Annotated in this window: 65 protein-coding genes and 1 riboswitch (2 of these 66 only partly in view); of the genes, 22 read left to right on the top strand and 43 right to left on the bottom strand. The window is 41.0% G+C overall.

The window, feature by feature from the left end; genetic code table 11:
- The 3 genes from PQ578_RS09415 to PQ578_RS09405 all read right to left on the bottom strand — a co-directional run.
- Positions 1–745: the 5' portion of a GntP family permease gene (locus PQ578_RS09415; protein WP_273833829.1), read on the bottom strand. Its footprint begins 545 nt before the window's first position; the window shows 745 of its 1290 coding nt (coding positions 1–745); its start codon is at positions 743–745; the stop codon falls past the left edge of the window.
- 340 nt (positions 746–1085) lie between these two features.
- Positions 1086–1406, bottom strand: coding sequence for a DUF4306 domain-containing protein (locus tag PQ578_RS09410; RefSeq protein ID WP_273833826.1), 321 nt, complete (start codon positions 1404–1406; stop codon positions 1086–1088).
- Between the two features lie 169 nt (positions 1407–1575).
- Complete coding sequence (locus PQ578_RS09405) at positions 1576–2616, bottom strand: zinc-binding dehydrogenase (RefSeq protein WP_273833825.1); 1041 nt, start codon at positions 2614–2616, stop codon at positions 1576–1578.
- Between the two features lie 354 nt (positions 2617–2970).
- On the opposite strand from PQ578_RS09405, the gene PQ578_RS09400 reads away from it, so the two are divergent.
- The gene (locus PQ578_RS09400) at positions 2971–3489 is read left to right on the top strand and encodes a hypothetical protein (protein WP_273833823.1); all 519 of its coding nucleotides are present in this window, start codon (positions 2971–2973) and stop codon (positions 3487–3489) included.
- 50 nt (positions 3490–3539) lie between these two features.
- On the opposite strand, the gene PQ578_RS09395 is transcribed toward PQ578_RS09400, so the two are convergent.
- From PQ578_RS09395 to PQ578_RS09385, 3 genes are all read right to left on the bottom strand, one after another.
- Complete coding sequence (locus PQ578_RS09395; RefSeq protein WP_273833821.1) at positions 3540–4925, bottom strand: Glu/Leu/Phe/Val family dehydrogenase; 1386 nt, start codon at positions 4923–4925, stop codon at positions 3540–3542.
- Positions 4926–5082: 157 nt separating this feature from the next.
- The gene (locus PQ578_RS09390) at positions 5083–6066 is read right to left on the bottom strand and encodes a Gfo/Idh/MocA family protein (protein ID WP_273833819.1); all 984 of its coding nucleotides are present in this window, start codon (positions 6064–6066) and stop codon (positions 5083–5085) included.
- 199 nt (positions 6067–6265) lie between these two features.
- On the bottom strand, positions 6266–7162 hold the full coding sequence (locus PQ578_RS09385) for an acetamidase/formamidase family protein (RefSeq protein WP_273833817.1): 897 nt from the start codon (positions 7160–7162) through the stop codon (positions 6266–6268).
- 418 nt (positions 7163–7580) lie between these two features.
- On the opposite strand from PQ578_RS09385, the gene PQ578_RS09380 reads away from it, so the two are divergent.
- On the top strand, positions 7581–8996 hold the full coding sequence (locus PQ578_RS09380) for an alkaline phosphatase (protein ID WP_273833815.1): 1416 nt from the start codon (positions 7581–7583) through the stop codon (positions 8994–8996).
- Between the two features lie 65 nt (positions 8997–9061).
- Positions 9062–9739, top strand: a complete 678-nt coding sequence (locus tag PQ578_RS09375; protein WP_273833814.1) for a DUF4352 domain-containing protein — start codon at positions 9062–9064, stop codon at positions 9737–9739.
- Positions 9740–9854: 115 nt separating this feature from the next.
- On the opposite strand, the gene PQ578_RS09370 is transcribed toward PQ578_RS09375, so the two are convergent.
- The 6 genes from PQ578_RS09370 to PQ578_RS09345 all read right to left on the bottom strand — a co-directional run bounded on the left by PQ578_RS09370 (position 9855) and on the right by PQ578_RS09345 (position 13123).
- The gene (locus PQ578_RS09370) at positions 9855–10028 is read right to left on the bottom strand and encodes a hypothetical protein (protein ID WP_160920443.1); all 174 of its coding nucleotides are present in this window, start codon (positions 10026–10028) and stop codon (positions 9855–9857) included.
- A gap of 71 nt (positions 10029–10099) precedes the next feature.
- The gene (locus tag PQ578_RS09365; RefSeq protein ID WP_273833809.1) at positions 10100–10297 is read right to left on the bottom strand and encodes an IDEAL domain-containing protein; all 198 of its coding nucleotides are present in this window, start codon (positions 10295–10297) and stop codon (positions 10100–10102) included.
- Positions 10298–10463: 166 nt separating this feature from the next.
- Positions 10464–10667, bottom strand: coding sequence for a hypothetical protein (locus PQ578_RS09360; protein WP_273833807.1), 204 nt, complete (start codon positions 10665–10667; stop codon positions 10464–10466).
- Between the two features lie 5 nt (positions 10668–10672).
- Positions 10673–11032, bottom strand: coding sequence for a nuclear transport factor 2 family protein (locus PQ578_RS09355; protein WP_273833805.1), 360 nt, complete (start codon positions 11030–11032; stop codon positions 10673–10675).
- A 28-nt stretch (positions 11033–11060) separates the two neighbouring features.
- Complete coding sequence (locus tag PQ578_RS09350; RefSeq protein WP_273833803.1) at positions 11061–11543, bottom strand: hypothetical protein; 483 nt, start codon at positions 11541–11543, stop codon at positions 11061–11063.
- 152 nt (positions 11544–11695) lie between these two features.
- Entirely contained in the window at positions 11696–13123 is a 1428-nt protein-coding gene (locus PQ578_RS09345; RefSeq protein ID WP_273833801.1) for a sodium/glutamate symporter, read from the bottom strand.
- A gap of 304 nt (positions 13124–13427) precedes the next feature.
- Here PQ578_RS09345 and PQ578_RS09340 point away from each other — a divergent pair, with 304 nt between their 5' ends.
- Complete coding sequence (locus PQ578_RS09340) at positions 13428–14186, top strand: Cof-type HAD-IIB family hydrolase (protein ID WP_420541555.1); 759 nt, start codon at positions 13428–13430, stop codon at positions 14184–14186.
- A gap of 84 nt (positions 14187–14270) precedes the next feature.
- Here PQ578_RS09340 and PQ578_RS09335 read toward each other — a convergent pair whose 3' ends face one another.
- On the bottom strand, positions 14271–14810 hold the full coding sequence (locus PQ578_RS09335) for a FixH family protein (protein WP_273833797.1): 540 nt from the start codon (positions 14808–14810) through the stop codon (positions 14271–14273).
- Positions 14811–15060: 250 nt separating this feature from the next.
- On the opposite strand from PQ578_RS09335, the gene PQ578_RS09330 reads away from it, so the two are divergent.
- Entirely contained in the window at positions 15061–15474 is a 414-nt protein-coding gene (locus PQ578_RS09330) for an excalibur calcium-binding domain-containing protein (RefSeq protein ID WP_273833794.1), read from the top strand.
- Between the two features lie 67 nt (positions 15475–15541).
- The gene (locus PQ578_RS09325) at positions 15542–16180 is read left to right on the top strand and encodes a class D sortase (protein ID WP_273833792.1); all 639 of its coding nucleotides are present in this window, start codon (positions 15542–15544) and stop codon (positions 16178–16180) included.
- A gap of 71 nt (positions 16181–16251) precedes the next feature.
- On the opposite strand, the gene PQ578_RS09320 is transcribed toward PQ578_RS09325, so the two are convergent.
- Together PQ578_RS09320 and PQ578_RS09315 are read right to left on the bottom strand one after the other, a co-directional pair.
- Positions 16252–17196 (bottom strand): ribose-phosphate diphosphokinase, encoded by a 945-nt coding sequence (locus tag PQ578_RS09320; RefSeq protein ID WP_098442622.1) that lies wholly within the window; start codon positions 17194–17196, stop codon positions 16252–16254.
- Positions 17197–17456: 260 nt separating this feature from the next.
- Positions 17457–17954: a DUF1648 domain-containing protein gene (locus PQ578_RS09315; protein ID WP_273833789.1), complete on the bottom strand. Its 498-nt coding sequence runs from the start codon at positions 17952–17954 to the stop codon at positions 17457–17459.
- A 142-nt stretch (positions 17955–18096) separates the two neighbouring features.
- On the opposite strand from PQ578_RS09315, the gene PQ578_RS09310 reads away from it, so the two are divergent.
- Positions 18097–18948, top strand: coding sequence for an STAS domain-containing protein (locus tag PQ578_RS09310; protein WP_273833787.1), 852 nt, complete (start codon positions 18097–18099; stop codon positions 18946–18948).
- A gap of 43 nt (positions 18949–18991) precedes the next feature.
- Here PQ578_RS09310 and PQ578_RS09305 read toward each other — a convergent pair whose 3' ends face one another.
- The 7 genes from PQ578_RS09305 to PQ578_RS09275 all read right to left on the bottom strand — a co-directional run bounded on the left by PQ578_RS09305 (position 18992) and on the right by PQ578_RS09275 (position 25496).
- Complete coding sequence (locus PQ578_RS09305) at positions 18992–19957, bottom strand: aldo/keto reductase (RefSeq protein WP_273833785.1); 966 nt, start codon at positions 19955–19957, stop codon at positions 18992–18994.
- Between the two features lie 74 nt (positions 19958–20031).
- Positions 20032–20460 (bottom strand): GNAT family N-acetyltransferase, encoded by a 429-nt coding sequence (locus tag PQ578_RS09300; protein ID WP_273833783.1) that lies wholly within the window; start codon positions 20458–20460, stop codon positions 20032–20034.
- A 120-nt stretch (positions 20461–20580) separates the two neighbouring features.
- A complete protein-coding gene (locus tag PQ578_RS09295; protein ID WP_273833781.1) occupies positions 20581–21366 on the bottom strand; it encodes an ABC transporter ATP-binding protein in 786 nt (261 codons plus the stop codon).
- An 18-nt stretch (positions 21367–21384) separates the two neighbouring features.
- Complete coding sequence (locus tag PQ578_RS09290; protein ID WP_273833779.1) at positions 21385–22386, bottom strand: NAD(P)/FAD-dependent oxidoreductase; 1002 nt, start codon at positions 22384–22386, stop codon at positions 21385–21387.
- A gap of 12 nt (positions 22387–22398) precedes the next feature.
- Complete coding sequence (locus PQ578_RS09285) at positions 22399–23433, bottom strand: FecCD family ABC transporter permease (protein WP_273833778.1); 1035 nt, start codon at positions 23431–23433, stop codon at positions 22399–22401.
- Complete coding sequence (locus PQ578_RS09280) at positions 23433–24485, bottom strand: FecCD family ABC transporter permease (RefSeq protein ID WP_273833776.1); 1053 nt, start codon at positions 24483–24485, stop codon at positions 23433–23435. Before PQ578_RS09280 ends, PQ578_RS09285 begins: the two co-directional genes overlap by 1 nt.
- Positions 24486–24548: 63 nt before the next feature.
- The gene (locus PQ578_RS09275; protein WP_273833773.1) at positions 24549–25496 is read right to left on the bottom strand and encodes an iron-hydroxamate ABC transporter substrate-binding protein; all 948 of its coding nucleotides are present in this window, start codon (positions 25494–25496) and stop codon (positions 24549–24551) included.
- Between the two features lie 329 nt (positions 25497–25825).
- Here PQ578_RS09275 and glnA point away from each other — a divergent pair, with 329 nt between their 5' ends.
- The gene (glnA, locus tag PQ578_RS09270) at positions 25826–27148 is read left to right on the top strand and encodes a type I glutamate--ammonia ligase (protein WP_273833771.1); all 1323 of its coding nucleotides are present in this window, start codon (positions 25826–25828) and stop codon (positions 27146–27148) included.
- A gap of 65 nt (positions 27149–27213) precedes the next feature.
- Here glnA and PQ578_RS09265 read toward each other — a convergent pair whose 3' ends face one another.
- A complete protein-coding gene (locus PQ578_RS09265) occupies positions 27214–27384 on the bottom strand; it encodes an aspartyl-phosphate phosphatase Spo0E family protein (protein WP_160920425.1) in 171 nt (56 codons plus the stop codon).
- Between the two features lie 202 nt (positions 27385–27586).
- A riboswitch (purine riboswitch) is annotated at positions 27587–27687 on the top strand.
- 68 nt (positions 27688–27755) lie between these two features.
- On the opposite strand from PQ578_RS09265, the gene PQ578_RS09260 reads away from it, so the two are divergent.
- Positions 27756–29048, top strand: a complete 1293-nt coding sequence (locus PQ578_RS09260; protein ID WP_098442610.1) for an NCS2 family permease — start codon at positions 27756–27758, stop codon at positions 29046–29048.
- A gap of 40 nt (positions 29049–29088) precedes the next feature.
- Here PQ578_RS09260 and PQ578_RS09255 read toward each other — a convergent pair whose 3' ends face one another.
- Positions 29089–30123: an alpha/beta hydrolase family protein gene (locus PQ578_RS09255; RefSeq protein ID WP_273833767.1), complete on the bottom strand. Its 1035-nt coding sequence runs from the start codon at positions 30121–30123 to the stop codon at positions 29089–29091.
- Between the two features lie 254 nt (positions 30124–30377).
- Between PQ578_RS09255 and PQ578_RS09250 the strand changes: the two genes are divergently transcribed.
- Complete coding sequence (locus PQ578_RS09250) at positions 30378–30806, top strand: hypothetical protein (protein ID WP_273833765.1); 429 nt, start codon at positions 30378–30380, stop codon at positions 30804–30806.
- A gap of 45 nt (positions 30807–30851) precedes the next feature.
- On the opposite strand, the gene PQ578_RS09245 is transcribed toward PQ578_RS09250, so the two are convergent.
- A complete protein-coding gene (locus tag PQ578_RS09245) occupies positions 30852–31391 on the bottom strand; it encodes a flavodoxin family protein (RefSeq protein ID WP_273833763.1) in 540 nt (179 codons plus the stop codon).
- Positions 31392–31532: 141 nt separating this feature from the next.
- Between PQ578_RS09245 and PQ578_RS09240 the strand changes: the two genes are divergently transcribed.
- A complete protein-coding gene (locus PQ578_RS09240; RefSeq protein ID WP_273833761.1) occupies positions 31533–32405 on the top strand; it encodes a LysR family transcriptional regulator in 873 nt (290 codons plus the stop codon).
- Positions 32406–32468: 63 nt separating this feature from the next.
- Here the strand turns inward: PQ578_RS09240 and PQ578_RS09235 are convergent, their stop codons facing one another.
- The 3 genes from PQ578_RS09235 to PQ578_RS09225 are packed head-to-tail and all read right to left on the bottom strand — an operon-like array spanning position 32469 to position 33182.
- Positions 32469–32714, bottom strand: coding sequence for a hypothetical protein (locus tag PQ578_RS09235; protein WP_273833742.1), 246 nt, complete (start codon positions 32712–32714; stop codon positions 32469–32471).
- Positions 32711–32896, bottom strand: coding sequence for a hypothetical protein (locus PQ578_RS09230; protein ID WP_273833740.1), 186 nt, complete (start codon positions 32894–32896; stop codon positions 32711–32713). The genes PQ578_RS09235 and PQ578_RS09230 overlap by 4 nt, the downstream gene beginning before the upstream one ends.
- Before the next feature lie 19 nt (positions 32897–32915).
- Complete coding sequence (locus tag PQ578_RS09225; protein WP_273833738.1) at positions 32916–33182, bottom strand: hypothetical protein; 267 nt, start codon at positions 33180–33182, stop codon at positions 32916–32918.
- Positions 33183–33345: 163 nt separating this feature from the next.
- Between PQ578_RS09225 and PQ578_RS09220 the strand changes: the two genes are divergently transcribed.
- Both PQ578_RS09220 and PQ578_RS09215 read left to right on the top strand, forming a co-directional pair.
- Complete coding sequence (locus tag PQ578_RS09220; RefSeq protein ID WP_273833736.1) at positions 33346–34920, top strand: catalase; 1575 nt, start codon at positions 33346–33348, stop codon at positions 34918–34920.
- A gap of 288 nt (positions 34921–35208) precedes the next feature.
- On the top strand, positions 35209–36168 hold the full coding sequence (locus PQ578_RS09215; RefSeq protein WP_273833733.1) for a sodium:calcium antiporter: 960 nt from the start codon (positions 35209–35211) through the stop codon (positions 36166–36168).
- A gap of 51 nt (positions 36169–36219) precedes the next feature.
- Here PQ578_RS09215 and PQ578_RS09210 read toward each other — a convergent pair whose 3' ends face one another.
- Positions 36220–36996 carry an SDR family oxidoreductase gene (locus tag PQ578_RS09210; protein ID WP_273833731.1) on the bottom strand — a complete coding sequence of 259 codons (777 nt, stop codon included), beginning with the start codon at positions 36994–36996 and terminating at the stop codon, positions 36220–36222.
- Positions 36997–37424: 428 nt separating this feature from the next.
- Here PQ578_RS09210 and PQ578_RS09205 point away from each other — a divergent pair, with 428 nt between their 5' ends.
- The 3 genes from PQ578_RS09205 (at position 37425) to PQ578_RS09195 (ending at position 39353) form a co-directional block, all read left to right on the top strand.
- The gene (locus PQ578_RS09205) at positions 37425–37703 is read left to right on the top strand and encodes an RNA polymerase sigma factor (RefSeq protein ID WP_273833729.1); all 279 of its coding nucleotides are present in this window, start codon (positions 37425–37427) and stop codon (positions 37701–37703) included.
- Between the two features lie 292 nt (positions 37704–37995).
- Positions 37996–38841, top strand: a complete 846-nt coding sequence (locus PQ578_RS09200) for an STAS domain-containing protein (RefSeq protein WP_273833727.1) — start codon at positions 37996–37998, stop codon at positions 38839–38841.
- A gap of 251 nt (positions 38842–39092) precedes the next feature.
- A complete protein-coding gene (locus PQ578_RS09195; RefSeq protein ID WP_166001938.1) occupies positions 39093–39353 on the top strand; it encodes a GlsB/YeaQ/YmgE family stress response membrane protein in 261 nt (86 codons plus the stop codon).
- An 89-nt stretch (positions 39354–39442) separates the two neighbouring features.
- On the opposite strand, the gene PQ578_RS09190 is transcribed toward PQ578_RS09195, so the two are convergent.
- The 3 genes from PQ578_RS09190 to PQ578_RS09180 all read right to left on the bottom strand — a co-directional run bounded on the left by PQ578_RS09190 (position 39443) and on the right by PQ578_RS09180 (position 41699).
- Positions 39443–39796 carry a DUF2200 domain-containing protein gene (locus PQ578_RS09190; RefSeq protein WP_273833725.1) on the bottom strand — a complete coding sequence of 118 codons (354 nt, stop codon included), beginning with the start codon at positions 39794–39796 and terminating at the stop codon, positions 39443–39445.
- A 378-nt stretch (positions 39797–40174) separates the two neighbouring features.
- The gene (locus PQ578_RS09185) at positions 40175–40378 is read right to left on the bottom strand and encodes a PspC domain-containing protein (protein WP_098442597.1); all 204 of its coding nucleotides are present in this window, start codon (positions 40376–40378) and stop codon (positions 40175–40177) included.
- 73 nt (positions 40379–40451) lie between these two features.
- A complete protein-coding gene (locus PQ578_RS09180; RefSeq protein ID WP_273833724.1) occupies positions 40452–41699 on the bottom strand; it encodes an ATP-binding protein in 1248 nt (415 codons plus the stop codon).
- Positions 41700–41906: 207 nt separating this feature from the next.
- Here PQ578_RS09180 and PQ578_RS09175 point away from each other — a divergent pair, with 207 nt between their 5' ends.
- Positions 41907–42767, top strand: coding sequence for a GRP family sugar transporter (locus tag PQ578_RS09175; protein ID WP_273833722.1), 861 nt, complete (start codon positions 41907–41909; stop codon positions 42765–42767).
- A 17-nt stretch (positions 42768–42784) separates the two neighbouring features.
- Positions 42785–43570, top strand: coding sequence for a glucose-1-dehydrogenase (locus tag PQ578_RS09170; protein ID WP_273833720.1), 786 nt, complete (start codon positions 42785–42787; stop codon positions 43568–43570).
- A 23-nt stretch (positions 43571–43593) separates the two neighbouring features.
- Here PQ578_RS09170 and PQ578_RS09165 read toward each other — a convergent pair whose 3' ends face one another.
- From PQ578_RS09165 to PQ578_RS09155, 3 genes are all read right to left on the bottom strand, one after another.
- Positions 43594–44097: a GNAT family N-acetyltransferase gene (locus PQ578_RS09165; RefSeq protein WP_273833719.1), complete on the bottom strand. Its 504-nt coding sequence runs from the start codon at positions 44095–44097 to the stop codon at positions 43594–43596.
- 145 nt (positions 44098–44242) lie between these two features.
- Positions 44243–44443 (bottom strand): hypothetical protein, encoded by a 201-nt coding sequence (locus PQ578_RS09160; RefSeq protein WP_166000429.1) that lies wholly within the window; start codon positions 44441–44443, stop codon positions 44243–44245.
- Between the two features lie 108 nt (positions 44444–44551).
- Positions 44552–45388 carry a formate/nitrite transporter family protein gene (locus PQ578_RS09155; protein WP_273833717.1) on the bottom strand — a complete coding sequence of 279 codons (837 nt, stop codon included), beginning with the start codon at positions 45386–45388 and terminating at the stop codon, positions 44552–44554.
- Between the two features lie 253 nt (positions 45389–45641).
- Between PQ578_RS09155 and PQ578_RS09150 the strand changes: the two genes are divergently transcribed.
- Positions 45642–46829, top strand: coding sequence for a cytochrome P450 family protein (locus PQ578_RS09150; RefSeq protein WP_273833715.1), 1188 nt, complete (start codon positions 45642–45644; stop codon positions 46827–46829).
- A gap of 58 nt (positions 46830–46887) precedes the next feature.
- Here the strand turns inward: PQ578_RS09150 and PQ578_RS09145 are convergent, their stop codons facing one another.
- Positions 46888–47337 (bottom strand): CBO0543 family protein, encoded by a 450-nt coding sequence (locus tag PQ578_RS09145; RefSeq protein WP_273833713.1) that lies wholly within the window; start codon positions 47335–47337, stop codon positions 46888–46890.
- Positions 47338–47753: 416 nt separating this feature from the next.
- Here PQ578_RS09145 and PQ578_RS09140 point away from each other — a divergent pair, with 416 nt between their 5' ends.
- Both PQ578_RS09140 and PQ578_RS09135 read left to right on the top strand, forming a co-directional pair.
- On the top strand, positions 47754–48209 hold the full coding sequence (locus PQ578_RS09140) for a GNAT family N-acetyltransferase (RefSeq protein ID WP_273833710.1): 456 nt from the start codon (positions 47754–47756) through the stop codon (positions 48207–48209).
- Between the two features lie 75 nt (positions 48210–48284).
- Positions 48285–49010, top strand: coding sequence for a Bax inhibitor-1/YccA family protein (locus PQ578_RS09135; RefSeq protein ID WP_098445673.1), 726 nt, complete (start codon positions 48285–48287; stop codon positions 49008–49010).
- Between the two features lie 259 nt (positions 49011–49269).
- On the opposite strand, the gene PQ578_RS09130 is transcribed toward PQ578_RS09135, so the two are convergent.
- The 7 genes from PQ578_RS09130 to PQ578_RS09100 all read right to left on the bottom strand — a co-directional run bounded on the left by PQ578_RS09130 (position 49270) and on the right by PQ578_RS09100 (position 55113).
- Positions 49270–49857 carry an LURP-one-related/scramblase family protein gene (locus PQ578_RS09130; protein WP_273833708.1) on the bottom strand — a complete coding sequence of 196 codons (588 nt, stop codon included), beginning with the start codon at positions 49855–49857 and terminating at the stop codon, positions 49270–49272.
- Between the two features lie 132 nt (positions 49858–49989).
- A complete protein-coding gene (locus PQ578_RS09125; protein WP_273833706.1) occupies positions 49990–50706 on the bottom strand; it encodes a RibD family protein in 717 nt (238 codons plus the stop codon).
- A 114-nt stretch (positions 50707–50820) separates the two neighbouring features.
- Entirely contained in the window at positions 50821–51372 is a 552-nt protein-coding gene (locus tag PQ578_RS09120) for an NAD(P)H-dependent oxidoreductase (RefSeq protein WP_166000410.1), read from the bottom strand.
- Between the two features lie 124 nt (positions 51373–51496).
- Positions 51497–51814, bottom strand: coding sequence for an ArsR/SmtB family transcription factor (locus PQ578_RS09115; protein WP_273833703.1), 318 nt, complete (start codon positions 51812–51814; stop codon positions 51497–51499).
- A 102-nt stretch (positions 51815–51916) separates the two neighbouring features.
- The gene (locus PQ578_RS09110; RefSeq protein WP_273833701.1) at positions 51917–53170 is read right to left on the bottom strand and encodes an MDR family MFS transporter; all 1254 of its coding nucleotides are present in this window, start codon (positions 53168–53170) and stop codon (positions 51917–51919) included.
- A 326-nt stretch (positions 53171–53496) separates the two neighbouring features.
- Positions 53497–53943: a DUF4385 domain-containing protein gene (locus PQ578_RS09105; protein ID WP_273833699.1), complete on the bottom strand. Its 447-nt coding sequence runs from the start codon at positions 53941–53943 to the stop codon at positions 53497–53499.
- 78 nt (positions 53944–54021) lie between these two features.
- The gene (locus PQ578_RS09100; RefSeq protein WP_273833697.1) at positions 54022–55113 is read right to left on the bottom strand and encodes a hypothetical protein; all 1092 of its coding nucleotides are present in this window, start codon (positions 55111–55113) and stop codon (positions 54022–54024) included.
- Positions 55114–55283: 170 nt separating this feature from the next.
- Here PQ578_RS09100 and PQ578_RS09095 point away from each other — a divergent pair, with 170 nt between their 5' ends.
- Positions 55284–55747: the 5' portion of an LTA synthase family protein gene (locus tag PQ578_RS09095; RefSeq protein WP_273833696.1), read on the top strand. 1351 nt of this gene lie beyond the right edge of the window; only the first 464 of its 1815 coding nucleotides appear in the window; its start codon is at positions 55284–55286; its stop codon lies beyond the right edge, outside the window.

Below are 55747 nucleotides of genomic sequence, written 5' to 3'. Positions count from 1 at the left end.
AGTTTTCAAAGGCATTTAGTGTCACAACAACAGCGATCAATGGAATTACAGAAAGAATCCAGTTCGGAAGCTCATCTTCATTAATACTTTTTACTTCGTTTGATCCTTTAGGCTCTGTAAATTCCTCACCATTTTTCGATAGCTGTTTCTCACGGAATTTGAGATAGAAATAACCGCCAACTGCCATAATTAAACCAGCAACAATTCCAAGAATCGGTGCTGCCATCGTCGATGTTTTAAACGTATTAATCGGTATGATGTTTTGAATTTGCGGTGTTCCTGGCAGTGCTGTCATCGTAAATGTAAAAGCACCTAGTACAAACGTCGATGGAAGAAGTTTACGTGATACGTTTGCCTGGCGGAACATTGCCACGGCGAGTGGATAAACGGCGAATACAACAACAAAGAGACTAACGCCTCCATATGTAAGAATCGCTGCTGAGATCAACATCCCAAGAATCGCACGTTTCTCTCCGATTAAGTTTGAAATTTTATAAGCAACAGACTGCGCTGCCCCTGTGTCCTCCATTAACTTCCCAAAAATCGCTCCAAATAAGAAAATTGGGAAATACGCTTTCGCGAAATCAACGAATCCTTCCATATACGTTCCTGTATAGGACTCAAGAATATTCATTCCGCTCAATAATGCAACAATTCCAGATACCAATGGCGCGATCCAAATAATCGACCACCCTAGGTAAGCGAGGAGCATTAAGAGAGCGAGACCAACAATAATACTAATCATAGCTGATTTGCCTCCTCAAATATCTTCTGTCTGTTTTACTATGTCCAATCCTGGCAAATCTAAATCGACAAAAGCCGACTCTTGGGTGCCTGTCACCACCCACATTTACTCGAATTCACTCGAATGATGTTACCCGTTTGAATGAGCAATAAAACCAATTTCTTTTATGAATGGGTTCATTCGCATTTAAGAGAAAGCGCGAGTGCCTGTCACCGCTCGCTTTTGCTCGAAAAACGTCAATTATAGTCGAATAAATCTGAACTTATTAGACGACATTTATAACCGTGACTTATAACATCATCCAAAACAAAAAGAGCGAGGCTGCCCCGCTCTTCATTCCTTATGAACTTGTTATCTTCTTTTCACCTACGTACGACAGCTGCTTTTTCACATAATATATCCCAATTCCAATCATCATCAACAAAGAAAGAAAACAAACACTTGCCATTAGAGGCACTACCTTAAGTGCATACAAAAACATATCAATTTCATAAATGTCTTTAGAAGCTACAACCGTACTCGGCGTGAAAATAAGATGGCTTTTCCAATTCGACAGTGCCGGCAATTGACTTGCCGTCCAGGAAGTGGCCCAGTAGGAATACCCAAAAACACTAAGCAGACAAAGCATCGAGTAAAGTTTGAAGAAACCCCTTTTCTTCACACCATCACCTCTATGATTTTATACATGACATATTCGTTAACCGCATCGCTTATTCCTGTATTTCCCTAAAAGTGGTGACCCCGTTCTTTGTTTTTATTGGCGCACTCACCTACCTGACATAGGAAAACCCCTATCTCCAGTTAGGAAATAGGGGGTTCAATCAGTCAACTTACTCTTCAGGAAGTAGCACAATTTTTCCTAGTTTACCCGCTTTTTTAAAATAACGTTGAGCCTCTCTCGCTTGTTCTAATGGAAACGTTCGATCAATTACTGGTGTGATCTTCCCATCAGCTATCGCTTTAAGCATCCGTTTAAACTCTTCTCTTGTCCCAAGAACAGAGCCATAGAGTGTTATGTGCTTCAAATACAATGTTCTAAAATCAAGTTCTGTTTTCTGTCCACCAGCAGAACCAGACGTACAAAACTTGCCGCCTTTCTTTAAGACATGAAGCGAAGTTGAAAACAAGGCATCTCCAACAACATCTAACACTGAGTCAATCGGTCCACCATTCACTTCAAGTATTTCTTCAGCAAGCCGATCTGATTTGTAGGAAAGTACGTGCGTTGCCCCAAGCTTCTTCAACTGATCTTCCAAAGCGAGGTCGCCTACAATCGCGATTACATTAGCACCGAATACACGAGACGCAATTTGGACGTTTAGAGAACCTACTCCACCGTTTGCTCCTGTAACCATAACGGTCTCGCCCTGCTTAGGCTGAATTTGTTCAACCATATGCCACGCTGTCATCCCACTAACAGAGAACACGGCACTCTCGGTATAGTCAGCAAGAGGCATGTCAAAACAGAGTTCTGCTGGCCATACAACATAGTCTGCATACCCTCCGTCATACTCTGATCCAATGAAAGACATATCTTCTGAGATATGTTCAGACCCTGGCTCTCCGCTCGAAGTAAAAGGAAAGAGCACGACGTCCTTCCCGATCATCTCCTCATTCACTTGTTGACCGGCTTTCATAATCGTACCGGTAATATCTGATCCTGGTGTTCTAGGAAACTGAACACCTTCAGGACGCCATCCTGATTTCGTTCCTGTTCCATATGCCCCTTCACGCATCCAAATTTCCGTATTATTAATCGCACATGCCTTTACCTTAACGAGTACCTCATTCTCTTTCGGAACAGGAATCTCCTGGTCTACGACTTCTAACTGATCCACATCACCATAACCCATTACTTGAACTGCTTTCATGATGGTGCCTGTCACCTCCCGTAATTTGTCACAATTTGTCACCTTGTTGGATAGTATAACAGTTTCCTACTCAAAATAGTAGTAGAGGTATTGAACGATAGGATGTAGAAAGATGGTGCGTTAATTTAAGAAATGGGCACATCATACCGCAAATGGGACATTCGCCCTTAAAGAAAATCACCATGACTACCCTTGGATCATGATGAAAAACTTTAGGTTAGAAAAAAACATCCGAATTGTCCTAAGACGATCTTCCTTCATACCATCTCCTCATAAAAAAACACAACTTTTGACTTCGTTTGAATAAAACGCTTACTGGGAACCAATAATTGTAATTGAAAGGAGTGGATTTTGTTGGAAAAGAAATTCCCTATTCTTCTTGCTTCCTGCCTCATTTCAGGTTCTCTTCTAGCAGGTTGCGGATCAAATGGTGCTGAGAATAACACAGGTAATCAAGCCAACAACTCAAGCATGGAAGAAAACGGCGCTTCCGAAAATGAAGGAACGAATGAAGGAACAAACGAAGGAATGAACGACTCGGGCGATAGCGGTTCAGAAGAAATGACCAATCTTGAAGCTGGCGTTGATACGGCATTATCGAACCTTGAGGAACTTAAAACAACAGTCGAAAATAGTAGCGATGATGTTGAAACGATTAATGAACAGACGATGACGCTCGAGGAAAACTGGGACAAGATGGAATCTCAAGTAGAAGAAGAATTCCCGGATGCCTACAAGAACATTGAAGAAAGCCTTTATCCTCTCATTGATGAAGGTAAAAAAGATGAGCCTGATACGGACAAAATGACCGAGCTAATTGATGAAACGATGATGAAAATGACCGAGTTCAAAGAAACGTTACCAACTTCTTAATCCCATAAGGAAAACCCTCTCCTATTTTCAATAGGAGAGGGTTTTTCGCTTTAGTAGAGCTTACCATGACGATAAAGAATATTTGATAGCTTCATCACCGTATGGATGTAGCAATTTTGTCTGAGCGCAAATGGATCATTGAAAAACTGTGGATAAATTTCATCCATCGTTTCCTTCATTTTTTTAAAAAGAAGAGAAAAAACTTCTTCTTCACTATAAAATTGCGTCTCCCTTCCTTGCAGCCATTCGAAATAAGAAACGATGACACCACCTGCGTTTGCGAGTATATCCGGAATAACGAGCACACCATCTTCACTCAGCTTTCGATCTGCACCAAGTGTAATGGGGCCGTTCGCACCTTCTACAATCATACGCGCTTTTACTTGATCAACATTGTCCTCATGAATTTGATCTTCAAGCGCTGCCAAAATCAGCACGTCCGTATCAAGGTAAAGAACATCTTCTCGTTCTTGAATATCCGCTTTGATTTCATGATCAGACAACGCTTCCTCTGTCGTAGGCAAATCACCTTCATGATTGGACGTAAACTCAATTAGGGCTTTTATATCAAGGCCATCACCATTATAAAGCGTTACGTTTCGATCGCTTACCGCAACGACTTTCGTATCGAGGTAGTTGCAGCTATACGATTCAAGGGCTGCAACGGATCCAACATTACCAAATCCCTGAATTCCAATCGTTAACGGACGATCGGAATGCTCAAGTGCTGTTTTGGCAAAGCGATTATCATTTCTCTTAAACCACTCTTCATTTTCTTTCACAAAATTATGAAGCATGTAGCGAAGCGTATAGTAAACGCCTTTTCCTGTTGCTTCCCTTCGACCAAGCGAACCGCCGTTCACCTGACTTTTCCCTGTGAAACTTCCGCGATACGGGCGTCCCGGATGGATCGTTTTATATTCACCCATCATCCAGTCCATCTCTCGTTCACCCGTTCCAACATCCGGTGCTGGGATGTCTTTATCTGGACCTAAAATATCGCAGAAATTTTGAACGTATGTTTTTGAAATCGTATGTAGTTCTTTTTCCGAAAATTCTCGTGGGTTAATGACCACGCCACCTTTTCCTCCACCAAATGGTACATCATGAAGCGCATTCTTTAATGTCATTAACGTTGCCAGATTAATTACTTCATCTTCCTCGACCGTTTCGTGAAAGCGAATCCCGCCTTTATAAGGCCCTACCGCATTATTATGCTGAACGCGGAAAGCAGGAATTCGTAAAATTTTCCCGTTCTCGAGAGGAACGCGGAGAAATGATTTTTGAATTTGGTTCGGGGTTGAGAGAATCGATTCAAGGGATTTGAACGCGTTTTCTCGATCTTCATCCTTGAAATTTGGTAAAAACGATTGATCCTCGAGTAGTGCATGTAACGACTCCTGTACAACTTCTCCATATTTACTAGCCAATTTCATCCCTCCATGTTTTTCTATTCTATTAATATCGTACCCTTTTGAAACTAGTTCAAACGGGCTGGATGAAAAGGCTTACGTTTTTTTATTAGGTGAAATAAAAAAGCCGCCACTAGCGCAATATGCACGTGACGACCTGAGATAAATTAAACCTTTCGCTTTATCGGTGATCGGCCGGAAAAATGACTCCGATTTGCTTCCGTGCTTCATCCATTACTTCAATCGAACGGAGAGAATTTTCATGTGAGTTGATCAAAGACTGATCCTTACCGGCCTGGATCAGTTCAATAAACTCCTTCGCTTCATACATCATCGTATGGGATTGCGACTGTGACAGGTCTTCAATCGATCCATCTCGATAATGAATTTTCACATCCATCGGTGAACCGATCTTGTCGATGAGAATACTCCCGTTCTCCCCTTGAATTTCAGATGGAAGATGAGAATCTGTGATTTTCGAAAACATAATCACTGCTTCTTTGTCTTCATATCCAAGTAAAATACTGCCTTCTCCATCAACGCCCGACTCAAGCATGACGCCTTCTGCCTTAATCGACTGCGGCATGCCAAGCATGGATACGACAGGATAAACGCCATATACGCCGATATCCATCAGTGATCCATTTGAAAACTTAGGGTTAAATGCATTTAGCACTGTTCCTTCTTTATAAGCATCATAACGCGACGAATACTGGCCGTAATTCGCAACAAAGCGACGAATTTGACCAATTTTATGCAAATTCTCTCGCACCATGTGCATGTTCGGCATCACGGTGGATTTCATCGCTTCCATCAAAAGAACGCCGTTACGAGTGGCAACCTCGACCATTTGTAAGACCTCACGTTTATTTGACGCCATCGGTTTCTCACAAAGCACATGCTTCCCAGCGTTCATGAAAATGATCGACTGCTCTGCATGTAACGAGTTGGGACTCGCAATGTAGACGGCATCAATGAGCGCGCTGTTCGCCATTTCCTCAAGACTTGTAAACGTCGCCTCTGCTCCATGCTTCTCAGCAAATGCCTGAGCTTTCTCTTCCGTTCGAGAATAAACCGCCGTAAGCTTAAAATCGCTAAGCTCAGTCGCCCCCTCTAGAAAATTATCCGTAATCTTATTTGTTCCAACAACTCCAAAACGAATCATACTAATCTTCCTCCAATTCATTCAACAAATTCGACAAGTGACAGGCACCGCGAAAAACCGCGAAAAAAACGCGATAACCGCGTCACCGCATACCGAGCGCTTCCCGACCGTGTCCGCGTCACCAAGTATATCTCATGCGAGTGACAGGCACCACCCGAAACTATCCGAATCACCCGAACTATTGTCAGCATATGTCGAATCAAATAAGGCGTACGCCTAGCTGCTGCTCTAACCATTTCGGTACAACGAATCTTGCTGTTAGTAGTGGATCCACGACCTGACACACTTCAACCTGTCCAATTGCACTCATCAGCATGGTTGCTTCACTAATCGACATTCCGCTTTTCTCCACAACACGATCGACCATTAGCTCGGTTGCAAGTGTTACCGCTTCATCAAGCGTGGCAGCTGAAGCAATCTGGGTAATAACTTCAGCGTTTTCAAGCATCGGTTGAACGAGAGACTCCCCCTTGATCACTTCAAGCTTAACTGTTGCTTTACCAGGAACTTCAATTCCTGAAACACTCACTTCACCGTCCCCCATCGCTGCATGAAAATCACCTAATCCGAACAGTGCACCTTCCGCAAACACTGGAAAATAGAGCACCGCTCCTTCCGTAACCATCTTATTATCCATATTTCCGCCGTGCGCACCAGGTGTGCCACACGAAACACCATCGCCTTCTGGAGCGACACCAATTACGCCGATCATTGGATTTAACGGGATGCTAAGGTTATTGAAACAAGCAGCCCCATCTTGAATTGGAATCATCTTTGACTCCATTTCTTTTAAACGATGTCCCATAACCCCAAGATCTGGCCCAACGACCATAACGCCCTGATCTCCAATTTCAAGCTTTTCAATCGAAACTTTTAACACATCTCCAGGTTGTGCATCCTTCACATAGATTGGGCCAGTTGCAGGATTCACTCGGTTCCAATCAATTCCAGTAATCTCATCTTCCTCCGATTGAAGCTGATTCATAAAACAGTCATACGTCACGATTTGAACGCTAGTTCCTGATGGTACGATCTTTACAGGCTTATGCGTTTTGTTAAAATCATAGATCACCGAATCATTCATAACTAAGTCCATTTCAATCTCCCCTTTTAAATTTTTTTATTATAATGATAATTTTAACAGTTTCGTAGAATCATTGCCTATTCCTAAGACTGCTGTCTCACACGACCTTTTTCTTCTATGTAATAGGTCGTGTGAGAATAGACATTAAAATGCTTTTCCTGTCAATAAACACTCCCATTCCCCTCGCTCTTATGACCTAATTCTTCCAAAAACTCTTGTAAAATGGTTTCGCTATCATTACGATCATAGACAGAAACACGAGATGTGCACATGATAAGAAACGTGACGTTTTCGAGCGATTCCACGTTTTTCCGACCATGACGATCGACCTTATTATCTTAAAATGATCCTTACAATCGATTAACATCAGCTTCACGTTAAACAAGTAAACTATGATTTGTGAGAAAAATTGAACCGGGGGGAAATTAATATGTTTAGTAAAAATGCCAAAAAGAAGCTTATTCCATTCGCTGTTATTTCATCACTAGCTGTAGCTGGATTTGCTGGGATTGGTACGGACACAGAAGCAAAATCTGAAAAAAGTAAAAACCCTAAAAACGAAATCGAGAACGTCATTTTCTTAATTGGTGACGGCATGGGACCGGGATATACAACGGCATACCGTTCTTTTATGGATGACAAAACTACACCTTATATGGAAAAGACAGCTTTCGATGAATATCTCGTTGGCGCTCAAGAAACCTATTCATGGGATCCAGAAGAGAGTGTAACGGACTCGGCGGCAGCGGGTACGGCGATGGCAGCTGGAATCAAAACTTACAACGGCGCCATCTCCGTTGATATGGATAAAAATGAAGTGAAGACTGTTCTTGAAGAAGCAAAAGAAAAGAACAAGGCTACTGGACTTGTTTCTACTTCTCAAATTAATCATGCCACGCCAGCATCATTCGGTGCTCATGATGAATCGCGGAATAACTACAATGACATTGCAGACGACTATTATGATGAGATGATCAATGGAGAGCATAAAGTGGACGTATTGCTTGGCGGAGGAACTTCTTACTTCGAGCGCTCGGATCGCAACCTAACGGAAGAATTTCAAAATGATGGCTATAGCTATGTCACTTCAAAGGACGAACTCGCACAAGACGACAACGAACAAATTCTTGGCCTGTTTGCACCTAAAGGAATGGACAAAGCAATTGATCGCACAGAAGATGCTCCTTCTCTTGAAGAAATGACTGACGCTGCTCTTGAGCGCCTAAGTGACGACAAAGACGGCTTCTTCCTTATGGTCGAAGGTAGCCAAATTGACTGGGCTGGTCATGATAATGACGTTGTTGCTGCAATGAGTGAGATGGAAGATTTCGAGAAAGCTTACGAAGCGGCGATTGAATTTGCGAAAAAGGACAAGCATACACTCGTAGTTACAACAGCTGACCACTCTACCGGTGGCTTTGCGATGGGACGCGACGGAGAATACAAGTGGGATCCAGCTCCACTTAAAGCTGCCAAAAAGACACCTGATTACATGGCAGCACAGATTGCTGAAGGTGCAGATGTGGAAAAAACACTTACTGAAAACATCGATCTTGAATTAACATCTGAGGAAATCGCGTCTATCAAAAAAGCGACTGAAACAGGCGATGTGGTGGAAATTGATAATGCGATTGAAAAGATCTTTGACATCCGCTCAGGAACTGGCTGGACAACTGGCGGACATACAGGTGTCGACGTGAATGTGTACGCGTACGGCCCACAATCCGAAAAGTTCGTCGGCCTTCATGATAACAATGAAACAGGTCAATTGGTGATGGATCTTCTTAACGCAAAACAAGAAAAAGATCATGGAAAAAATGACGATGATCACAAAAAAGACAAGTAAAAAAAACGTCCCGTTGCTTCAAAAAGCAGCGGGAGTTTTCTTTCTTACTGAGGAGGTTATTTTACATGAAACAAGTACTGATCACCCTATGTACTGCCTCTCTTTTTCTTGGGGGCTGCGCTACTAATGCGAACCAGCAAGCTAGTTCACAAACAGAGAACACGACAACCGTAACAAAAGCAGAGGAAACAAATACAGATCAAAAGGAACACAAAGGATTAATAGATAGTCCACAGGCACCTGATGACAGCTCACTAACTGAAGTTGGCCAAACTTATCAGGATGCAGACGGCTCTATTACGTTAAAAGCAAGCTCTGGTTTTAACGAAAAAACGATGCTTGGGGATGTTGAGCTAACCGTTTCAGATGTGAAGGTAATGGCCTATGCGCCCTCCCCTGACTTAATCGATTTTTTTCATGGATATTCGAACGATGAAACAAAATTCAACTATGTAAAGATTCGCGTCCATGTAAAGAACACGTCGGATCAAACCGTTAACTTTGCACCAATTTCAACACTTGAAACGAGTGACGGTGAGAAGAAAGGATTCGATGATGACTTTTACCTCGAGAACCTTTACGGAGATTACGCACCTGGTGAAGAAAAAACCGGACAGCTCGGCTTTGTTCTGAATACGACTGACCTAGAGAAACTGGATGCCCTAACAATTCAAACCAGTGATGTGTTCGACAAAAATGAAGAAACGCTAACGAAGGGCCAATCGATCACCGTGCCTTTTTAAAGATGCCCTTCAGGGTGTCTTTTTTTCGTTTCGCGGAATAAATGAATTTTCCGCGGAATTACTGGATGTTTTCGCGGAATTCTACCGATTCGACACGACGAAATACGCACTCAGCTCAGCCATTCTTAACGATTCCGACCGTTTTATAGCCTTTTTTTATGAACCAGAGAAAATATGTCACAAATGACAGACCAAGTCCGCCGAAAAGAAAGACAGATTGGAGCTTGTACCCTTTATTTTCATTGATCCATTCCATCACAACATAAAAAACCGCCGCTAAATCTAGCATCAACATCTCCTCCTGAGTGTTTGAATACTAGATTATAAGCGAGCGGTTTAACATATATGCCAACTTTTTCATTATGTGAGTGAATTAAGACGATCAGTTAACTGCATAAACGTTTCACGGTCGCGACAATCGAGCGCCTGGTCAATTTCTTTTTTTAATATATCTTGTTTTTGTTCGATAGTGGAAGCATTGATGTGTTCGAGTAGTTGCGCGACCATTTCCTGTCTCTTTTCCGAAATCTGATTTTGGTAGACTTTTCGATTCTCCATCATCCAATCCTCCATTCATATTGATAGAAACGCTTCTACGTTTTCTATGCGATTAATTACAGTTTAACCGATTTTTACGAATTTTAAACAATAGTTTAGAAGATTCTAATAAATAAGGTCGAATTTTGTACTATTTTACTAGGCTAAGGAAAGATTCGCCTTTTACTTACATCGTTTCACTGCGATTTTTCTTATACAGACAATAGCCTTCATAGAAATAATAGCAACTTGCTAGGAGACATCCGATAAACGAAATGAAATTAAACCCTAATAGTCCGTATTCTTTATGAATGAGCAAATCCAAAGACCTCGCGGATGATAGAAGTAGTAAGCACCCGATCAGATTGTTCACCCATGATTTGTTCAACATATGCTCTAGATCCCCTCCCGCTCTTCAATGATAAAAGAATGGATTTGCTTAATAACCCCATCTTTAAATTGATTAAAACGATACGTATCGCAAAAGGCGTAGGTTTTTTCACCCATCTGAATTTTCCCTTCGACTGCTGCAGTAACACCATGGGTGATGATTGTATCGATCATAAGTTTCGCTTCATCTTGTTGTGGAGGCATACGATTCAATGCTTTTTCAAAATCGGTCTTCCCTTCGATCTTCTCCATACCAATGAGGTGCCATTGGACATCATCTGTCACACTCGCGAGCACAGCGTCACGATCCCCGCTAATAAACGCTTCATTGAACGCCCTTAGAAAATTTTCCTTTGCTGTCGCCATTTTCTTTCACCCTTTCTGAATCTTTTTCTTACATCCAATTCATCCCCCACAAGCTTTGAAGCAGCAACATGTAGCTCGTTAAAAGAACCGTGACGATGATAAAAATAACAATAAGATATCGAAATACCTTCACCTTTTTTAATGTCATGATAAAAATAATTAGTGCGATCGCTGCACAAAGATAATAAACAAAGAAGAGTTCATAAGAGGTGTATGGCCCCATAAATAAACCAAAAACAGCAAATTGGAGGTCAAAACTAAGAATGGCGTAAGAAAGCCATGTATTAGTACTGTTGTAAATGATACTCGTAGCTCCTGCAAGTATAAAAGAAATCAAGACTAGAACAACAAGCGACCACTCATAAACGAAAAACATCTCCTCATTCGAAACAGCAAATTGATACCCAATCATCGATAAAGGTACTATCATCAATAACATTAGTGCGTTTATTTTTACATAGCTTAATTCCGTGAGTTTCAAGTCATCACGACTAAGTTCTGGTGTACCCAAAGAATCCCTCCCGACGAAATCCAAGTCCGCTCATACTCTATACCATTTTCTTTTTATAATGTAATTTCCCTTCTACTTTCCTAAAAAAACACTCACTTCTTCCATTTTATAAATAAAAACGCCATTTCTGAAGTCAGAAATGGCGTCATCTATTAGTTATTTTTGATATGCTTTCCTTTACCGAAATAATAAATACCCGATACAACCCCGAGTATCACCATGATCACAGCGAAGATCAGTCCTGTTACCGCACCGAACTGCACAATGAACGGAACGGATAGTGCCGTCACTAACCCTCCTCCTAGGAATGGTTCATAAACAAGCTGTTTGTAACCAAACGCTTCAAACGCAGGGGATTCATTATCAGGATCAACGATCCGCATAAGAAGCAAGCCGGTTGCCGTCACACCCATCGATTGACCAAAGTCACCGATGCCTCGTTCAAACCAGTAGTCAGGAATGATCTTCGGTGCAAGCATTAGGAAGCCGAATAAATTCCAGCTTATTCCTGCAACCGCAAGAATAAGGAATGGCACAAGGTATTCACCAATTACGTCGAGCGACACTGTCGCGATAGCTGTGATAATTAACACATCAAGCGCAAGTCCTTGTATACGATTGATCATGCGACGATCGACAAGGTTGTATTTATCTTTTTTGCTGAAGAACACTTGAAGAATAATTCCCCCGAACATCGCGATCGGGAAGAGCGGAATATACTTCATAAAGCTTGAGCCAGTCCAGTTTGTAATCGTAATGCTTTCTAGACCGATTAATCCTTGAAGGATCAACCAACCGATTAGAATAGCAAGCATCACAATAGCGAGGTGAAACGAGAGCGGTTCAATCGACTCAGGACGAGTCGTCATTTTACCTGCTGGTTCACGATTTTGGTATTCCATGATTCCCTGTTTACGAAGGTCAGAAAAGCCGTTCACATCTTTGATGACCTTCGTTTTGCCTCGACGTACTGCCCAATTAATGAGAATAATACCGAAAACAACACCAGAAAGAACACCTACCGTCGCAAGACCGATCGCAAGGTCAAAGGCTTCTTCAAAGCCAAGCTCTTCAAACGTACTTGCCATCCCTGCTGCGGTACCGTGTCCACCTTCAAACGCCACTTCAATCAATGCCCCAGCCATCGCTGGAATATCGAAAAACGGTGTAAGAATAAAAATGGCTACGAGTAGCCCGATTACGTATTGGCCCCAGCCAATTGCCCAGCCGAATGCTAACTGAGGTCCACCGAACGTCCAGATATCACGTAGCTTTGGCATCGTTGCGCCAAGAAATAATGAGGCAAAGACAACATTAATCATTAACCCTGGCAACGCAGACCATACTTCTATAATTGTATTCGTCATAATTCCACTCGCAAGAAAATGATCTTCCGAAACGAAATTTAACATGATCTTCCCGAGCACCTGTGGGCCGAGAAGCAATGCTACAAATCCACCGATAATGGAGGAAGGTAGGAATAAGTTCTGTAAGACTTTTACTTTCAAACGAATGATCTTCCCTATTAAAAGAAAAACACCGATATACAACAATGCGAATCCAATTTGTTCCGGATTCATTTCTTTCACCTCTTTGGTTTTTATGATTCCTCAGCTCATGAGGCAGCTGCTTCACCAAATTGGTGATACGAACAGTCCACTTTTTCAGTTCCTCGAATTTCAAACAGTAAAACTTATTTTTGGAAATTCCTTATAAAATTTTTTAGTGCATCTAATCAGGTGAAGCTATCTCGTTCCCAGTCTCTTTTTTGTCAAAAAAATGATTCTGGCGATCTATGGTATAATCGATAAATCTGAAAAAAAGTTCCAAGTTGCAAATACTACAGTTCGACATCAATTTAGTTTAAACTTAGAGTAGATAAAAATAGGAGTGGTAGAGATGGAAAAAGAGATCAAACTAATTGCATTAGATATGGATGGCACATTGGTCAATCATGACGGAGAGGTGTCAGAGGAAAACGAAGCTGCTGTTCAACGAGCAAAAGAAAAAGGCCTTCATGTTGTATTAAGTACAGGACGCTCACTACCGTTCTGTCGTGATATTGCAGAACAGCTTGGTCATTCTGCTTACCTGGTTACGGTAAACGGTGGACAGATTTATGATAAGGAATTAAACCTTGTCGATAGCTCTCACCTGGATTATGAACTTGTCGAACGTTTGTGGGAATTAAAAGTGAAGCATGACGTGTATTTCTGGTCTTCTACGACAGAAGGCGTATTCAATACGCAAAAACCATTTGATCGCGAAATCAATGACTACACGTGGTTGAAATTTGGCTTTGATATTAAAGATGATGATATCCGCAAAATCATTACAGATGAAGTGATGGCGAATGAAGCCTTCGAGGTAACGAATTCAAGCCCTACGAACCTTGAAATTAATCCGTCTGGCGTTAATAAAGCTGCTGCTCTCATGAAAGTTTGTGACTGGCTTGATCTTTCAATGGAAAACGTAATGGCAGTTGGAGATAGCATGAACGACATTGCGATGATCCGCGAAGCTGGCTTTGGCGTTGCCATGGGTAATGCTCAAGAACGCGTCAAGGAAGCAGCGGATTGGGTAACAAAAGACTACACCGAGCACGGCGTTGCTCACGCCATTGATCAAGTGCTGAAGGGATAAGCGTGCCTGTCACCACCCGATTGAGCTCAATTAATGTCGAAGAAAGGCGAAGTGGAGTATCTCCACTTCGCCTTTCTTTCACTACTACTTCTCCGCGACTTCAAGCACATAAGGTTTATGCGCATGAAGCTCGTCCCCCTTCTCAACGTGAACTTTCAGCTTGTACGTTCCTGGCTCGGAAATTTCTGAGATCCCCTCATACACACCCTCACTGTTTTCATCCGCATCTGTGTAGGTATGCTTCTCCTCTCCTTCTATCCAGTATTCAAAACGCACATTTGCTTCAGTCAGTGACTCCCCTGCTTCGGTGACGGTTGTCACAAGAAGAGCTGGATCCATCACATCATTCTTAAGTGAGATGCTTACATGTCCTCCATGACCATGACCTTCCTCATGTTCACGATCGTCTGCCTGATCTTCTGAAATCTTGATCTCAATCCCAGCATCAGTCGTTTCTCCCACTCCTTCTCCATTACTCTCGACCGTACTGCCAGTCTCTTCGCTGTTAACACTACTCATCTCTTTACTACTTGTTCCACCTGTTCCAGCACCGTTACCAGGGTCTGAACATGCACCAAGCGCTAACAAACAGGCCATTCCAAGCGCAATGGGTCCTTTCTTCATCTGCTCTCTCTCCTATCCACCTACTTTTCTGTCTATGAAGCTAACGAATCGAACCGCTTCATGGATCATCCCATTTTATTTAAAAATGAAATATCTTACCTTCACATACTTTCATGAAATTTATTTCCCTCTTATAGTAAAATATTCTCTTTATTCAATTAATTCTGACAAATTGTATGATCTTTCCTTAGGAAACTGTTACCCTATAACAAGGGATGGCAAAAAAATACTTAATCCGGGGAGGAAGAAGATGAAAAAGCTCGTTTCTTTGTTAGCAACTTTCTTATTGGTATTTGGTTTTACAAACGTAGGGTATGCAGCTGATGATAAGAATTGTGATGACTTCTCTTCTCAAGAAGAAGCGCAAAATTATTATGAAAGCAACAACCCTGATGAGGATCCGAGCGATCTTGATCGAGACAACGATGGACAAGCATGTGAAGACTCTTCCTACAGTGGCTCCGATTCCTCTGACGAAGAAGCAGCGTCCAGCGGCGAAGCTTCAGATGAAGACATGACAAGCGAAGAAAGCTCAGAAGCAGCTGACAGCGAAGGCGCTGAAATGGCCGATACAGCGACAAGCTATCCGGTTTATATGTTGCTTGGACTTGCCATCGCAGCATTTGGTTCTCTACTACTTTTAAAAAGACGCGTTCATTCTTAAGGCACATACCATCCCGACGAGATAGGCGACCATCGCCTATCTCGATTTCTAAAGAAGGTGATTGATGGTGGTTAAGAAACTCAGTATTCTACTTATTATAACCGGCATGATTGTGACGGGATGGAGCGGCTATGAATGGTGGACTCAGAAGAGTGCTGCTACGTTTCAACCTGAAAAAGCTCAAGCTATTTCAATAGACTGGGAGGAAACCGATTATCAAGAGACAGTGAACCGAGAAGTGGTTCATACGAGTGACGTCAAGCCACAGATGAAAGCGAAAACGGGAGAAAAAATCGGTGAATTAACGATCCCTCAACTAGGATACCTTTACCCGATCTACTGGGGAACGGATGAACAAACGTTGAAACAGGGAGTTGGTATGTATGACACAGCTTTCACTACTTTACCAAATCAAGCAGGCCACACCGCCCTTGCAGGACACCGCGATACCGTTTTTGACGGTCTTGACCAACTAAAAAAAGGCGATCGTCTTTACCTTACATTAGATGATACAACGTATGAATATCAAATCCGCAAAACGTGGATTACAGACGAGCATGATCGTAGCGTCATTGTGGAAAAGAATTCCCCCACTCTCACACTCACCACGTGCTATCCGTTTGATTACCTCGGCTCTGCACCAGATCGGTACATCATTCAGGCAAGCTTAATTCAAATCAATGAAGGAAGTGACTCGCCATCATGAGTCACTTCCTATTAAATTTCGCTTTCACCAATAAAAAAGAGAACTGCTTCTAAACAGTTCCCTTCATCATGTTATCGAATTTGGCTAATCGAAAGCTTTTCCTGAACGATTCGAATCGCTTCAGCAAGAAGCGGTGCAATCGATAGAACTTTAATTTTATCAAGATCTTCTGAATCTGGAAGAGAGATGGTATTCGTTACAACCACTTCTTTAATGTTCGATTCAGCAATTTCTTCCGTTGCATGACCAGAAAGAACAGCGTGGGTAAATGTAGCGTACACATCTTTCACCCCATTTTCCTCAAGAATGCGAGAGGTGAACGTTACGTTTCGACCAGTATCAATCATATCATCAATGATGATGGCTGTTTTCCCTTTCACATCGCCAATGACGTTCACAGTGGATGGTTCTCCTGTGTCATAAGAGCGACGATCAATCAAAGCGATTGGTGCATCTAGCATTGACCCTAATTTACGTGCACGAAGCGCACTGCTATTATCAGGTGCCACAACAACAACATTTTCCAAATTTTTGTTCTCAAAGTATTCAGCAAGGATTGGAATACCAGAAACCTGGTCAACTGGGATATTGAAAAAGCCTTCAATTTGATTGGCATGCAAATCAATGGTTAACACGCGAGTTGCACCAGAACGCTCTAGCATATTCGCAATCAACTTTGCAGTAATTGGCTGTCTTGGTCCTGTTTTACGATCCTGTCTCGCATACCCGTAATAAGGCAAAACAACATTAATCGTTTTAGCAGATGCTCGTTTTAATGCATCAATCATGATCAAGAGTTCCATCAAATAGTCGTTTCCTGAGCCTGCGATGGATTGGACAAGGTATGTATCGCAACCACGGATGCTTTCCTCAACGTTCATGTGGATTTCACCGTCACTAAATCGCTTAACGGAACAATTCCCAACTTGAATTCCAAGCGTCTCAACAATTTCTTGAGCCAACTCCGGATTTGAGTTTAAAGCGAACACTTTCACATCTTCTTCATGGCGTAGCATATCGTAGCTCCTTTATCTTTCGTTTATCACGATTGGTTCAGCTAGCCTTAATGACCCTTACTTAAGGCAACCTCACTCGATTAACTGTATGGATTACATACATATGTAATTAGTTTAAACTTCTTCTCCACTATACCATACACAGAAGGGCAATTTCTGTAGATTTTTTTTGGATTTTCATCGAAAAATCATCGAAATGTTCACGAATTTAACCTGTATGCGCTTTACTTTTTTTAATAGAAGTTTTCACAGATTATTTTCTATCTCCACCTAATAGAATGCACAATATAAAGAATAATCGCACTAAAGATCAGCGTAAGAAAGAGTGGCATCACCCACCAATTCAGACCTTCTCCAATCCCCTTTGCAATTTGCACACATTCCACTGTTAAATAAGCAAACAAAAGCGCGATCGTATTTTTCAAAAAGCGCATGAGTATAACTGCACTTCGATATTGTAGAGCTGCATTGCCCTCTGTGATTTTCACCACATAATTATACCTATGAGGATAACGTTCAAGAACAGTGAAAACTCCCCAGATCAAAATACCAAGCATTGGGAAAAGAATGATCGCCGTTTTTGAACCCCAATTATCCGCTTCACCTGCCGCATTAAAATGGATGGGAACGCGATTAGGTACGCCTGACCATTCCAACGAAAGATAGACGATGCTTAGAAAAAGGAATGTAAGTGTCGCTACATCAAACCATTTCTGAATTAACGTCTTATTAACCTCAATTCGTGGTCTATTTTCCATTTGCTATCTCTCCTTTCCCTACTCGTTTTACGTATGACCTAAATGGAAAGTTCCCACAATTTGCTTCTATTCCTTTCTTTACTATAAAATATAACGGACAGGATCAAGTGACACATAATCGTTTTAAGGAGAGTTATTGTCTATGACGAATGAATATAATTTAGACTCTACGGAGTTTTATTCACTAAAAAACGCTTCTAAACGATTATTTAAGTTAATTAGCGATCGTTTAAGTGTGAATACCGCTTATGTTACGAAGCGTGGAGAAAATGCCATGACTGTTGTAAGCTCTTACAATGAAAAAGAAGAAATCATTCCAGAAGGATACGCTGTCGAGTATAGCGGTACATATTGTCGATTAATTATTAATGATAGGGATAACGTCATGCATACAGCTAACCTGGAACATGATGAATTTACGCGAGAGCTAGAGGTTACCTCTCAACTCAAGGTAAAAGGATTTCTCGGAGTTGCTTTGACGGATACCAATGGAAAGGTTTTTGGTACACTTTGTGTGATGGATAAGGAAGAGAAGTCATTCAGTGAAGATGATATTTCTTATTTAAAATCTATGGCTGAAATTCTTTCCTATATAATCGAACTCGATCAAACAAAGTATAATATGGATTTCTTAAGTGTTCCAATTGTTCCCATTACAAAAGGAATTTCTATTTTAACGTTGCAAGGCATAATCGATGAAAGAAGAGCTGAGAACATCATTAAACAAGTCCTTCAATATGGAGCGAATCAACAAATCAATCATTTTATTGTTGATTTATCAGGCTTAAAAATTGTTGATGGTTATTTTCCAGCAATTCTTGGAGACCTCTTTAAATCCATTCAATTGATGGGAATCGATACAATCATTACTGGGGTTACACCCGCTATCGCTCAACAAGAAGTAGCCAACGAACAACTTCCCCATTTTAAAACTGTTCAAAACCTTGAAGCTGCACTTGGCTACATTGGCTTTGAATTAGTAGAAAAAGAATAGCAGATTAAAGCCGCAATCTGATTGGATTGCGGCTTTTGTCCCTTTACATCTTCGCTACTTTCCTTGATTCCTCATCAATTCGCTTCATTTCATCCTGCGTTAGTTTAAATCCAAGCACCTTGACATTATCTTCCGCATGCTTTAACTTCGAGGCGCCAGGAATCGCTACAACCGTCTGATCGTGAAAATGAACGAGCCAGTTTAACGCAACTTGACCGGCTCCGACGCCGTATGAATGACCAATCTCTTTTAATAAGTCGATTAACGGCATTGTTTTTGCTAACCCCTGCGGTTTAAATTGAGACATGTGTTTACGTGGACCTGAGAGGTTTGCGACAAGTTCAGGATTTTGATGGAACTTTCCTGTTAAAATCCCCTGCTCAAGCGGAGAATACGCAATGATTGTGACGCCATTTTGCTTAGCAAGGTCCAGCACCCCGTTCGTTTCAATCCGTCGATCAAGTAAGCTATATTTCATTTGATTGGATGCAAGATTCACACCATGCCGTTTCAATTCTTGAATGGCTCGATCCATTTTATCTCGATTGAAATTACTTACCCCCACTGCGCCAATATGACCTTCTTTGACGAGTGATGCCATTTGCTTCATTTCTTTTTCAGGAGAAGAAAAAGAAAATGGTTGATGCACCTGATACAAATCAATTCGACGACCATGCAGAGCATCTTTTCGCTTTTGGATCGTACTTGAAATGGAGCCAGCTGTTCGAAGAAGCGGCCACCACTTTGTTGCAATGAGTGCATCCTTCTCTTCAACTTTGAGTCTTTTCAATGCACCAGAAAGAGCTTCCTCTGATTTTCCTTTTCCATAAGCTTCTGCTGTATCAAACCAGTTAATCCCACCATCAAGACTCATTTTCACGATCGCGTCCATGTCTTTTTCAGATATCGTCGAAAAGTAACTGCCAATTAAGCCGCTCCCCTGACTGAATTGCCATGTTCCAAGTCCGATTGGCGAAATCTCATAATTTGTTTGACCTAGTCTTCTCACTGTTACGCCACATCCTTCGTTTGTCTTGCACCAAGTATAGCACCAGGCGACAGCTATAGGTTAAGATCATGCTTCTAAAGAGTTAACCCCTTTTTGAATACAAAGCTAACCTGATCATAAGACATCTTTTCTTTGTAGAAACGGTGGGCTTCTTTCTTTTGAACACCGGAAGACAGAGCCACAGATTGATACCCGTTCTCGAGAGCCCAGTTTTCAACAAACGTAAGAAGCTTTTCTCCATAACCTTTTGAACGATGTTGTTCGCTAGTGACAAGATCACAAACCCAGACAAACCTTCCATAGTAGAGCGTAATCATTGGCTTAAATCCAGTAACCGCAACAAGTTCATCTCCATCATAAAGCGCATATAGTCGATACATGTCTTTCTGATTGGCTTCTTCTACTAAATCAAGATAAGTTTTCTCATCCAAATGCTGGCGAAGCTCTTGCATCACTTGAAATGCTTCAAGCCACTGTTGCTTCGTTTTCATTTCCTTAATCATGACGTCCTCCTATGAACGGTCGATCTAGATACGAGTTTGTCTTATGTATTCGCTAGAAAAGAAGATGATCCTTCCACAAAAAAACCTGCTCCATTATAAGGAGCAAGTTAATTCGACATTTCATAGACTTGCACAAAGTCCATACGGTAAGCAAAGTGGCTGCCCCGAGCGAGGATCATAAATGATATCACTTCGAACCCCAAACACTTCTTCTAAAGTGTCTGACTTCATCACTTCAATCGGTGTTCCCGTTTTCATCACTTTTCCTTTTTTAATTGCTACTATATGACCTGCGTACCGACTGGCGTGATTTAAATCATGCACGACCATGACGATCGTTCGCTTTTCTTGAACATTTAACTTTTGCAAAAGCTCAAGTACCTCAAGCTGATGCGCCATATCGAGGAAAGTAGTTGGTTCATCAAGGAATAGAATTTTCGTATCCTGAGCAAGAGCCATCGCAATCCAGGCGCGCTGGCGCTGTCCACCTGAAAGTTGATCAATCGAACGGTTGGCAAATTCCCCAATCCCCGTCATTTCAATTGCCCAGGCAATCTTCTCTTTGTCTTCCATCGTGAGAGCTTTCAAGCCTTTTTGATGAGGAAAGCGACCGTATGTGACAAGTTCTAAAACCGTTAGCCCTTCTGGAGCCGTGGGGTTTTGAGGAAGGATTGCTAATTCTTTCGCAAGGTCGCGCGTTTTTTGCTCATGAATCGCCCGTCCATCCAGGTAAACCGTTCCACTTTTTGGCTTCATTAATCGAGATAGCGTTTTAAGAATGGTCGACTTCCCTGATCCATTCGCCCCAACAAGAGCCGTAATCTCACCCTCGGGTATGGTTAGATTCAACTGATCCACAATGATGTTTTCTTGATAACCTATGTTAAGATTTTCTGTTTCAATCATGACGCTCACTCCTTTCGCTTATACTTCTACAAAATCTTTATGGTGCGTCGAATACATCGCCATGGCTTCTGCGTCAGGATCAAGAAAAGCTTTTGCACTGTTCAACGCCTTCGGGCCTTCCGCAAGACCGCCTGCAATGAGTGTTAAACGGTGAGGGTATGTGACAATATCTCCTACTGCAAAAATTCCAGGTATACTCGTTTCCATTTTTGCATCGGTAACCACTTTTCCATCGTTCATCGTCATTCCCCAGCTTTGGATGCCGCCTAAGTCGAGATTGAATCCATGATTAACAAGGAGTGCATCGATTTCAACTACTTCTTTTTCGCCTGTGTCGACATGAGTAAGAACAACCTGACCAATGCGCTCCTTACCAATCACGTCAGAGACATAACATGAACATTTGACGTGCGTATCTGAATTATTCATTTCTGTGATACTACTTTCATGACCACTAAAAGCCTCTCTGCGATGAACAATCGTTACTTTATCTGCGATAGGTTCAAGACGATTCGCCCAATCGATTGCCGAATCACCTCCTCCAGAAATCATGACATGCTTGCCCCGGAAGTCTTCGACACGGTCCACGGCATAGTAGAGGTTCTTCCTTTCAAAATGCTCCGCCCCATCAACTGGAAGCTTTTTCACCCCAAGCGTTCCATGTCCAATAGCTAAAATAACTGTCCGAGTATAATGCTTTTCCCCATTATGACTCGTTAAGATATAGGTTCCGTCCTCTGCTCGCTCAAGTCCGTCCACTCGTTCTTCAAAAACCATTGTTGGATCAAATGTGCTCGCCTGTTCTTCAAGCTGCTTGATCAAATCTGCTCCGGAAATGCCAGGAATCGCACCGATATCTCGTAGAATTTTCTCTGGATAGAAGTAGGTTACCTTCCCACCAACTTGCGGAAGGTATTCAATAACTTTCGTCTTAAGCTCACGCATGCCGCTATAAAAAGCTGTAAATAACCCAATTGGCCCTCCACCAATGATCGTCACATCATAAATTTCATTCTTCACATCATTCGCCTCCTAAGCTTTTGCTCTAGCAAGTAAATATAAAAAGTACGGTGCTCCGATAATTGCTACCATAATACCAGCATGAATTTCAGATGGTGCTAGAATCGTTCGACCAATCGTATCCGCTACTAAAAGCACAAGTCCACCTGCGAGAGCTGATAATGGCAAAAGGAATCTGTGATCATTTCCGACTAACTGTCGTGCAAGATGTGGACCAACAAGACCAACGAAACCAATTCCTCCGCTTACAGACACACAAGCGGATGCAAGTGCGACCGAAGCGCCAAGAAGTAAGAAACGCTCTTTTTCTACTTTCACACCCATTCCGGTCGCGAGTTTCTCCCCAAAATTCAATCCATCTAGCGTTCTTGCTTTATAGAAGATCAATGCAAATAAAACGAAGATCCATGGCAGTAACGTGAGCACATGAACCCACGTTGTCCCCCAGATCTTTCCCGCAAGCCAAACAGCGATAAACTGATAGTCGAACGGATCCATTCGAAGCGTTAAGATGGTGATAAGAGCACTAATCCCGGCAGCGACCGCAATCCCATTTAATATCAATCGCTGAGGCATTAACCCTTCTCTTTTGCTGTACGAAAGCGCATAAATGACGATTGCCGTGACACACCCGCCAATTAACGCTAGGAACGGCATAAGAAGAATAGGGGCATCCGTCGTTTTCGGGAAAAAGGAGATAAATAGAACAACCATTAAAGCGGCCCCACTATTGATTCCGAGTATACCCGGATCCGCAAGAGCATTACGTGAAATCCCTTGAAGGATACAGCCAGATACCGCTAGCCCTGCGCCAACAAGAATGGCAATAACGATTCGAGGCAAGCGAAATTCAAATAAGATTAACGACTGCTTCTCTGTACCACTGCCAAACAACGTTTTCACGACCTCGCTAGGACTTAATTTCGTTAAACCTGTATTTAAGCTAATAAAAAAGGTCGCAATGATGAGAAAAAGAAAAATGCCCATCATCACATAGCGCCTGCGGTTTCTTTTCCGCTGTACATGAAATAAAGAGTCGATATTCATCACAACTCCCTCCCTTCACGTCTCGCTACGTATAGAAAGAAAGGGACACCGACAAGAGCGAAAATCGCCCCAATCGGCGTTTCATATGGGGCATTAATCAGCCTTGCTCCCATGTCAGCAACAATCATAAATAGTCCTCCTAGAACCGCTGAGCATGGAACAATCCACCTGTAATCCACACCGACAAGAAACCTCGCAATATGAGGAATCACAAGACCCACAAACCCAATTGGACCAACTGCTGATACGGCAGCTCCCGCCAGTACAAGTACAACAACTGCAGCAAGTGCTTTAATCCATTTTGTCCGCTGACCAAGACCTACAGCTACATCTTCCCCAAGACTGAGTAGCGAAATAGACTTCGAAAGAAACAGTGCCACAATAAGCGCAATCACGATCCACGGCAATAAAATTTGAATTTGCGGCCATTTCAAACCAGCTGTGCCTCCTGCAAACCAAAAAGCAAGATTTTGTGAGAGTTGAAAATGTATGGCAACGCCTTCACTGACCGCGGTGAAAAGTGCACTTACCGCGGCCCCTGCGAGGACTAGACGCATCGGCGATAATCCATTTCGAGAGAGAGAACCGATACCGAATACAAGTGCAGCCCCGATTCCAGCTCCAATGAAAGAAAATAACATCAGGTTCGTATAGGAAAGAACCGGGAAAAAGGCAAAACTAAGCGCAATCATCAAGGTTGCCCCAGCATTTAAACCAAGTAACCCCGAGTCTGCAAGAGGATTTCGAGTCACTCCCTGCATGATCGCTCCAGCTACTGCAAAACTTGCGCCAATTAAGATGTCGGCAACTGAGCGAGGCATTCGAAACTCACGAATGATGGAATGTTCGGTTGAAGTGGCATCAAATTGAAAAATCGCTTGCCAAACTGTCATCAACTTAATATCTGCCGCTCCAAGTGCGACCGATAGTCCCAGGCTCAAGACGAGGGCAGCACTACCTGCAACAAGAATGAGCATCGCTGTGACAGGTCGCGATTGAACAGCGAGCTGATTTTCTATTGGTTTTGCCGTCGGTTCAGCTTTCTTTGACATAGGATGACTCCTTGCTTTATGTATTGAAAAATAGTCCCGGTGCCTGGCACCAGGACTTCTTATTTATTTATTATTTTCTTTTAACGTGTTGACGATTAAGTCGAGCTGACCTTCAACAGCGATTGGGTCATAATAATACATATCTTCAAAATTCATTTCATAGAGATGACCGTTCTTCACAGCGTCTAGATTTTGCCAAAGCGCACTTTCTTTCGTTTCTTTTAGCACATCTTGATTATCCTGAGCAGCATACTCGGTATAAAACATGTGGTCTGCCGCGTATTCAGGTAATACTTCAAGTGAGATCTTTTTCCAATTGTCGCCTTCGATCACATCCTGTTGAATCTTCTCAGGAGCTTTTAACTCAAGCGCATCATAGATGACCTGACCACCGCGTCCAAAGTTATCTCCGAACACATAGAAATCTTTTGTTTGAACTTCGTAAATCCCTACTGTCTCATCTTCACCGATAACACCGTTCAATTCTTCACGGGCAGCTTCTGCTTTTTCATCAAATTGCTTGATCCACTCTGCCGCAGCTTCTTCTTTTCCTGCAATTTCACCCATTGCGGTTACTTCTTCATCTAGAGAATCATATGTTCCAAACGGCATAAGCACAGTTGGCGCAATTTTTGACAGCAAATCATATTGTTCTTGATCCGTTACCACAATCAAGTCTGGATCCAATGACGTAACTTTCTCTACTGAAGGTGGCGTGCCGATATCATCAATATCTGCGATCTGTTCTTCAGTAAAATAAGGATTATCAAGAACAAATTGATCTGGTGCACCTACTGGCGTAATCCCAAGCGCCAGGAAATAACCAACATAATCCGTTGCTACGATACGCTCTGGATTCTTAGGTATATCAAACTCCTGTCCATCTGGTAAGGTGAAGGTTTTCATCTCTTCGCTGCCTTCACTCTTTTCGTTCTCATTACCGCAAGCAGCAAGTATAAGAACGAGCATTAACATCAGAATAAGAGTAATCCTCTTGTTCATAACTTTCATTGTATGTACCCCCTAAGTGATATTGAGATTCATTATCATTTAGAATGATAGCACCTTCCTACCTTCTTGTCTATCTCATATCATGAATTTCCGATTGCTTAAAACGCTATTCCTACGGTTTTGTTAGCGTTTTCAAATCTTTTTAGAAAAAGTTTCATGTGAAAAAGTGGTTTATTCCACTCTCACTAAGGTTATTAATACACACATATTCAAGTCATCAACTCGTGTTTAACTTTTATGTTAGGATTCCTTACATAAAAACACAATTATCTGTAAATATCATTAAAATGAACACTAACAAAAAAATTAAAGGTGAGGTTATTTAATCCATGACATTAACAAAGAATAGTATTCAACAGGACATCATGAAGGAAGCAAAAGAAAAGAAAGTCGAATTTATTCGTCTTGAATTTACGGACATGCTTGGTGAAACAAAGAACGTTGAACTTCCAATAGAAGAGTTGGAAAGTGTGATGAACAACGAAGCAATGTTTGACAGCTCTTCCATTGCTGGTTTCTCTGATATACAGGAAAGTGATATGTACCTCTTCCCTGACCTTGAAACATTCAAAGTCCTACCGGACGCTGTTGATCAGGATTGTATCGCTCGCTTTATTTGCGACATTCATACTCCAGACGGTGAACCATTCGAAGGTGACCCACGCTTCATTTTGAAAAGAGCGATGAAGGAAGCAGAGGATATGGGCTATACCGTTAACGTTGGTCCAGAACCAGAATTCTTCCTTTTCAAGCTAGATAAAGACGGTTATCCAATTCGTAAGATGAATGACCGCGCAGGTTATTTCGATGCTTCACCTAAAGATAAAGGTGATCAAGTACGTCGTGATATCGTTCGTACGCTTAAGAAATTCGGTTTTGAAATGGAAGCTTCTCACCACGAAGTAGCACAAGGACAACATGAAATTAACTTCCGTTTCGATAGCGTCATTAAAGCGGCTGACAACATTCAAACGTTCAAAAACGTTGTAAAAGATGTTGCGACAAGCCACGATTACCATGCGACATTTATGCCGAAGCCAATCGCTGGTGAAAATGGCTCTGGTATGCACTGTCACCTTTCTCTATTCACTGATGGCGAGAGCGCGTTTTTCGATGAAAACGATCCAGAAGGCATTTCCAAAACAATGAAACAGTTTATGGCTGGTATCCTTTCACATGCAAATGGTCTAGCAGCCATTACGAACCCGAACGTAAACTCTTATAAGCGTCTTGTACCTGGTTATGAAGCACCTGTCAGTGTGGCATGGTCTCACTCTAACCGAAGCTGTATGATTCGCGTTCCAACAACGCGTGGAATGGGTACTCGCTTTGAAATTCGTAACCCGGATCCAACAGCTAACCCTTACCTAACGCTTGCTGCCGTTATTCATGCAGGTCTTGAAGGAATTCGTCACGATCTTGATGCTGGTGCGCCAGAAACACGTAACCTTTATGAAGTAGACACAGATGATGTACCAACACTTCCAACAAACTTGAAGGAAGCAATCAAGTCACTTCGTGAAGATAAAGTTGTTATGGAAGCTCTAGGTGACCATACTTCTAAAGTGTATATCGAAGAAAAAGAAAAGGAATGGATTGAATATTCCCTAATGGTAAGCCAATGGGAAGTTGATCGCTACATGAATAAATAGAACAATACAAAAAGGAGCATCCTCATAGTAGAGGGTGCTCCTTTTCGCGTTTTCTGGAAAGTTTATTAATGATGGCACTTGTATTTTTTCAGCTTCTGATACTGAATAATTTTCTCGTCTAATCGTTTACTCAAAAGGAGAATTTTCCCGCTTGAGTAGTCATCTACTTCTTGTCCTAGATCATAAAGCACCATTCGCAACGTCTGAATTTCGTTTTCTAGATTCTGCAGCAACATAGCGCTCTCCCTCTATATTTGTCTTATATTTACATTACCATATAATAGGCTTCAATGTTTTGTATTCTTACAAATTACATAATTTTTAACATTTCCCTATTTATTTTTATATTTGTAATGCAAATTAGAAAACAATGAATACTGAAACATTAACGAAAACGATTGACCCGTCTTTCCTTCATTGTTATGATTCTCGTTATAAATTTATCATATGACTAAACCTTGTATAAGTTCAGGAATAGGGCCTGAACGTTTCTACCAGCTACCGAGAATGGCTTGTCTACAAGGAATTATGAAGTTTTTCATATTTCCTTGTGATGATGCTCTGGTTTCTGGCCAGAGTTTTTTTATTTGAATCAGGAGGGTCTACCATGAAAAACTTTTTCCAGTTCACAGAACGGGAAACGAATTATCGAAAAGAAACGTTAGCCGGGATAACAACCTTTTTATCCATGGCTTATATATTAGTTGTTAATCCGATTATCTTAAGTGAAGCCGGCATTGATAAAGGAGCGCTCTTTACTGCCACCGCTCTATCCGCGATCGTTGGCTCATTGCTTATTGGTATTCTTGCTAACTTCCCTGTAGGTATCGCACCAAGTATGGGGCTTAACTCTTTCTTCACCTTCTCCGTTGTTATTGGAATGGGAATTGATTGGGAAATAGCTCTTACAGGCGTCTTTATTGCCGGGATTATCTTTATGATTCTGAGCTTACTGAAAATCCGCGAGAAAATTATTAACGTGATTCCAAAAGACCTTAAGCATGCCATTGCAGCTGGAATCGGCTTTTTTATTGCTTTTGTTGGTCTTAAAAATGCAGGGATTGTCGTTGGGAATGAAGCCACCTTTATTTCAATTGGGCAGCTGACAACACCTACAACCGCGTTAGCAGCTTTTGGATTTATTATTACGCTGATGATGCTAATTCGCGGTATTCGCGGTGGTATCTTTTATGGGATTGTGATTACAACGATCATTGGTATGATCATTGGCCTTGTGCAAGTTCCTACTTCAGTGGTTGGACAGGTACCGAGCCTTGAGCCAACATTTGGCGTTGTCTTTCAGCATTTAGGAGATATTTTCACACCTGAAATTCTAGCCGTTATTTTTACGTTCTTATTCGTTGCTTTCTTCGACACGGCAGGCGCTCTTATTGCCGTTGCAAGTCAAGCTGGTCTTATGAAAGACAATCAAATTCCGAATGCAGGACGCGCCCTACTTGCGGACTCAACGTCAGGAGTTGTCGGTGCGATCTTTGGTACGTCAACAACTGCATCTTTCGTAGAGTCTTCTGCCGGGGTTGCAGTTGGTGGCCGAACTGGGTTTACATCTGTCGTTATCTCAGCCTGTTTCTTCATTGCGCTGTTCTTCTCGCCTATACTTGGCGTCATAACACCTGAAGTAACCGCTCCAGCCCTCATCATCGTCGGGGCACTTATGGCAACTGAGGTAAAGCAGATTGATTGGAGCAGATTGGAAGTGGTTATTCCAGCTTTTGTTACAATCATTATGATGCCTCTTACGTTCAGCGTTGCGACAGGAATTGCACTTGGCTTTATTCTTTATCCTTTTGCGATGATTGCAAAAAAAGAATGGAAGCAAGTTCACCCGATTATGTATACGCTCGGAGGCTTATTTATTCTTTATTTCATCTTTCTTTAATACAGACTAGGGACTTTCCAATCGGAAAGTCTCTTTTTTCTTACTGAATTGCTGAATCAAGCCAGTCGGTGATTTTCCCTGCAATCACATCACTATTTTGATCCATCATCATGAGATGTGAATTTCCAGTCATTCCTTCTTCAGTTAACTCAATAACGTCTGACGTGCCTCCGTTATCCTCAATGATGTTAGAGGTTGTCTGCACAGCTTCAAGACGAGATACCTGATTCCTTGATTCAAGATAATCGCCATAGACACCGAGGTATGGAATGTCTTCATAAGTATACTTTACTTCAGATTCATCTGTAGGCGAACCAACCGGTTCAATCGCAACAAGTCCTTTGACAAGTTCAGGACGTTGACGAGCGACCTCATAACCAATTTCACCGCCCATAGAATGAACAAGAAGAATCGAAGGACCCGTTTCTTCTAAAAGCTGAATCATATTTTCAACTTCTTGACTGTTTCCTCCGCTACTCTTCCCTGTCTCATCCCCACTTCCCGATCTACTGCCAGTTTTTCCAGTAGCTTTTCTTAAAGAATCATTACTAGCTAGTTTGATTTGCATTGGAATGGAGGAATAAAATTGGTCAAATTGCTCAGCAGGAAATTGACCATCCGCATAAGCCTCACCTGGCCCAGAACCTAATCCCCATCGAGACCAAATCGATTCCGAATCCCATTTTGACAATGTTGCTTTCGCTTCTTCTTCGGAAATACCTGCACTTGCAAGATCAGATGTATCCACTGTATAAACTGGATAGCCAGCAGCTACAAAATCATAGGCCCAGCCATTCCGATTATCTGGCGTGCTTTCATAAATTGAAGCGCCTAACCCGAGACCTGGCACCATAATAACCGGTGACTTATCCGTATTTTCTGGAATAAAGGAATGGATAAGAGACTGATCATTTAGCGTTTCGCCAATGTAGAAATCATTCATTTTGCCCAAAGAAAAGCTTGCCTCATGTTCACTCTCAGCTGTACCTGATTCGTTTTCTGGTGCTGAATTTTGGCATGCCCCAAGAACCAGCAAAGAAGTAACGAATAACGATAGTGTTACATTCTTTCTCATCAACTTTCACCCTTTCTAACAATTCAAACGCCTCAATTCATACAATAACGAATAAATTTCACAAAAATATGGGATAAATGTGTGAAAATGATGTATGTTAGGTGAAAGAATTGAAGTTTAGCGGGTAAATCTCGTAACGATCTTGCCAGAACGGTAGCCGTTTCAAGATGAATCCTTTAAAATAAAGGGTTGAATCTCCCAAAGAATCAGCGCAAGATTCGATTGAAGACATTAAAAGGACTGTGATAAAAAACATGTTATATATATGGGACGTTGAAAAAATCATTAAAGACACGCTAGAAGAGCATCAGCTATCGATTAACTATGAGTTTAACAACGAGCTAGCCGCGCCAATGAGCTATAATGTATCGACCAATACGATTAAGTTTAATTACTTACAAATGAACGGCTATCAAGCAAAAGTGAACTTTAAGCTAAAAGAAACCGAAGAAAACATCGCTTTGATCCTTCTGTATCACGAAATTGGGTACTATTTAGATTTTAAGAAACACCGGCACGACCTTCGCATCTTAATGTATGAAGATGAAGAAGTTCAGCAGGAACTTCTCGCAGAAATAGAAGAAAACGCCTGGGAACAAGGGCGGAGGTTGATTCCTGACGATTTAAAAGAATCCTATGATCAATTGCGAGAGATCGATCAACAGTTTCAAAACGCACCGTAACATGAAAAAAGGACGAAACCAATTTGGTATCGTCCTTTTTGTATCCTAACGCTTAAATTCGTTTCGCCATTGCTTTGCTTTTTCTAATGCTAGCCTGTCATCCCTCACCTCACCTGGTTTAACGCCCGTACCAATCACATAATCCACAAACTCCATGTTCACAAATTCAAAAATATAGCTGAATTGTTGAATCAAAGGAAGAGCTTTTACTTTTGCACTGCTTCCACCTGTTACAACTACATATGCCTTTTTCTTAATGAGCTCTTCTTTTAAATTCAACTTCTCATCACGAAGGTATTGTGACCAGCGATCAAAGAAATTCTTCATCGGCCCACTCATGCCATACCAATAGAGGGGTGTTGAAAAGATGATAACATCATGGGATAACAGAAGATCAAGCAACTCTTCATAATCATCCTCAACTGGTGAAAAACCAGCTTCAGAATGCCGCTCATCAATAATCGCATTAATTTGTTTATCTGCAAGAGAGACGACGGTGTGGTCCGTCCCTTCAAGGATCGTTTCAGTTAAATATTGTGAATTTCCATCTTTTCGTGTACTTCCTAACAAAGCTAAAATCTTCATAGTCCATCTCCTTTATATAAGCTTCCACTCTCGCCTACTTCTTAATGATTTTCAGATAGTGGCAGTATATCATTGCACGACTCATCAATGTTATCTATAATATTTGATACTAACGATCGAAATTTTTGATGGAGGTATCGAATGGATGTAAGTTATTTATACACATTTCATGAAGTCGCCAAATCAGGAAGCTATACACAAACGGCTGAAGAACTTGGTTACGCCCAGTCTAGCGTTACCGCTCAGATTAAAAAGCTAGAAGAACATTATCAAGTGAAGCTATTTGAGCGAGTTGGAAGAAAAATGAGATTAACGCAACCTGGGGAGCAGCTGCATGCTTATGTGTTTGATATCGTTAAGCTATTAGATGAAGCGGAGGCACAGCTTCGGAAAGATACGAACTTAAAAGGAACGATTCGGATCGGAACAGGTGAAACTGTCGCTGCTTATTACATCACCCCTTATATTAAAAAACTTAAAGAAAAGCATCCCGAATTACGGATCCTTTTGGAATCAGGACAGTGTCGAAATTTAATCGGTGGTACAATTGACGGCACATATGATGTGACAATTTTATTGGATCGGTTACAAAGCCACCCCGACTTAAAAGTAATTCCCCTCCGTGAAGAAGAAATGGTGCTAATTTCTTCGCCAAACCATCCATTCACAACGCTTACTAAGTTGGAGCTCAAAGATTTAGAAAAGGAAACGTTGATTCTAACGGAAGAAGGCTGCTCCTATCGTGTGCTTTTCGAACAAATGCTTAAGAATGAAAGCATTCAAGTAAAGTCTGTTATCTCATTCAGTAGTCTAGAAGCGATCAAGCAATGTGTAGCCGATGGCCTTGGCATTGCGCTCCTTCCTCGTATTGCCGTTGAACAAGATATTCAACGTGGTCGATTGGCCATTGTTCCATTTCACCAACCGGGCATGTATATACAACTTGTCTATCAGGAGCGGAAATGGATTTCAGAGCCACTAAAACAATTTATGTCATTAATCGATCGCAAATGATTCTCTCTTTAACGCAAAACATCTTCTCTTTGAAGATGTTTTTTTATTTTCCTTTTCACAACACTATCCATTGATAACTAACTGGACAATCCCTACCGTTATTGAAATAAGACTAAGTCCCAAAAAGAATAGCGTGATCCTTTTCTTAACCTTTTTTTCTTTGATATAAACAAAACAAAGTGAGGTAAAGACAGCAATACTAATACATACTCGAAGCAAAGCTTCATGACCACCTGCAAAGCCTAACCAAACAATACTAATTGTCGCCATAATCGCTACCGACAATATTATAACTTTTATGTACTTCATCCTTTTTGCTCTCCCTTATATTTGTTCAGTTGAGCTCCTAGGAACACGAACATTCCTCCAACACTCATTGAGGCGATCACGCCAATGTCAATTCCAACCGCGCTCTGATTCTCATAATAGATCGTGATCATAGTAATAGTAGTGAAAACAATGAGCAACAGTTTTACGAATAGTGCTTTCATTCGGACGATCCCCCTCTCCTCACGAAACTTTTTCACCTGGTGCTTGCATCTCTTTCAAATAATAGGCCCCCAGAAATAGAAACAGCATCGAACCTAATAAACTAATTAAACCAAGGAAACCGAACCAGTACCCCAATGGATTAAGAGCCGCACTAACCATAAAACAAATGGGTGCAATAGCTGATTTCACCCCGGTTAACCCAGCTCGTTTTCTTCTTGTCACCTGTACATAGATCCCAATTATAAAAACGATCGCAAACACAATCGTTAAGATGATCTCAAGCATTTCATTTACTCCTTTCATCGTAAACCGCTTTCTTTCTTTACGATTAAACAGACGCTAGGGTTTCATTTCCGTGCAAACCCATAACCAAAATTTAACTATACAAACAGTATAAGGACGATTTTTTTGGGGATAATTTGAACGATATAGAGAAGGAGGATTTGCCATGAAGAAAGATCCAAACCAACAAAATGAAAAACACGAAGCGGATGAAACATTAACCAATCGCCAGGGTCACCCTGTCACGGATAATCAAAATGTGAGAACAGTTGGAAACCGAGGTCCGACAACGCTTGAAAACTATGATTTCCTAGAAAAAATTAGTCACTTTGACCGTGAACGTACGCCTGAACGCGTTGTACATGCACGAGGCGCAGGTGCTCACGGTTATTTTGAATCGTATGGAAAAGTAGGAGATGAACCGATATCAAACTATACACGGGCAAAGGTATTCACTGAAGTTGGCAAACAAACGCCTGTATTCGTCCGGTTCTCCACCGTCGTTCACGGGACTCATTCTCCTGAAACACTGCGTGATCCAAGAGGATTCGCGGTAAAGTTTTATACAGAAGACGGAAACTGGGATTTAGTAGGGAATAACTTAAAAATCTTCTTTATACGCGATCCGCTTAAGTTCCCGGATATGGTACATTCCTTTAAACCAGATCCTGTGACAAATAGGCAAGATATGGAGCGGATGTTTGATTTCCTCTGTCAAACGCCTGAATCGATGCAGATGGTAACTTTTCTATTCTCACCATGGGGGATTCCTGCCAACTTTCGACATATGCAAGGATCTGGTGTTCACGCCTACAAATGGGTCAACAAAGAAGGTAAAGCTGTCCTAGTGAAGTATCACTGGGAGCCTGTCCAGGGAATTCGCAACCTTACTCAAGAAGAAGCGGATCAGATTCAATCTACGAACTTTAACCATGCGACACAGGATCTGTATGAAGCAATTGAAAATGGAGATTTCCCTGAATGGGAACTTTACGTTCAGATTATGGAAGATGGGGAACATCCCGAATTAGACTTTGACCCACTAGACCCTACAAAACTCTGGTACAAAGAAGACGTTCCGTGGCACAAAGTAGGAAAAATGGTTTTAAATAGAAACCCAGAAAACTATTTTGCTGAAGTGGAACAGGCGGCATTTGGTACAGGCGTTCTTGTTGATGGGCTAGATTTCTCTGATGATAAACTGCTTCAAGGACGAACGTATTCGTATTCCGATACACAGAGATATCGCGTCGGCTCAAACTACCTACAGTTACCTATTAATAAACCAGCAAAACACGTTGCAACTAATGAAAGTGCGGGACAAATGGATTTTCGGCAAGACTATGCAGAACATCAAAATCCTCATGTCAATTATGAGCCTTCCTTAATTGGTGGACTAAAAGAAGCGGTCAATCCGGGAAAAGAATATGAACCATACGTCGAAGGAAAGCTACAACGAAATAAGATATCAAGAGAAAACAACTTTGGACAAGCGGGTGAAACCTATCGAAGGATGAAGGATTGGGAACGAGATGATTTGATCTCAAATCTTGTCATTGCATTAGGAGATTGTCGAGAAGAAATTCAGGAACGAATGATTTCGATGTTAACGGAATGTGATAAGGATTATGGGAAGCGTGTCGCGGAAGGGCTGAAATCATTCTCTACTTCTACCGAAGAGAAGATGGATGAAGCTGTTCAGAATGCCGAGGAAAGAAGTCATCCTTCTGATCCTTATTAATGAATTTAACAAACCTGTTTCACAAGTTTTTTTAGACAATTCACTTCGTTTTTGGAAGCGATAGCTCCTATTGTTCAATCATTTTCCAATGCCCTTTTAATTGACTTTAAAACTAAACCGAGCTATAGTTAATTTAACAAGGGGAGTAGCGACCGGTAACGGCTGATGAGTCATCAATACGGTATTTTTATACCTGGTTCATCGGGCTAAGATTTTAGTACGCAAGACCTTGGTACAATTTTGTTGTGCCAGGGTTTTTTTGTATGCGCTGGCGGAGAGGAGTTACACATGATTATATTAATCTTTCTTCTTGCAGCAGCCGTCGTTGTCGGTGCCGCTATTTACCTGAATCAGTTCGGTGATGTAATTAGTAAGAAGTCATCTTTAAGTGGAGCTGTTGTCGGGACATTCCTTATTGCAGGGGCAACATCTTTACCTGAATTAACAACGAGTCTAACAGCCGTTTATATTGATAACCCTGATATTGCGGTTGGAAATATGCTTGGAAGTAACGTCTTTAACCTGTTAATTCTAGCAGTTGTTGACTTGATTTACAGAAGACGGAGATTATTTCAAAAGGTAAACACGAAGGCAAACGTACCTTCCGCTCTCGTCGGTCTTCTTTTTCTCGTCATATTAATTGTTTCGCTATTAATACCAGGCTCCATTTCCATCTTTGGTATTGGCATTGAGATGATCGTCATTGTTTTCCTATATGTTCTCTCGATGAAGTACATCTCCGGGGACGACGGTGAACAAGAAGACATTCCTACGAAAGATATCTCGCTACGTACGGCTGTAATTGGTTTTATTGTTGCGGCTTTAATTGTTTTCGTGTCAGGTAGTATTCTTTCCATTGCAGGAGATCGCTTAGCTGAAGCAACGGGTATGAATGCAAGCTTTGTAGGTAGTTTTCTCATCGCTGCCTCGACATCTTTACCAGAGCTCGTAACAGTGCTCGCAGCTTTTAAACTAGCAAACTATAATATGGCAATTGGTTCGATACTTGGTAGTAACTTATTCAACATTCAACTTCTTGCCCTCACGGATTTGCTTTATCGAGATGGCCCTATCCTTGCTGCGGTTGATATGTCCCATATCTTTATCGCATGTCTCGGACTGTTGATGAAGATTGTGATTATGTACTTGCTCCTTCGCCCATCAACTGTGCGTAGTTCATGGCGCTATGCTGCCCCATCGCTTGTCATGGCTCTGCTCTATGTCGTTGTTTCATATGTTTTATTCTAAAAAAGGAAAGCGTGCTGACACGATGTCAGCACGCTTTTTTCAGTTCTTCTCTTAATCTCGAAAGCCACCGTCTGAATGAATAATCTGCCCCGTTATCCAGCTCGCTGCATCACTCGCTAGGAAACTCACTAACCGTGCTGCATCTTCCGGCATTCCAATTCGTCCGGTAGGGAACTTAGGTTTTAAGAAGTCCTGCGTGGCTCGATCCATTGCCCCTGAATTCGTCGGACCGGGGTCAATCGCATTGACCGTGATATCATCGGATGCGACCTCGGTTGCAAACGAAGTCGTAAAAGCAGAGATCGCCCCTTTGGTCGTAATATAGGGAAGATTCCCCGGCTGAGGACTTTTGTCCTGACCTGAAACAAAATTGATAATCCGTCCGCCGAGATCATCCTTTTTTAATTGTTTTGCAAACGCAACCGACAGCATGCACGTACCTCTCACATTTACCGCATAATGCTCATCCAAAACGTCTGAGGTTAATTCTTCATGACTCATTTCTACACAATGGGTGGCATTGTTCACTAGAATGGAAAGCCGTCCTGCCATTTTTAACACGCGTTCCAATAGTTGAGCAGGTGCATCGCTTTTGCTTAAATCCAGTTCCATCGATTCCACGCTCACACCATGGTCTCTTAACTCGTTCTCAAATACCTCGGCCCAGTTCGCTTCAGCATCGTTGTACCCCGTTTTATAATCATATGGTGAAAAATGTGTAAAAAATAGATTGTAACCTTCACGAGCTAGTTCACGACAAAGCGCAGCCCCTATCCCCTTCGGACGGCTTGCACCAGTGACAATCGCAATTCGTCTCTCTTGATTCATCTTTTCTTCCTCCCTTATGAAGGAACACCCGCACACTCGTGATAGGAGATGATCATAAAAAATGACAGAACCTTCTCCAGGTATCTGCCAAGTTCGTTTAATCAATCATGAACGTGGTGAACCTCCTGTCTTCGTTACATTGACAGACCTATCCCATCATCTTAATAGGCTAATCAATTGTTCAACGTTTACAGGATTTGTCCACACATGTTCACAGTCCCCTTTCAACTCATCTCCAATTTAACTATATCAATACGACACTCTAAAAAGCAAGAAAATTCAGTCTCTTAGGTTAGTGGCACATATTCCCGATTTTATTTTTGTATTTCTCTACATCTGAAAATACCTTTAATTCAAGAATTATTAGTTTGAAATAATTAAGGTAGGGTATTGAAAAAACTACCACTTACAAAATAAGGAGAAACGACATGGAAACTCAAAAGCAGATCATTCAACGACTAGTCGAGAAAGATCAAAACTCATTGAATGAATTGTATGATACGTATATTCATCACCTTTCAAGGCTACTCACAAATTCCGGCACTGACCCTAACGATCATGAGCAAATCATTACCCATCTTTTCCACACGATCTGGTCTTCTCCGAGTATCCTTAGCAAAGAAAAACACCTTTCTATTGCCATAACAAAGCTCTGCCTTACATTATCAAAATCTCCTTTTACTACCGTTTCCTCAGCACGTGGTTGAACAGTTCTGGTGTCATTTTTCCTTCTTTTAAAATGGGTCTTCTCCCCTTTTTACTTCTCAACTTTCGGCCTGTTACACAATTGTTATTTTCAAAAACGTAATTAAGTTCGTGGATTTTGTAAAAGGTTGTTATAATGGTTTTATAACATATGTAAAGGTATCGACTATCCTGTCGCTGTTATACTGTTCCCACCTAAAAGATGCCATCATCATGGACGCATATAAGAGTGGATGAAATGATACACACTACTAAAACAAGAACGAATTTAGGTGTCGAGAGGAGCATATTTGCATGCAACGTAACAAAGAACTTCATCAATTTCTATTAACAAAAGCAGAACAGCTAACTGAAGATTGGTATGCGTCATTAGACAAGAGTGGAACGGGCGTCTATGCCTCAACTGATCCTGAAGTTATTCGTGAATTAAAATCACAAAATTTCGAGTTTCATCAGCACTTATGCAAAATATTCATAATGGAGAAAAGCGCTTTTTTTGCTGAATTTGATGATTGGGTTCAAGAAATTGGACGGGATCCTGAACACTTAAATACGCCTACTCATCTTATTATGAAAGAATTCCAGCGCGTACGTGCACAATACATGGATTTTATCGAAGAGTATTCCAAAATAACGGAAGACCTCGTGTCACAAAAAAGTCTTGATATCTGGAAATACGCCATCATTGAAGCGATTGATGTTGTCATGACGCGTGTCGTAGAGGAAAAATCAAAGCATTTAAATGCTCGCATTGAGGAACAGCAGCAAACGATTAATGAACTTAGCTCCCCGCTAATCGACCTTCCAGATGGAAAGGCGCTTCTTCCACTTGTTGGTGACATTGATTCGGATCGAGCAACAGCTATTTTTGAAAATACGTTAGAAGGCTGTACAACGAAACGAGTTGACCACCTTTTCATTGATTTGTCAGGGGTCTACCTTGTTGACACAAGAGTCGCGCAGCAAATATTCCAGTTAATCACAGGACTCAAATTAATTGGAGTAACGGCAACCTTATCCGGTATTCGCCCTGAAATAGCGCAAACGGCCGTTCAGCTTGGAATTGATTTTGGTGAAATACGCATTACATCTAACCTTGCTCAGGCTATTTCTTCGGAAGCAACGTTAACAAGAGATTAAACCTTATGTGTTTGTATATGAAAGCCGTGTCTTTATCCCCCCAGGGAATGAGATACGGTTTTTTAGTTCTCCTATTTAATTATGACATTATCCTAACTACCAATGGTTAGGATAGGAGCAATCATCTGAAATCGATTTATTGAAGCACAAAAAAATAGATGATTTTCAATGAGCAATTTATGGTTAAGGATAGAATTACACTTTTAGGATAAAACAATACAGAAGGATTCTATATGTAGGAGGTGTTTCCAATCGGATTTATTTGGAGTTTAATCATTGGCGGTATTATTGGTTGGCTTGCTGGTGCAATTACAGGTCGAGATGTTCCGGGTGGAATTATAGGAAATATCATTGCTGGATTTGTTGGTGCGTGGCTAGGTACGCTTATCCTTGGTAGCTGGGGACCAGATATTGGTGGATTCAACATTATCCCCGCTATCATAGGAGCAATTATTTTGGTGTTAATCGTGAGCTTTATTATGGGAAAAGCCCGTAGTAAAAGTGAATCCTAGTTAAGTGTAATATTCGATTTTTTTGTTAGAGACAAAAAGAAAAGAAGCGCAGTTTCAATGGAGAATTGCGCTTTTTATATTTTTAGACCTTATGCTTTCCGCAGAATCTTCTCCATCGCTTTTCCCTTTGCTAACTCATCAATCAGCTTATCCAAATAGCGAATTTCCTGCATAGTTGGTTCTTCAATGTCTTCCACTCGTACACCACAGACAACACCCTTAATCAAGGTCCGTGAAGGATTGAGTTGAGGAGCTTCCGCAAAGAAGGTCTCAAAGTCTGCCTTGTTTTCTAGCTGAGTTTCTAGCTCTTTCTGGCTATACCCTGTCAACCAACAGAAAATTTCATTGACTTCTGTTTTGGTACGTCCTTTTTTTTCCGCCTTTGTAACATAGTGTGGATAGACGCTTGCGACGCTCATTGTATAGATCTTATGTTTGGCCATGAGAATCCTTCCTTTCGCAAATTTAAGATTACTGTTTTTTAATTGTATCATTCATATAAAATTAGTTTTTATTCGATAGTTCAAAACAAAAGAGCGATGCATCGAAGTACATCGCTCTTTTTTATCCTGCCAATAATAAAATGAAGTGTATTTACGAGTTATACGAACTACTCTGTTTCATATACTTCTTCAACTGCCAGCTATTGGTCAGAACACCGAAAAAACCGGTGACTGCGAAGATTGCAGAAATTGGCGTAGAGAATAACACCATCCACCCAAATAAAGAGATTAGCCCTGTACAAAATAGAAAAAAGGAGCTAACCATTGCAACGACATTGTAAAACCCATTCCTCTTCATATTAGCCTACGTACACACCTTTACTGATTATTTTGTACTTCCTTATCCGTTGGCAAAATAATTGCTGCGGCAATATAGATGAGCACAAAGAGTCCTGAAGTAAAGAGAGATAAAGCAAAATAAGCAATTCTTAGCATGCTTGCATCAATGTTAAAGATTTCGCTTGCTCCTCCAAGAACACCTGAAAGCTGCTTGTTCGTTGTGGACTTATAAAATTTCTTCATAATAATAGCCTCCATTCGTTTCTTCTATTGTTTACGAATTACTTACTAGAAAGTTTCAACTTCCCCTTATTTTTTATAGTTCAAACACAAGATGCACGGTCGTTCCCACACCCGGCGTACTTACATAAATAATTTCCCCATTCATCGCTTGGACGATGCTGTGAGAAACCATCATTCCAAGACCTGTTCCCTTTTCCTTTGTTGTGAAGAAAGGCTGGCCCATGCGACTTAACTGCTCTTCCGTCATCCCAACCCCCGTATCTGATATGCTAACGGTTAATTTTGTTTTCTCTCTTTCAACTTCAACAGACAGCGTCCCACCGTCAGACATAGCCTCAATCGCATTTTTAAAAATGTTCATCAAACACTGCTGAAATTTGCGCTTTTCTGATTGAATGATGGTTGGTGGCATGTCGATTTTGGTTGTAATGGTCACATCTTTTAGCGTAGCGAGAGGAGTAATAACACTTACACTATAGGCGATTTCGCTTGCGACATCAATTTCCTCTACATCTTCAGGAAACGGTTTTGCGAAGGTTAAATAATCATTAATGATTTCAGTCGCTCGATCGAGTTCATTTATCGCAAGTTCCATATATTCTTTCGTTTGTTTGCTTTTAAGGTCACTTTCAATTAACTGAAGAAACCCTCGACTAACGGTTAATGGATTTCGAACTTCGTGAGAAATACTAGCAGCTAGATGACTGACGACTTCTAACTTCTGACCTTCCATCACCGACTGCAATAATTTAAACTGATTTTGAAAAACTTCATAGACAAGCGTGGCTAGTAGCACTCCTAAAAGACTAGTCAGATTAAAAAGAATCCAAGAAGACGTATAAATTTGCGTTTCAAAGAATGTTAAGGAAATGATTGTAGAGGATACACCTACCATCAAATCGATACTTGCTGCAACGAGAAGTTTTTTCTTCAAACTGTATTTAAGAAAATTCGAGGAAACAATGGAAGCAACAATTGTAAGAAGAGTAAAAGAGAGCAAGGTCGAATAAAACCCCGTACCTCCTAACGTAAATCGATAAGTAAGTGTGAGAAAGAGATACGAAAACGCGACCCACTTACCCCCGTATAGTGCACCGAGAATAAACGGAATTCTTCTAAAATCTAGGATAAAATTATCATCCACGACAACGGGATAAACCATACACAAAATAATGGCTGCCCCAGGGAATAATGTAAGTAGCCAACCGGATGATTTTTTCAAAAAATTTGTTTGCTTCAGCAGGTATAGAATTTGAATAATACTTAGCGGGGCGAAAACGAGCAAGAGATTTAGAAGTAGATTTTTGGCTGTCAGTAGCATTGAAAGCATCACCACACTTTTGAAATTAGTAAGTTAGTCATAGTAAAAATTCTTTTTCTTATGCCTGAAGTCCTCTTTATTTCCCACATGTATTTTATTGCCATTACTTATTTTGTCGATTACTCCTATAAAGAACGGATAAAATTGTTGAAAAAGTGAGACGTTAAGAATGCTATCCCATCCTTTTCTAGATAAGCAGGTGGTTACATGGTCGAAATTCTAATTGCTCTCATTCCGGCAGTCATGTGGGGAAGTATTCTACTCGTTAGCACAAAGCTTGGCGGCGAACCCTACAACCAGGTTGTTGGTACCACTATTGGTGCCCTTCTCTTTTCGATTGTGGTGTACTTTTTTACAACGCCCAATTTTACAACAACCGCCTTAATCGTTGGCTTTATATCAGGCTTATTTTGGTCTGTCGGGCAAATGAATCAATTCAAAGCTGTCGCCTTTCTTGGCGTATCAAAAACACTCCCCATTTCGACTGGACTTCAGCTTGTCGGTACTTCTTTGTTCGGAGTTATTGCATTTGGTGAGTGGTCTTCTACGACAAAGCTAACGATCGGAATTGGGGCACTGGTTCTCATAGTAGCCGGGGTAATTTTCACGTCTTATGAGAAGTCAGAAGACGGGGAAGCGGAAGGAAAAAGTGATTTAGCAAAAGGTTTTACGATCTTACTTCTCTCAACTGCGGGATATGTCGGCTACGTGGTAATCATCAGGTGGTTTTCGATTGACGGTTGGACCGCTATTCTCCCCCAAGCCATTGGCATGGTCGTTGGCGCACTCCTGCAAAGTATTCATCATAAACCCTTTAATAAATATACGCTTCGAAACGGGATACCTGGTCTCATGTGGGCGAGTGGAAACCTTGCTCTTCTCCTCTCCATTCCTCGCGTCGGGACGGCGACTAGCTTTTCGCTTAGTCAAACCGGTATTATCATTTCGACTCTTGGCGGAATTTTTTTACTAGGTGAACGAAAAACAAAAAAACAACTCATATTTGTTATCCTCGGATCCATTCTGATTATCGTTGGGGGCGTCATGCTTGGCTTCACGAAAAAATAAGGAGGTTCGCACAATTGATGTATAAGGAGTTACATGGAAAAGTGGCGATTGTTACCGGTGCCGCTTCCGGTCTTGGAAAAGCGATTGCGATTCGCTTTGGTAAGGAAGGAATGAAAGTTGTCGTAAATTATTTATCAAAAAAAGAAGAGGCTTTAAAAGTTGTGGAGGAAATCAAACGCTCTGGTGGAGAAGCAATAGCGGTACAAGCAGATGTTTCAAAAGAAACGGACGTTGAGAGGTTAATTACGGCTGCACATAAGAGTTATGGAACGCTGAATGTGATGATGAACAATGCTGGCATTCAAAAAGAAATCCCTTCACATGAAATGACGCTAGATGATTGGAATCAAGTGATATCGGTTAATCTTTCCGGGACGTTTCTTGGCTCTACAAAAGCGATTAACTATATGATTGAGCACCAAATTAAAGGATCGATTATCAACATGTCTAGCGTTCATGAAGTCGTCCCATGGCCTCACTTTGTTCATTATGCTTCAAGCAAAGGTGGGATGAAGATGCTTACTCAGACGCTTGCGCTTGAATATGCGCCATACGGCATCCGTGTGAATAACATTGGTCCCGGAGCCATTAATACGCCTATTAATGAAGAAAAATTTTCAGATCCTAAGACAAAGAAAGACGTGCTCTCTATGATCCCAATGAAAGAAATCGGAGAGCCAGCTCAAATCGCTTCAATTGCTGCTTTTTTAGCCTCTGATGAAGCAAGCTATGTGACTGGCATTACGTTATTTGCCGACGGTGGAATGAAACTTTATCCCGCTTTTCAGGCTGGGAGAGGCTAAGTATAACAAGGCTATTTCCTACTTTATTGACAACCATATAGATCGAGCTCTTTATTCCACTTTATAACCGTACACTCATATGTCATGCCGATCCGCTTCGCTACTTTGAGCGAAGCTTTATTTTGTGGATCAATTAATGAAATAAGCTTGGAAAGCCCTAACTCATTGAAGGCATATTTCTTACATGCGAAAGCTGCTTCTGTCGCATACCCTTTTCCCCAGTGCTGTTTGGCAAAAAGGTAACCGAGCTCCACTTCAACACCGTGAACTAATTTTTGTAGAACAAGGCCACACTGTCCTAGAACCTGACCACTTCCTTTGTCTTCAACGATCCACATTCCAAAACCATAGATTCTGTAATGATGTAATGTCCACTCGATCCACATCACGGTATCATTTCGATTTTTACAGGACGGATAGTACTTCATCACTTCTTTATCTGAGAAAATTTCAAGAAGGGAATCCACGTCTTCCGATATCATTTTTCGTAAAACGAGTCGTTCTGTCGAAAGGATGTGCGTTGTCATTTATTCTTTCACCTCTTCCGCATCAAAAAAAGAGTTACAATCAATTTCTGATAGTAACTCCCCCTTCCATTAGCTTATACGCTTCGACAGAAAACATTCCTTCCATTAGGAGGACGCTCACTCTCTTCCTCATCCTGATCGTTTGTTAAAGAGCTTTTCCGTGCCGATTATGCTGTTCATATTCCCCAAATTCCATCGCCTCCAATATGGCTTCTTCTGAAAAGCCTGTCAGTATGGAAATTTGTCGTATGTCACATGCCTTTTCCTGATGCTGCTTAATGAATTGAATGGCTACCATTGCTTGATACAAGACTTTTGTGTATTTGCTTAATAGCTGTTGACTCATCGAGCGTCGGCCACTTCCTCTCCTGGATGAGAGTAGAGAGGAGCATCTCTCCCTTATACTTAAACCTACCACTCTTATTGTCACGTTCCAACAAGAAAAACTGAATTTTTACAATTTATTATTAAAAACTTTTGTGGAAGCGATTAAAACTGGATTTGACTGGATTTCTTTCCTTTTTATAGGTTCGTTCAAGAAGAAAAACAGTACACCTACAAAGAATCCTCCTCCTACGATATTACCAAGGGTAACGGGAATAAGGTTATGCATAAATCCGGCTACGTTGATCAGTTCAGAATGGGGAGAAGTATATGAAATAAGAAAAACGGCGAGATTCGCTATGCTGTGTTCGTACCCAGATGTAAAAAAGGTGAAAACAAGAAGCATCATAATAATGATCTTGGCAGTATCTCCCTTCACACGTAGCGGTAACCACACCGCTAAGCACACGAGCCAATTGGCAAAAATAGCTCTAAAAAACAAGTAAGAAGTTGGAAGTGTCACTTTCTTTTCTGCAACCGTTACTAGTAAATGATCCACTCCATTAGTTTTAAAAACACCGCTAAAGTAAAGCAATAGCGTAAATAGTAGAATACCAAGGAAATTCCCACCATAGCACGTCATCCAAATGAGAAATGTTTCTTTCCAGGACGTTACTTTTTTTAGAGTGCTAATGGTTAGATACATTGTATTCGATGTAAACAGTTCCCCTCCCCCATACACAATGAGGATAAAAGCGATCCCAAAAAACAGCGCCGTCATGACATAGGTAGCTGGTGAATGAACTTCATAGAAAAACTGGCCAACCGTAAAGCTTAACACTAAGGCAAACCCAATATAAGCTCCCGCTAACATCGCGCGAAGCAAGTAATGAGGCATACTCGCCTTTAACAAATCTCTCTTCGAAATGGCATACGTACAAATCTTCTCGATTGTTTCTTTCTCCATCTCCTCATCTCCATTCACATGTTCAATACTTCACATTATCTATCATTATTGTAAGACTGCCACCTTTCCTCAACAAGGCTTCCTGTTTACTTGTTTCGGTTTTGTCATAATGAAAACGACATCACTTTGAAATCCAAGTAAAGTGTGACAATTCATACTGTTTGTTGAGAAACATTTCCTTTTCCTCTATACTAAGTGTGTTGACTGACCAGTCAGTTACATTTGGTTATGACTATTAAAGGAGGAACATCGCATGCAATCTGTTGAAACTGTTTACCAATCAAACTTTAAAGAAGGCGCATATGAATTCTATGAAAATTTGCGTAAAGAAGAGCCTATTACTTCCATTGGAAGCTCAAACGGAAACAACACTTGGCTCGTTACGACTTATGACGATGTCCTTGCATTACTAAAACGTCCTTCCTTTATTAAAGATCAATCAAAACTTTTTTCAAAGAGTGCTCGTAGCGAAGAAGAGCCACTTGAAACGAAGATTTTTCATCATATGATGCTCGATGTCGATCCTCCCGACCATACGCGTTTACGCAAACTGGTACAACCTGGTTTTAACCCAAAAGCAATCAAGGAACTCGCTCCTCGGATTGAAGCGATTGCTGATCAATTAATTGATGAGATGAAACAAAAAAACAGCGCTGATTTAATCGACGATTTTGCGTTTCCATTACCTATTATTGTTATCTCTGAATTGCTTGGCGTTCCAACGGAAGACCGAGATAAATTTAGAAAGTGGTCAAACTCCATCGTTTCTGCTTCCGATAACATGGAAGGTGAATTTATGAACGATGTTCGTGAGTTTACCGAATACCTCACCACTCTTTTTGAAAAAAGAAAAGCTGACCCTCAAGATGATTTAATTTCCAATCTCATTAAACACGAAGAAGATGGGGAGAAATTAAGTTCAGACGAGCTTTATTCAATGGTCTTTCTATTGATTATTGCCGGTCATGAAACGACAGTGAACTTAATTGGAAATGGCATGCTTGCCCTCTTCGAACATCCTGATCAGCTAGAGCTACTGCAACATGATTTTTCTTTAATAGAGGGAGCAATTGAAGAGGCGCTTCGGTATTATAGTCCCGTTGATTTCTCAACCGCTCGCTGGGCTGAAGAGGATTTTGAATTTAAAGGAGTTCAGCTTAGAAAAGGTGATATGGTTCTCGCGTCAATTTCATCTGCCAACCGCGATGAGAAAAAATTTGAGAACCCTAACCAGTTCGATATTACCCGCAAACCAAATCCACACATTGCATTTGGATATGGCATACATTTCTGTCTCGGCGCTCCTCTTGCTAGATTGGAAGGGAAAATTGCTTATCAAAAGTTACTTCAAGCCTTTCCTTCCATTCAGCTGGCTGAAGATCCGAAATGGCGCAATATGTTTTTACTACGTGGACTACAGGAACTTAAAGTTAAGCTTTAATTCATTTTACCAAGTAGCAAAGCCCTTCCAATAAATGAAGAAGGGCTTTGCTTTTTTTCTATAGAGGTACATATTTTTTTAATAATAGATAGTAACCATAACACACCACATAGGCAACTAAGTAGGAAACAAAGGTCCAGTAAATAGTCCAACCGTTGGCGTAGTGTACAAGATCAATCCAAACCCCGGTTCCTTCAATGATTGTTGTGATCAGTGAGAAGAAAAGGATAACGACCAACGGATGAAAGCGAAGACGTTGGACGGTTAGGAACAAATACCCTGCTAAAATCGGATATATGCCAAAATACATTGGCATTGCTGCAATGGCTTCCGTTTCATATTCAGGATCAATCTGCCAAAACCCAAAGTGAAAACCGAGCACATCAAAAATAACCGCCACAAACGCGGCAAAAGGGGCAATTAAAAGAAAAAGCCGAACATCCTTTTTCACGAGATAAATGCCAGCAATCCACGGAATTAGAAACGCCGCAACAAAGTTAAAAGCCATTTTCGCTCACTCCTTATATAAGGAATGCACGAATCTCGCTGTAATTATACACGATGCGTTTTATTCATAAGGCTCTTTTCTAATAGATTGTTGCTTTTGAATTAATTATTGAATAAAAAACCACACTTCGCTAATTGTAGCGGAAGGATGCTCGACTCCTGCGGGACTAGCGGGACAGGTGAGACCCCACAGGAGCGAAAGCGACGAGGAGGCTCACCGCCCGCCCCGCGGAAAGCGGGTAGGAGCGGAGATTAACCACTTATCTAAAAGCAACAATATCTACGAAAAGAGCTATTCATAAAAAAACTTCTCTACCCCCTATCTCATTTCATTCAAATGCTCATACATTTACAGAGAGAGCCCTGAATGATTATACTCAATCTATAGAACTGATCCATCAAGGAGGCACAAGAATCATGATCGCAGTCAGAATTGAAACAAAAGAAGCTTTAGAGGAAGCTTTTCGTATTCGAAAAGACGTTTTTATCGATGAACAAGGAACACCTGAGGATGAAGAGTACGATGAATTTGATACGCTCGATACGGCCGAACATATTCTCGTTTTAGATGAAGAAAAAGCCGTTGGTACAGCTAGATGGCGGATTGTAGAGGGCGAAGGGAAATTTGAACGCATTTGTATTCTCGCTTCACATCGTAAACTCGGAATCGGCAATCTAATCGTACATAAGCTTGAAGAGCTCGCGATCAAGAAAGGAATAACGAACGTGAAACTGCATGGTCAAGTTCAAGCAGAAGGTTTTTATCATAAGCTTGGCTACGAAACTCGTTCAGACGTTTTTATGGAGGACGGCATCCCCCATGTTCTGATGAGGAAAAAACTACCTGAAACTTTTCAAAACGCTTCATCGTAAGTTAGGTTAGAATCAAAAGTGGGAACATACTTATTAAGATAGACCTATTACTTAAAAAAGGATGAAGTTTATATGATGCGAAGCGGAAATCCCGTTTTAAAGAACAACACATTTAACAGAACGCGTGATCAAGGAGAAGCAATGACGATTGGAGGAACTGTTGCGAAAACATTCTTCCTCTTTCTCTTCCTGCTTGGTTCCTCCATTTATACATGGTATCGCTATGCGCAAGGAGAAGATGTGTACACGATGATGGTGATTGGCGCAATCGGTGGATTGATTTTCGCCCTCATCACCACCTTCTTTCATCGTGCTGCCCCAATTACTGGCCCGATCTATGCAACGCTTGAAGGCTTTGCGATTGGTGGGATATCAGCTATTTTAGAATCACGCTACCCCGGTATCGTGATTCAGGCCGCCGCTCTTACCTTTTCCGTTATGGGCGTACTGCTCTTCTTATATGCCGCTCGAATTATTAAGGTAACAAAGAACTTCCGATTAATGATCGTTTCCGCTACGCTTGCGATTTTCGTCGTATACATCATTGATCTCGGCCTCAACCTTTTCTTAAATGCCAACGTTCCTTACTTGCACTCAAACGGACTTGTTGGAATCGGCATTAGCTTGTTCATTGTCGCGATCGCAGCGCTCAACCTCGTGCTAGATTTCGACTTTATCGAAAATGGCGCAAATCGCGGAGCCCCAAAGCACCTCGAATGGTACGGTGCGTTCGGACTCATGGTGACGCTCGTATGGTTGTATATTGAGATTCTTCATTTGCTACAGAAGTTAAGACGATAACGAACGAAAGCCACCTCCTAAGTTGAATTAGGAAGTGGCTTTTTTCTATGCTTTATCGAGAATCATTAGTAAATAACTACCCAATCAGTAGAAGGAAGACGGAGGCTTATTCTAATAAACGAAGAATGAGGGTCTCTTTTTTTATTGGATTTAAACGCTTTGCAATCAGAAGCATGTCCATTGCTGCTAAAAGCACCAATATCCATTTTGTTTTGGTCATGAGAAAATCTCCAATTCAACCCTAAATTCACAGAAAAATTCAAGCATGATGTAATTGATCATTTAATACTACTGCCATTCCGATCAGGATAATTTGCTCTACTTGATTGGGAGGTTTGATATGTTGAATGTGGTACTCCCCACTAGAAAACAAGGACTCTTTTTTTGTTGCTGATCGAGTCGACTTTTTTTGAATGGAGGCTATTACTTTTATCGTTACTTCATCTTTAACGGTTAAGTGGAAGGAACCATTTTCTCCAACCGCTTTTATGTAAGACTTTCCTTCAGGTAGCTGAGCCGAAATGGTCTGAGTTTTCATTCCTAACTTTTGCTTTAGAATCGCAAGTAATCTACCATCAGCTTCAAATACTTCTACGTCCTTATTGAAACCTCTGGTTTTTTTAAGTTGAGCAACCACTTTTCCGTTAACATCACTCACGTAAAAATGCTTACTCGCCACCGCATGCAGATTGATCCATTTCAATAGTTGATTCTTTAACTCTATTGACGTTTTCATTTCTTCAATCCTACCTATAAAACGCTCCTCCGCATAAAGGCTGTATTCTCTGCTTTGACTTTTCAGAATGGATTCTTCTTTCATACGTAAATAAGAGTAGTTAGAAAGCATCGGTAACCTCCTTTCTAACTTAACAATTTTTCAATTGAATCTTTTACATATGTTACCACTATTTAATTTTTCTCTAAAGGTCTTAATAAAAAAATCCTCGAATTTACTTCGAGGACTTGAATTAGTACGTTTTTAGCTCATGACCTGCTTTTTCACATGATAATAAAGCCAAACAGCATCACCGATGGGCTTTGCCTTCACCAGTTGAAGTGGAACAGCTTGTTGAATGGACTCCAAATTCTCACCGTCAAAGATTGTTGGGGTCGTCTTTCCTCCTATCGCTAACGGTGCAAGGACAACGCTAATTTCATCCACAACACCTGCTCTTAAGAAAGCGCCATTGATCGTTCCGCCTCCACTGATGCCAAGGCGCCTAAACCCTTGTTCATAAAGTTGTTCAAGAGCAAGTTCAATATCGATTTTTTCTCCATCACCTGCTTTAATGTATGTAATGCCCTTCGTGTCTAGCTGCTCAATGTAGGCCTGACTCACATTCTCTTTTGTGACAACGATTAGTCCCTCTGTTTGCGCCCAATCCATTCGGCCTCTCCCATCAAAAACAATATATGCTTTCGATTTCTGTGGCGTCGTAATTGGATTCTCAAGCTCTACCCAATCTGAACTCCACACAATTAAACTTTCACTTCCTGATACGAGCGCATCACAATTTAATTCATCGTATCGTTTATGAGCTTCATCATTCGCCATACCGTCCACACCGTATGACGTCCATTCCATCACATTATGTCCTGGCGCTGTCGTCATTCTTCCATCCATTGAAGCAAATACGTTGATTACCACTTCAGGTCTTTTCAGCCTCATCATCTCCTTTGGTTCGATTAATTCCATTATAAATTTTCCAGGAAATGAATGTCAGTGTTTTTTCAATCAGCCTAAAATAGAAGCAAAAAAAGAGACTGTCATAAAACAGTCCCTTTCATCAAGATAACATTCTATCATTTATTAAACTCCAAAAACTTCCTTTAAATGTTTATGAAGATCATCTAGATATTTATCAACATTTGGATTTTTAATCACATCATGCGCTCCAAAACTTTTCAATGGTTCCATCCCCACAAATTTCTGTGTATTGTGTAGATGATCGATTGCTTCCTCTAAATCTTTTCCTTTAAAGAACTTGTCTGGATTACTATAGGTATCTTCAGGAGCGTTCCAAGTTGTTGAGAACATGTATTTTGTTCCAGTCATTAATCCACCATCACCGTATTCTCCAGGTCCACCAAAGAATACTCCATGCTCATATACTTCATCCATATATTTTTTTGTAGCTCCAGGGACGCTAAACCAGTAAATTGGTGTTTGAAATACGACAACATCTGCCCACTTAAATTTTTCTTGCTCGGTTTTAACGTCATAACCATCTTGGATAACAGTGGTCTTCACTTCATATTTACTTGATAATTTCGTCACAATCTCATCGAATAGTGTTTGATTTAACTGTCCTTTTGCAAAAGGATAGTATTCATGTGCATTTATTACGAGGATGTTATTCATTCTATTGCCTCCATAAAATAGTTTTATAGTTCGAAAACCATCGAACTGTTTTCTATAATAACAACCCGATCTATAAAAAGCAATCATTTAAGCCTAAAAAAAGAGAACCATTTAATGGCTCTCTCTAGATATCCGCTTCATGTACTTGGGTTACAGAATCTAATAACCCAGGGAATTTTTCATTAATCTCATTCTTACGCAAGGAGTAAAAATGCTCTTTTCCTTGGATTCTCGCTTGAATTAATCCAGCCTCTCTTAATACTTTTATATGATGAGAGACGGTGGATTTTGGAAGCATAAGTTTAATTGTATAAGCTGTACAATTATTCTCCCCACTGTCACTTAAACAGCGAATAATTTTAACCCTATTTGGTTCACTCAAAGCTTGAAGAACTTTTGTATACGTTATACTTTCAATTGGTGGTTGGTATGGTATTTTCATACTTAAATTTTAGTACTAATCCTTTTTGAATGCAACAGATACTTCTTGCTTTAACTGCTCTGCCTGTTAATAAACGACATTCAAAGTTATTTCCTTCCTTCTTTAACCTGCTTGTCTTAATTCCGCCTGTTCCTTTCTTGCATCTAATTCAGGAGAAATCATGAAAAAGATGAGCGTGCCAATTAAACCAATACTCGTAATCACGATCGCCATCAGCATCGAAGAAAAGACTGCACCAAGTGAAACCGTTACGGATGCAACGAGCATCGACAGGTTAAACTTTAATCCTCCAAACGCCATGTAGGAACTCCTTGCATCGTCCGGTGGAATGGCTGCCATATACGATTGTTCAACAGGGACGCGGAAAACTTCTCCAATTGTTAGTACCGCCATCATTAGAAAAAGTAGCGTTAAGCTATTGGAATACGCCAGAACACCGTATCCGATTGTAAAGAAGAAACAGCTCCAAACGAGGACCGATTTATCTTTTAGTGAATGCGGAATTCTAGTAACAAACAACATAAGAATAACAACCATTATCGTATTCTCACTTCTTAAGAACCCCATCGTTTGAACGCCATCGAACTCCCACAGTAGAAATTGCTGCGTTGGCATTTCCTCACTAAGGCGAATACCTATGTAGTTTGTTAGCTGAAATTCCATGGAAAGAATAAGAACGCCTGCGATCGTAAAGAGCACAAATAACCGATCCTGAAACACTCGTTTATAAGTGGATAATAATTGCATCACGTGTTGAGCAGGTTTCAGCTCTTCAATCACTGGCTTATGACTTTCATCAATGAAGAAGGCAACTAGGAATGCTGTAATTGCCGCTGCAATACTAAGAGAAAGGAAAAGTTCAAATAAGTAATCTTTAAATAGGAACGCGCCAAGTATTCCACCAACGGCGATCGAAAGGTTATTTGCCCAATACGAGATTGAATACATGAGTTTTCGCTGTGGCGGTGTGCTAACATCAATCAGCATTGCCTGGTTCGCTGGACCCGCCAGTCCCCAACAAATACTGTTCACGGTCATCATCGCAAAGGTGATCGCTGCTGATTCAAACCAAGGTGAATTGCAGATCATCATTGTTAAAAAGGCGAGGAAACGAAGTGTTTCCGCAAACAGCATCACTTTCTTTCGACCAAATTGGTCTGCGAAATAACCGCCAAGAAAGTTAATGCCGATTCCGATAAACACATTCACTAACAAAAGAAGCCCTGCGACCTTTGCTCCAAAATGGACCGCTAAGTAAATTGACATAAACGGAAAAATCATACTTCCGATAAAGCGACTTATAAAGTTTTCAATTAGACGTATTTTAATGTTCTTGTGAAAATCTCTAAATCTCATTTTCTGTCTCTCCTATTCTATGTACGCGCCATATAATGTAGGCGATTCATTTTAATAGATGGAACCCTCCCTTTTCAGATATTTCCATATACAATACCTTATTTTCCATATTGAGACAATATAAGAATGAAAATCCTTTAAGAAAGTGGCTCAAACATAGCAAAAACTCAGCCGCCATGAGCTGAGTTAACTAAAAGAACTTCCTATTCGTCGAGAATTCCGCGAAAATCAAATTAATTCCGCGCTTTTCCCATTAATTCCGCGAATTCCAACGTTTTTTCCGCGATCGTTAACTTAATTCCGCGAAACCGTTATAAACGTGGCAATCACCCATACTTCTTCTGGTGCTCCTTCTTCTTTTCTAAATAAGCTTCATCTGTCCGGACAATCTTCCACTTCTCTTCAAAAATCCTCGCTGATTCGGCTTTTTCCTCATCAATAACCCGCTCATTCACATCACCGTCGCTATCGTATTTCTTGCCACCTTTATAATTCGCATAGCGACGAGCTCTTGTATAACCCATCTGAATAAATTTACGAGCCATGTCCATCCCTACGAAATCATCGTTTTCCTGGTACTCGCGAAACAGTTGATAAATTTTCTCTGACGATTCTTTCGCGATATCAGGTGTTTTAAAACGCCAGTGTGGGAGGATTTCACTTTTATATGGTTCTACCATGAGAACACCCTGCTCCCCGCGACCAACGCGGTACTTTTCAGGCTGCTCTCGAAAGTTAATGTTGTCAAAATCGAGGTCATAATTAAAAGCCATCGATACCACTCCTTTCTGGAGGGTATTCCCAGTATGTTCCTTACTGTAAACAATGCAAGTTCGTTTAACTCTCTTCTTTCACATTCCTAGATAGTAATTAACCTTATCACAAAACGCATAAGGCTTATCCACTTTCACATACACATGCTCAATGCTTTTTTTAAAGCCAAAAGCCTGATTCATTTCCACCGCTCGATTCAGTTCAATCACGAATGGAGCCTGTTCTCTTTCAAGTCCGTGAAGCGCAAACTCAACACTTGCTCGATCCAGCTTCACTTCTTCAGGAGATTTCTTGTTTTCTGATATTGCTTTTACAGCATTCCACTCGATAAATCCATATTGCCGAATGCCCTTTTGAAAATGAATGCCTTTTTCACTAAGGATAACAGGAGATAATCGAATCGCCTGGTAATCTGAGATAATAAATAGGAGTGCATAAAGATCAAAAAATGTCACGATCCAGGCCGCTACATGACTGTACTGTGCAACCATCATGTGAACGGCAATTATCTCGATGACCATGGCATGAACTAGCATGTAAAATACGCCAAGGTAACCTCCATCTTTATGGAACGTAAATGAATTTACATGTTCAACGTTTGCTTGCCTTTTCTTTCTCCAGCTAAATAAACAATAGTAAATAGCGGCAAGATCCGTCGCTACTAATCGTAATAAAAAACCAAATTTATTTAGTCGTTTGTTTTGAAAGGTAAACGTTTGTTGGATCGCTCGTGAAAAGCTTAGAAGAAAATGATGATGAATCGTCTTCTCCAATTGATAGTTTTTAATTAATGAGGGGATCCTTTTAAGAATGACAAGAAAAAGAACGAGTTCAAAAGCGATGACACCTATTTCAAGAACAACAACCATAGTGTTGAAATAAGTAAGGTGAGCGTCCGCATGTGAAGGAATCATCCAATTGGCAAGCAACACGCCACAGAATATAAAACCACACAACAGAATCCATGAAACTCTTTTTCGAAACCCAAAGAAATAGAGTAACAATGGTAAAATGACGCCAAGGTCTAGGGCCGTTCCAATACCCACACGATCATCAATAGGGCCAACAACTTGCGTTTGCATCACAAGATAATTCGGCACAATGATAACAAACAGAAAGAATACGATCCGTTTCCACGCGATATCCTGTAACGGTAAAGAAAGTGTCATGTGATCCCCTCCCGTCTTATTACTTTCTATTATAATGAAGGATTTCCAAAAAAACGCAGACACTTTACACTTGTTGGAAAAAATACACATTTAACACATTCCAACGTTCCTCGCTGTGCATTTAAGGGTAAAGAATAGTCGACAATAATGACTGACGTTAGGAGGATCCCATGATATTTTTCGGTTATGCTATCTATTTACTTTTAGCCATTCTAAAATTTGTGCTATTTAGCTTCTATACCAATACGGCATTTCCATTGCAGTTTCTCCTCATGAACCTTGCCGGTATGTTACTTTTATCAAGCTGGACACTTCTCATTCAATGGAAAAAACGTCGATGGATATGGCTCACGCTTTTGTTTTTACATAGTCTTCTTTTAATATCCGATCTCTGGTACTACCGTTACTTTGAAGATATGCTCTCTGTTTCTCTTCTTTCTCAGATGCTTCAGATGAGCGATGTGGGCGGTGGATTTATGGCGCTCATCCGTTTTCAAGACTTTTTCCTTTTCGCTGATGTGGTAATTTTTCTTTTGATACTCTTCTTCACGAGAAAGAAGACGTATGAAGTAACGAAGAAGAAACGGAAAATAACGGCAGGCGTTACATTTCTCATCGGGATCGTTCTGTTTGC

The organism is Guptibacillus sedimenti (genome assembly GCF_028610665.1).
GTDB classification, from domain to species: Bacteria; Bacillota; Bacilli; order Bacillales; family Guptibacillaceae; genus Guptibacillus; species Guptibacillus sedimenti.
Note: the sequence above shows the minus strand (reverse complement) of the source record. Positions and strands in the feature narration are given on the sequence as shown.

Bases quoted from the DNA above. Each gene is read 5' to 3' on its own strand.
- PQ578_RS09405 (WP_273833825.1), bottom strand. From the start codon at position 2,616: ATGAAAGCAGTTCAAGTAATGGGTTATGGTGATGTGGATCAGTTAGAA.
- PQ578_RS09395 (WP_273833821.1), bottom strand. From the start codon at position 4,925: ATGAAATTGGCTAGTAAATATGGAGAAGTTGTACAGGAGTCGTTACAT.
- PQ578_RS09390 (WP_273833819.1), bottom strand. From the start codon at position 6,066: ATGATTCGTTTTGGAGTTGTTGGAACAAATAAGATTACGGATAATTTT.
- PQ578_RS09385 (WP_273833817.1), bottom strand. From the start codon at position 7,162: ATGGACTTAGTTATGAATGATTCGGTGATCTATGATTTTAACAAAACG.
- PQ578_RS09380 (WP_273833815.1), top strand. From the start codon at position 7,581: ATGTTTAGTAAAAATGCCAAAAAGAAGCTTATTCCATTCGCTGTTATT.
- PQ578_RS09375 (WP_273833814.1), top strand. From the start codon at position 9,062: ATGAAACAAGTACTGATCACCCTATGTACTGCCTCTCTTTTTCTTGGG.
- PQ578_RS09370 (WP_160920443.1), bottom strand. From the start codon at position 10,028: ATGCTAGATTTAGCGGCGGTTTTTTATGTTGTGATGGAATGGATCAAT.
- PQ578_RS09365 (WP_273833809.1), bottom strand. From the start codon at position 10,297: ATGGAGAATCGAAAAGTCTACCAAAATCAGATTTCGGAAAAGAGACAG.
- PQ578_RS09360 (WP_273833807.1), bottom strand. From the start codon at position 10,667: ATGTTGAACAAATCATGGGTGAACAATCTGATCGGGTGCTTACTACTT.
- PQ578_RS09355 (WP_273833805.1), bottom strand. From the start codon at position 11,032: ATGGCGACAGCAAAGGAAAATTTTCTAAGGGCGTTCAATGAAGCGTTT.
- PQ578_RS09345 (WP_273833801.1), bottom strand. From the start codon at position 13,123: ATGAATCCGGAACAAATTGGATTCGCATTGTTGTATATCGGTGTTTTT.
- PQ578_RS09335 (WP_273833797.1), bottom strand. From the start codon at position 14,810: ATGAAGAAAGGACCCATTGCGCTTGGAATGGCCTGTTTGTTAGCGCTT.
- PQ578_RS09330 (WP_273833794.1), top strand. From the start codon at position 15,061: ATGAAAAAGCTCGTTTCTTTGTTAGCAACTTTCTTATTGGTATTTGGT.
- PQ578_RS09320 (WP_098442622.1), bottom strand. From the start codon at position 17,196: ATGCTACGCCATGAAGAAGATGTGAAAGTGTTCGCTTTAAACTCAAAT.
- PQ578_RS09315 (WP_273833789.1), bottom strand. From the start codon at position 17,954: ATGGAAAATAGACCACGAATTGAGGTTAATAAGACGTTAATTCAGAAA.
- PQ578_RS09310 (WP_273833787.1), top strand. From the start codon at position 18,097: ATGACGAATGAATATAATTTAGACTCTACGGAGTTTTATTCACTAAAA.
- PQ578_RS09300 (WP_273833783.1), bottom strand. From the start codon at position 20,460: ATGATTAAGGAAATGAAAACGAAGCAACAGTGGCTTGAAGCATTTCAA.
- PQ578_RS09295 (WP_273833781.1), bottom strand. From the start codon at position 21,366: ATGATTGAAACAGAAAATCTTAACATAGGTTATCAAGAAAACATCATT.
- PQ578_RS09285 (WP_273833778.1), bottom strand. From the start codon at position 23,433: ATGAATATCGACTCTTTATTTCATGTACAGCGGAAAAGAAACCGCAGG.
- PQ578_RS09280 (WP_273833776.1), bottom strand. From the start codon at position 24,485: ATGTCAAAGAAAGCTGAACCGACGGCAAAACCAATAGAAAATCAGCTC.
- PQ578_RS09275 (WP_273833773.1), bottom strand. From the start codon at position 25,496: ATGAAAGTTATGAACAAGAGGATTACTCTTATTCTGATGTTAATGCTC.
- glnA (WP_273833771.1), top strand. From the start codon at position 25,826: ATGACATTAACAAAGAATAGTATTCAACAGGACATCATGAAGGAAGCA.
- PQ578_RS09265 (WP_160920425.1), bottom strand. From the start codon at position 27,384: ATGTTGCTGCAGAATCTAGAAAACGAAATTCAGACGTTGCGAATGGTG.
- PQ578_RS09260 (WP_098442610.1), top strand. From the start codon at position 27,756: ATGAAAAACTTTTTCCAGTTCACAGAACGGGAAACGAATTATCGAAAA.
- PQ578_RS09255 (WP_273833767.1), bottom strand. From the start codon at position 30,123: ATGAGAAAGAATGTAACACTATCGTTATTCGTTACTTCTTTGCTGGTT.
- PQ578_RS09250 (WP_273833765.1), top strand. From the start codon at position 30,378: ATGTTATATATATGGGACGTTGAAAAAATCATTAAAGACACGCTAGAA.
- PQ578_RS09245 (WP_273833763.1), bottom strand. From the start codon at position 31,391: ATGAAGATTTTAGCTTTGTTAGGAAGTACACGAAAAGATGGAAATTCA.
- PQ578_RS09240 (WP_273833761.1), top strand. From the start codon at position 31,533: ATGGATGTAAGTTATTTATACACATTTCATGAAGTCGCCAAATCAGGA.
- PQ578_RS09235 (WP_273833742.1), bottom strand. From the start codon at position 32,714: ATGAAGTACATAAAAGTTATAATATTGTCGGTAGCGATTATGGCGACA.
- PQ578_RS09230 (WP_273833740.1), bottom strand. From the start codon at position 32,896: ATGAAAGCACTATTCGTAAAACTGTTGCTCATTGTTTTCACTACTATT.
- PQ578_RS09225 (WP_273833738.1), bottom strand. From the start codon at position 33,182: ATGCTTGAGATCATCTTAACGATTGTGTTTGCGATCGTTTTTATAATT.
- PQ578_RS09220 (WP_273833736.1), top strand. From the start codon at position 33,346: ATGAAGAAAGATCCAAACCAACAAAATGAAAAACACGAAGCGGATGAA.
- PQ578_RS09215 (WP_273833733.1), top strand. From the start codon at position 35,209: ATGATTATATTAATCTTTCTTCTTGCAGCAGCCGTCGTTGTCGGTGCC.
- PQ578_RS09210 (WP_273833731.1), bottom strand. From the start codon at position 36,996: ATGAATCAAGAGAGACGAATTGCGATTGTCACTGGTGCAAGCCGTCCG.
- PQ578_RS09205 (WP_273833729.1), top strand. From the start codon at position 37,425: ATGGAAACTCAAAAGCAGATCATTCAACGACTAGTCGAGAAAGATCAA.
- PQ578_RS09200 (WP_273833727.1), top strand. From the start codon at position 37,996: ATGCAACGTAACAAAGAACTTCATCAATTTCTATTAACAAAAGCAGAA.
- PQ578_RS09190 (WP_273833725.1), bottom strand. From the start codon at position 39,796: ATGGCCAAACATAAGATCTATACAATGAGCGTCGCAAGCGTCTATCCA.
- PQ578_RS09185 (WP_098442597.1), bottom strand. From the start codon at position 40,378: ATGAAGAAATTTTATAAGTCCACAACGAACAAGCAGCTTTCAGGTGTT.
- PQ578_RS09180 (WP_273833724.1), bottom strand. From the start codon at position 41,699: ATGCTACTGACAGCCAAAAATCTACTTCTAAATCTCTTGCTCGTTTTC.
- PQ578_RS09175 (WP_273833722.1), top strand. From the start codon at position 41,907: ATGGTCGAAATTCTAATTGCTCTCATTCCGGCAGTCATGTGGGGAAGT.
- PQ578_RS09170 (WP_273833720.1), top strand. From the start codon at position 42,785: ATGTATAAGGAGTTACATGGAAAAGTGGCGATTGTTACCGGTGCCGCT.
- PQ578_RS09165 (WP_273833719.1), bottom strand. From the start codon at position 44,097: ATGACAACGCACATCCTTTCGACAGAACGACTCGTTTTACGAAAAATG.
- PQ578_RS09160 (WP_166000429.1), bottom strand. From the start codon at position 44,443: ATGAGTCAACAGCTATTAAGCAAATACACAAAAGTCTTGTATCAAGCA.
- PQ578_RS09155 (WP_273833717.1), bottom strand. From the start codon at position 45,388: ATGGAGAAAGAAACAATCGAGAAGATTTGTACGTATGCCATTTCGAAG.
- PQ578_RS09150 (WP_273833715.1), top strand. From the start codon at position 45,642: ATGCAATCTGTTGAAACTGTTTACCAATCAAACTTTAAAGAAGGCGCA.
- PQ578_RS09145 (WP_273833713.1), bottom strand. From the start codon at position 47,337: ATGGCTTTTAACTTTGTTGCGGCGTTTCTAATTCCGTGGATTGCTGGC.
- PQ578_RS09140 (WP_273833710.1), top strand. From the start codon at position 47,754: ATGATCGCAGTCAGAATTGAAACAAAAGAAGCTTTAGAGGAAGCTTTT.
- PQ578_RS09135 (WP_098445673.1), top strand. From the start codon at position 48,285: ATGCGAAGCGGAAATCCCGTTTTAAAGAACAACACATTTAACAGAACG.
- PQ578_RS09130 (WP_273833708.1), bottom strand. From the start codon at position 49,857: ATGCTTTCTAACTACTCTTATTTACGTATGAAAGAAGAATCCATTCTG.
- PQ578_RS09125 (WP_273833706.1), bottom strand. From the start codon at position 50,706: ATGGAATTAATCGAACCAAAGGAGATGATGAGGCTGAAAAGACCTGAA.
- PQ578_RS09120 (WP_166000410.1), bottom strand. From the start codon at position 51,372: ATGAATAACATCCTCGTAATAAATGCACATGAATACTATCCTTTTGCA.
- PQ578_RS09115 (WP_273833703.1), bottom strand. From the start codon at position 51,814: ATGAAAATACCATACCAACCACCAATTGAAAGTATAACGTATACAAAA.
- PQ578_RS09110 (WP_273833701.1), bottom strand. From the start codon at position 53,170: ATGAGATTTAGAGATTTTCACAAGAACATTAAAATACGTCTAATTGAA.
- PQ578_RS09105 (WP_273833699.1), bottom strand. From the start codon at position 53,943: ATGGCTTTTAATTATGACCTCGATTTTGACAACATTAACTTTCGAGAG.
- PQ578_RS09100 (WP_273833697.1), bottom strand. From the start codon at position 55,113: ATGACACTTTCTTTACCGTTACAGGATATCGCGTGGAAACGGATCGTA.